Below are 53,900 nucleotides of genomic sequence, written 5' to 3' on the forward strand. Positions count from 1 at the left end.
GCGAGCACCGAGGTCGGGGCGTTCCAGGACACGGCGGTGAAGGCCTTGCGCTGCGCCGACTCGTAGGACTGCGGACCCGCGCCGTCGCCGCGCAGGGTGACGATGGTGTTGCCGTTGCGGTCGACGACGGCGACCGTCACCTTCTGGTTCTCGGACTCGGCGGCCTTCAGGGCGGCCTCGGCGGCGCGGGTCGCGGCGTCGATGGTGAGGTGCGTGGTCGTGGTGAAGTTCTTGTCGGCCGGCGCGTCCTTCTTCGAGGAGACCGAGGCGACGGACGCCGAAGCGACGTCGGAGGCGGGGGTCGCGCTGGCGCTCACGGCACCGAAGGCTCCGGCGCCCAGGGCGACGGCGAGGGCGGTACCGGTGAGAACGCGGGTGCGGGTGTTCATCTCTGCTCCTGAGAACGGGGGCACGGTGGCACGGGGTCGGCATCGGGTCGGTCCGGGCCGGTCGGACCGGCTCCTTCACTGCTCCAAGCCTCGGCCCGCAACCCCCCGCACCCCGTCCCCGTACCGGCTCGCCCCACCCACCCCACCGGCTGACCCGAGGGTCATCCGATCGGTCGATGCGGCCCGCCTCCGGCGCGGAAAGACTCAGCCCCGCCGGCGTTTGAGGCGCGGGGCCGGGGGCGGAGCCCCGCTCCCTCAGCCCCGCCGGCGTTTGAGGCGCGGGGTCCGGGGCGGAGCCCCGCTCTTCCAGCCCCGCCGGCGTTTGAGGCGCGGGGTCCGGGGTGAAGCCCCGGCAACGGCACCGCAGGCGACAATGAACGCGACCCCCGTACACCAGGAGCAACCGGTGAGCCACCCCACCAGCAAGCCGGACACCCGAACGCTGACCACGGTCGCCCACACCGCGTTCTTCCTGCTCCTCGGCGCCTCCCTGCTCCGCTTCCTGCTGCGCCACCCCGGCGAACCCCGCACCCCGTGGATCATCGCCCTCAGCGTCACCCTGGCCCTGCTCTACGTCCTCGGCCCCGCCCTCGGTGCCGCCCCCACCGCCCGGCGGCTGCTGTGGCTCGGCCTCGTCGTCACCACCTGGGTGGTCCTGGTCGTCCTCGCGCCGAGCTTCGCCTGGTGCGCCGTACCGCTGTTCTTCACCGCGCTGCGCACCCTCCCGCCACGCGCCGCCATCGTCCTCGTGGCCCTCCTCACGGGCTTCGTGGTGATCGCCCAGCTCCAGCTGGCCAAGTCCTTCGACCCCAACCTCCTCCTGGCCCCGCCCGCCGTCGCCGCCCTCGCCACCGCCGTCTTCGTCCACATGGAACGCCAGGCCCAGGCCCAGCGCACCCTCATCGACGACCTGATCCGCACCCGCCGCGAGCTGGCCGCCACCGAACGCCGCGAAGGCACCCTCGCCGAACGGCAGCGGCTGTCCATGGAGATCCACGACACCCTCGCCCAGAACCTGTCCAGCCAGCAGATGCTGCTCCAGGCCGCGGACCGCACCTGGGACACCGACCCGGCCACCGCCCGCGCGCACGTCCGTACCGCCACCGGCATCGCCGCACACGGCCTCGCCGAGGCCCGCCGGCTCGTCCACGACCTGGCCCCGCCCGAGCTCGCCGACGGCGCCGGCCTCGCCGAAGCCCTGCGCTCCCTCGACGCCGGCCCGGACATCGAGGTCCGCTTCCACCTCGAAGGCACCCCGGCCCCGCTCCCCGACCGCGTCCAGTCCGCCCTGCTGCGCATAGCCCAGGGCGCGCTGGCCAACGTCCGCGAGCACTCCGGCGCCCGTACGGCCGCACTCACCCTGAGCTTCCTGGGCGACCAGGTCGTCCTGGACATCGCCGACGACGGCCACGGCTTCACCGACCCCCGCGCCGACGCCGCCGACCGTGGGCACGGCCTCCCGGCCATGCGGGCCCGCGTCCGCCAGCTCGGCGGCACCCTGACGATCGAATCCACGCCGGGCGAGGGCACCGTCCTCTCCGCGGCCATCCCCCTGGAGCCGGCCCCATGACCACGATCCTCCTCTGCGACGACCACGTGGTGGTCCGCGCCGGACTCCTGGCCCTGCTCGGCAGCGAGCCCGACATCGAGGTCCTCGGGGAGGCGGGCAGCGGCGAGGAGGCCGTCGCCCTCGCCGCGAAACTCCACCCCGACGTGGTCCTGATGGACCTCCAGCTCGGCGAGGGCATCGACGGCGTCGAGGCCACCCGCCGCATCACGGCCCTCCCCCGGCCCCCGCACGTCCTGGTCCTCACCACCTACGACACCGACGCGGACATCACCCGCGCGATCGGCGCCGGCGCCACCGGCTACCTCCTCAAGGCCGAACGCCCGGAGGAGCTCTTCGCCGCCATCCACTCCGCGGCCCAGGGCCGCACCACCCTGTCCGCACCTGTGGCCAGCCGGGTCATGGCCCACATGCGCGGCACCCGCCCCACCCTGACCGACCGCGAACTCGACATCCTCGGCCAGCTGGCCCGGGGCCTGGGCAACCGCGACATCGCCCGCGCCCTGTTCATCAGCGAGGCCACCGTCAAAACCCACCTGGGCCGCATCTACGACAAGCTCGGCGTCGACACCCGCGCGGGCGCCGTCTCCGTGGCCAAGGAACAGCGACTCCTGCCCTGACACCGGAGGTGAACGCCCCCGGCACCCGTGACACCATCAGCTACGTGCTCGACATCGGCTACTCCCTCTCCCGGCGTTTCCCGGACCCCCCGCAGACCGACTACCGCTCCGCGGACGTCCACACCCTGCGGCACGACCTGTTCTGCGGGGACGTCTACCTCGCCGACACCAACGCGGACCGGGAAGTGTCCACAGCCTGGGGATGGGTACCCGTACTGGACTTCGCCTGGGCCCTGTGCGACATCGTCGAACAGCTCGACAAGGACCCCCGCGGCAACCGCTCCGCCAACCGTCAGTACGCCGAACTCGACTTCACCGAGTCCACGGACCGCATGCTCTTCGAGCGCCGCTTCGGCTGGGTCGACGTCGAAGCCGACTGGATGCCGGCCGAGGAAGCCCCGCTGACCTTCAGCCACCGCCTGCTGCGCCGCGAGGCCCGCGACTTCCTGCACGACCTCATCGCGGACCTGATCGACATGCACGACGGCCTCGCCGACAACCCGGCCATCTGGACCCTCCAGGCCCGCTTCCCCCGCGTCCCGGCGTAGTCAGAGCCGTCCGCCGGACAGGAACTCCCGGAACACCTCTGTGGAGCGCGGATTCTGCCCGCACTGCCACACGCCGTGCGGGCAGTAGTCGGTGATGCTCTGGTAGAACGGCTTGTGCTCGGCGAACCAGGCCAGCATGCCCCGCACGTACTCGGGATTGTCCCCGTGCCGGAACAGCCCCCATTCGGGGTACGAGATCCGCTTGCCGTGCGCCTTCGCGAAGTCGACCTGCTGCTGGAGTCCGTAGGGCTGGGTGACCTGCTCGTCGAACGTGCGGCCGGGCTCCTGGTCGTAGGAATCCATACCGACGACGTCGACGACGTCGTCGCCGGGATAGCAGCTGGTCCAGGCGATCGCGTCACTCCCGCGGTTGGGGGCGTAGTCGAAAAGGAACCGCTGCCCCTCCACCGAACGCATGGCGGCCACGATGCGCCGCCAGTACGTCTTCCAGTTCTCGGGATCCGGACGGCACCGGTGGGTGTAGTTGAAGCCGTTCATCTCCCAGCCGAGGACGATCACCGTGTCCGGCACCCCGAGGTCGACCAGACGCCGGGCCAGCTGCCGGAAGTGGTGGTCATTCGCCCCCTGGGCGCCGGAGCGGATCAGCTCCGCGACCCGGCCGTCGGGGACACCGGCCTCGTTGCGCTCCTGCATGGGCACGTTCAGGACGAACAGCCGATCGGCCCGCTCGTTGCGCCACCGCGCCCAGGTGCGCAGGGAATCGGGTGCCCCCTCGATGTTCTCCCAGGTGTCGCCGGGCAGATAGGTGTGCCCGGCGCGCAGCTCGGTACCGCCGAGCCAGCTCGAGAGTTCCTCCATCCGCTCGACGCCGGGCGAGCCGTAGTGGAGATAGGCGCCCAGGGCGGTCCCGGCACCCTCGCCCTCGGTCCCTGCGCTGCCCCCGGCCCCGTGCCGCGGCGGCGGTGTGCCCAGAACGGCCCACACGACGAGCAGGCCGACGGCGACCGCACTGGCGCAGGCGCCCGCCAGCCGGCGGCCCCGATGGGACATGGCACCTCCACAGGCCTCATGCACCGATGTGTCTGCTTGCGACGTTAGACACCCCACCCGCCCGGGCACCCTCCCACTCGGCCATTCGCCGCAGTCTCCCCACCCTTCCTCTCAGCCCCGCCAGGGAACAGCGGTAGCTGGGGGAGCGCCCCGGCAACGGCGCCGCACCCGGCGGGGCTACGCCAGCACCCGCACCCCCAGCTGGGAAGCGAGCGCCGGGGCCAGGTCCAACAGCTGCGCCGGACTGATCACCGCCCCGGCCAGCGCCTCCACCCCCCGCGCGATCTCCAGCACGGACGCCTCCCGCAGATCCACGTCCGCCATCCGCACCCCGCTGAAATCCACCCCCCGCAGCGCACAGTCCCGGAACTCCACCCGCTCCAGCACCGCTCCCGCGAAGTCCGGCTCCACCAGCACGCACCCCTCGAAGACCACGTCCTTGAGATGGGCCTTCCGCAGGTTCAGGTAGTCGATCTTGCCCCCGCGAACCATCACCCGTTCCAGCACCGCCCCGTGCAGCTGCACCCCGCCCAGCCGCGCGTCCACCACCTCCACGTCCCGCAGGGAGGCCCCCGACAGGTCCGTCCCCACCCCCCGGACCCCCTCCAGCACCGAATCCAGGACCCGCGCCTTCGCCAGCCCCGCCTCGTCCAGCGCACACCGCCGCACCGCGCAGTCCATGAACCGGGCCCCGATCCCCTCCTGCCCCGCCAGGTCGAGATCCGCGAACTCCAGCCCGTCGTAGTCCCCGTCCGGCTCCAGCTCAGCCCCGTCCCACACCGTCAGCTCGGGCAGCCTCAGCTCCGGCCGCCGCGCCGCCTTCACCGTCTGCTGCCCCTGCTGTCCTTTGCGCGCCATCCCCCCATCGTGAACCACCCCACTGACACGGATCCCCCGTGCGGGGTGCCCTGCGGTCGGCTCGGCGGCACGGATCCCTCCTGCCGAGGTGGGGCGCCTCAATCGCCGGCGGGGCTTCAAAGGGTGGGGCGGGGCTCCGACAGCGCGGCTTCCATCCCCCTGTGGGCTTCGACGGCGTGAGGGGTGGGGGGACGGGGCGGGGTGTCCCCGCAGGACGAGCGCGCAACCACCGCGCACAGCCGAGACAAACCCGCACGCGCCGAGCCGAGGAGACACCCCGCCCCGGCACCCCACCCCGCCACCAACCGACAGGCCCGCGCACTCAGCCCCGCGGGCGTTTGAGGCGCGGGTCCGGGCAGCGCCCGGCACACGGCCCGCGCCCGGCACACGGCCCGCGCCGAAACATCCGGCATACGGCCACCCCAACCGCCCCGAACCACGACACCTCGTCCCTGGACACCCTCCCGGAGCGAGGTGTACCAAATCCCCCATGACGATCAACGGCGGTATTTCCTTCTGGTACGCGTCCGAGCGAACCGGCACCCCGGCCACCCCACCCCGCGCACCCCTCACCGCCGACACCACGGCCGACGTCGTCATCGTCGGCGGCGGCTACACCGGCCTGTGGACCGCCTACTACCTCAAGCGCGCCGCCCCCGACCTCCGCATCACCGTCCTGGAACAGAAGTTCTGCGGCTACGGCGCCTCCGGCCGCAACGGCGGCTGGCTCTACAACGGCATCGCCGGCCGCGACCGCTACGCCGCCCTCCACGGCCGGCCGGCCGCCCGCCGCCTCCAGCAGGCCATGAACGAGACCGTCACCGAGGTCATCGACGTCACCGTCAAGGAAGGCATCGACGCCGACATCCACCGCGGCGGCGTCCTCGAAGTCGCCCGCACCCCCGCCCAGCTCGCCCGCCTGAAGGCCTTCCACGCCCACGAGGCCGCCTTCGGCGAGACCGACCGCGAACTCCTCGACGCCCCCGCCACCCGCGCCCGCATCGACATCGCCGACGCCGTCGGCTCCAGCTGGAGCCCCCACGGCGCCCGCATCCACCCCCTGAAGCTGGTCCGGGGCCTGGCCGCCGCCGTCGAAGCCCTCGGGGTGGTCATCCACGAGTCCACGCCCGTCACCGAGATCGCCCCGCGCCGCGCCGTCACCCCGTACGGCACCGTCCGCGCCCCCTACGTACTGCGCTGCACCGAAGGCTTCACCGCCGCCCTCAAGGGCCAGAAGCGCTCATGGCTCCCCATGAACTCCTCGATGATCGTGACGGCCCCGCTCCCCGCCGAGACCTGGTCCCGGCTGGGCTGGTCGGACAGCACGCTCCTCGGCGACATGGCCCACGCGTACATGTACGCCCAGCGCACCGCCGACGACCGCATCGCGATCGGCGGCCGCGGGGTTCCGTACCGCTTCGGCTCCCGCACCGACCAAGACGGCCGCACCCAACCGGCCACCGTCTCCGCCCTGACCACCCTGCTGACCTCCTTCTTCCCGCAGCTCGCGGGTACGGAGATCACCCATGCCTGGTCGGGTGTGCTCGGCGTGCCCCGCGACTGGTGCGCCACCGTCACCCTGGACCGCGCCTCGGGCCTGGGCTGGGCGGGCGGCTACGTGGGCTCGGGCGTCGCCACCTCCAACCTCGCGGCCCGCACCCTGCGCGATCTGGTCCTCGGCGAGTCCACCGAACTGACCACCCTGCCCTGGGTGGACCACCGCGTCCGCCGCTGGGAGCCGGAACCCTTCCGCTGGCTCGGCGTCCAGGCCCTCTACGCCGCCTACCGCGAGGCGGACCGCCACGAGAGCACCACCCACCGCCCGACGACCACCCGGCTGGCCCGCCTGGCCGACCGGATCTCGGGCCGCCACTGATCAGACGGCCGAGGTCAGGCCCTCGATCGCCGTCCGGGCCCATTCCTGCGCCCCCACCGCCGTCCCGGCCACCACCCCGGTCGCCACCGGTGCCAGGGCTCCCTTGAGCGCGGCCAGGGCGCGGCGCAGCCGCCCCTGGTCGGGCTCGCCCGTCCCGGCGACCTCCGCGAGGACGTCCTGGGCGGCGGCCTCGGCGTCCTCACGGTCCCGGTCGGGCAGACCCGCCCCGGGGAGCTGCCGCAGCAGGTCGGCGACGAGAGCGGCGAGGGCGGCGACGGCGGCAGCGGCCTCGGCGCCGGGCGGGGGCGCGGTGTTGTTCTGCTGGTTCTGGGTGACGCTGTCGTTGCCCCAGGCGAACTGGGCTCCGGAGACGGCTCCGTGGAAGACCGGACCGGACCGGTCGGCGTTCTGCTGCTGATCGCTCATGTGCGGGTACCGTCCTCGTTCGTCGTCTGGTTCAGGACGGCGTGGACGTTGTTCCACGCCAGCTGGACATCGCGGACCGGGCCGTTGAAGACCGGTCCCTCGTAGTGGTGGTGGACGACCGTCGGGTCCGGTTCGGTCCGCACCGCCTTTTCGAGCACCGGCAGCGACGTACGCAGCCCGGTCAGGTCGACGAGACCGTTGTGCAGGACGCCCAGCTGCCCGGTCCCCGTCACGGAGCAGTCCTCCAGCCGGCCTCCGGCGCGGTCGACGAAACTCGCGCCGCTCACCGCGCAGTCGGCGAGGGTGGCGCCGACGACCTCCAGCCGGGCGGAGTCCCTCGCGAAGACGCCCAGTCCGTCGCTGCCGGTCACGGTGAGGTTCCGCGCGACGACCCGTGCGCTGCCGAAGGCGGCCGCCCCGCCGGTGGTCACCGTCTCGGCCCGGCAGTCGTGCAGGAGCAACTGGGCCTCCTCCCCTGCGCCGAAGGCCAGCGCCGCCCGCTCCACCGACAGCCGGCGCAGCGTCACCCAGGTCTGCCCGAGAGCGGTCACCGCGGCCATGTCGACGTCCCGCATCACCCCGTCGGTGACCTCGGCCTGCGTGCCGCCGTTCCCCTTGGTCTCCAGCCCGGACGGGCAGCGTTCCACCGTGACGTGCTCGAAGACGGCGGTGGCCTCGTCGTGGACCCGCAGGGCGGCGCTGGTCAGGTCCCGGACCTCGATCCGGGTGAACCGGCCCCGGCCGCCCTCGGTGACCGCGACACCGACCTTGCCGTCGGCGACACGGCAGCCGTGGACCTCCGGGGCGCCGCCCCGGGTCACGTGCACGGCGACGTTGCCCGCCCCGGAGACGTCGCAGTTCTCGAACCGGCCGCGGCCGCCGTTGTTGATGTCGAGGCCGGTATCACGGCAGCCGGTGAGCACGCAGTCGCGCACCACCGGGTCGGCGCCGCTCGCCACCGCGATCCCGAACTGCGCGCCGACGACACGGGTGCGCTCCACGCGGCCCCGGGACTGCTCGATGTAGGCGATGCCCTCCGCCTCCACGGCTTCGACGAGGCAGTCGGTCACGGTCAGTTCCGCCTGCGCGCCGGCGAGGACCGCGGCCATCCCGGTGCGGGTCAGCACGCACCCCTCGATCCGGGCCTGCCCGCCGCTGACGCGGACCCCGTGGATCCGGCTGCCCTCGATCCGGCTGCCGAGGAGCGAGAGCCGGCCACCGCCGATCACGGCGAGCGCGTTGTCCGCGGCGTCGGTGAACCGGCAGCGCTCGACGAGCCCGGCGGCCCCCGCGAGCAGGACCCGGCCGTGCAGGACCGTGCTCTCCCGCAGCGTCACCGAGGTGCCCGGCCGGGCGTGGAGCGCGACACCGTCGTAGGCCTGGATCCCGGTCCGCTCCAGCGTCAGCGTCCCCGCGTGGCAGCCCACCACGTCGGCGTCCCGGCCGACGAGTACGAGGCCCTGGACGACTGCCGGCGCGAAGGAGTTGAGGACGGCGCCCCGGGGCCGTGCCACCACGACCGAGCCGGGTCCTCCGACCGCGACCAGGCGGACCTCGCCGCGGACTGTGAGCGTCTCCTCGTAGTGCCCGGGCTCGATCTCGATCACCGCCGCCCGCCCGCGCCGGGCCGCCTCGGCGAGGGCGGAGGTGATGTCCCGGTGGGCGCGCCGGCCCCCGTGCGGTGAGACGACGTACCGCGCGGCCATTCCCGCCTCCCCTGTCGGACAGCCCCCGAACGGTCAGAGGCCCTGCCGTCCGCTAGGACGACAGGGCCTCTGGTGTACTTCCTCGGAGCCCCCTGTCGGATTCGAACCGACGACCTACGCTTTACAAGAGCGTTGCTCTGGCCAGCTGAGCTAAGGAGGCGCAACCGCCCTCACTCTACACAGCGGCCCACATCGCGTAATGCGAAATTCGACACCTTCCCGGTGCTGACAGGAGCCGTCCGGGCGGGTAGCGTCGAGCGGAAGTCCATCTAGTGGACTAGACCCATTCTTCCTTCCACTCGGATCGTCCGGCACGTTCCTGCCGGTAGAAGGGATTCATCACCATGGCTTCTGTCACTTTCGACAAGGCGACCCGGCTGTACCCCGGCGGCGACAAGCCCGCTGTCGACCAGCTCGAGCTGGAGATCCAGGACGGCGAGTTCCTCGTGCTCGTCGGCCCGTCCGGCTGCGGCAAGTCCACCTCCCTGCGCATGCTGGCCGGCCTGGAGGACGTCAACGGCGGCGCCATCCGCATCGGCGACCGCGACGTCACGCACCTGCCGCCCAAGGACCGGGACATCGCGATGGTGTTCCAGAACTACGCGCTCTACCCGCACATGTCCGTCGCCGACAACATGGGCTTCGCGCTCAAGATCGCCGGTGAGGACAAGGCCACCATCCGCAAGAAGGTGGAGGACGCGGCGAAGATGCTCGACCTCACCCAGTACCTCGACCGGAAGCCGAAGGCGCTCTCCGGCGGTCAGCGCCAGCGCGTCGCCATGGGCCGCGCCATCGTGCGCAAGCCGCGGGTGTTCCTCATGGACGAGCCGCTGTCGAACCTCGACGCCAAGCTCCGCGTCTCCACCCGCACGCAGATCGCGGCGCTCCAGCGCGACCTCGGCATCACCACCGTCTACGTCACCCACGACCAGGTCGAGGCCATGACGATGGGTGATCGCGTGGCCGTCCTGAAGGACGGGCTGCTCCAGCAGGTCGACACCCCGCGCAACATGTACGACCGCCCCGCGAACCTCTTCGTCGCCGGCTTCATCGGCTCGCCGGCCATGAACCTGGTCGAGGTCCCGATCACCGACGGCGGTGTGAAGTTCGGCGACAGCGTCGTCCCGGTGTCCCGCGAGGCGCTGTCCGCGGCGGCCGACGCGGGCGACCGCACCGTCACGGTCGGCGTCCGCCCGGAGCACTTCGACGTCGCCGAGACCGGCGGTCTGACCATCGTCGTGAACGTCGTCGAGGAACTCGGCGCCGACGGCTACGTCTACGGCTCCACGACCTCCGCCGAGGGCTCGCAGGACCTCGTGGTCCGCGTGGGCGGCCGCCAGGTCCCGGAGAAGGGCTCCAACCTCCACGTGGTGCCGCGCGCGGACGAGATCCACGTCTTCTCGACCTCCTCCGGCGAGCGGCTCTCGGCCTAGCAGCTCCCGCAGGTTTCGCGGTCGTTGGAGGGGCGTCCCGTCAAGGGGCGCCCCTCCGGCGTCCGTTGCCCGTCCGCCGCCCGTCGGGGCGCATGGCAGGAACCCCGGCAGACCGGGCCATTCGACCCCGACCGTCAACCCTTAATTCGAAAAACCACGTCGAACCATCCCCCGACAGGGTGACTAAATGTCGCCAAATCTTCACCGAGCGCTACTCTCGCCCTCGTGACCCACACTGCCCGCCGTATCGGCCGTTCCCTCGCCCTGGTCCTGCCCGTCGTCCTGGTCCTGTCCGGGACCCTCGCGGTCACCATGGTCCCCTGGGCGGACACTTCGTCCTCCCAGGTCCTGACCGCCTCCGCCGAGGACGTCTCCGTCCCCGCGAAGCCGCGTGCCGCGCACGAGGTGCTGCGCGATCAGCTCGTCGGTGAGCTGCAGCAGGGCGGGCGGCCGGACGACGTGCTCACCCACCTCCAGCAGGAGGTGAACCGGCGGCCGTCGCTCGCCGAGCACTGCGTGGGGATCGCGCGGGCGCTGGGGCGGGCCGCCGTGGACGCGTACGGCCCCACGAAGGCCCAGTCGTTCGCCCGGCCCGTCTGCGACACCTCGTACGCCTCCGGCGTCGCCTCCATGGGCTGACGCGCGCCACCTGCCTACGCTGGCGGTCATGACCGACGACCACCGATCCGCTCCATCCGCTCCGCCCGCTCCCTCCGCAGCCGCGTTCCCCGCCGCCCCCACCCAGGCCGTCGTCCTGGCGGGCGGCCAGGGTTCGCGGCTGCGCCCGTACACGGACGACCGTCCGAAGCCGATGGTCGAGATCCCGGGGACGGGGGTGCCGATCATCGGGCACCAGCTGGCCTGGCTGGCCTCCGAGGGGGTCACGGACGCCGTGGTCTCCTGCGGGCACCTGGCCGAGGTGCTCCAGGAGTGGCTTCGCGGGGCCCGGTTGCCGCTGCGCGTGACCACGGTGGTCGAGGAGCAGCCGCTGGGCCGCGGCGGCGGTCTCAAGTACGCCGCCCGGCACCTCCCGCATCCCGGCGGAGCCTGGTACGCGACCAACGGGGACATCTGGACCCGGTTCTCGCTCCGCGAGATGGCCGCCTTCCACGCGGAGCGCGACGCGGTGGCCACACTCGCGCTGGCGCGGCCGCGGATCCCGTGGGGGGTCGTGGAGACCAACGAGTTCGGGCAGGTGCTGGACTTCATCGAGGCCCCGCCCTCGCCCTATCCGGTCAACGCCGGCGTGTACGTCTTCAGCCCCGAATTCGCCGCCCTGCTCCCCGACTTGGGGGACCACGAGCGCACGACGTTCCCGCGCCTGGCCCGTGAGCGGCGCCTCGCGGGCTTCCCGCTGCCGCAGGGGGCCTACTGGCGGGCGATCGACACGGCGAAGGACCTCACCGAGGCCGCACGGGAGTTGGCGGCGCAGAAGGGCACCTGAGGCCCCGCACGGGCCGGCCGGTGCCGTACGTACGCGGCTCCGGGCGCCCGGCACACGCACGGGGGCCCGGCACGCGCGCGCGTGCCGGGCCCCGATTCTCTGTGCTGGTGTCAGCCGATGAGCCCGCCGATCAGGCCCGGCTGCTTGGCGGCCGGAGCCCCGCCGCCCGTGCTGCTCCCCGCGGAGGAGGACGGCTGCTTCGGTGAGGAGGACTGCCGGGGGGTGCTGCGCGGGGTCTGCTGCTGCTTGCCGGTGGTACCGCGCGTCGCGGCGGGCGACTCGGAGCGCGTCCCCGAAGTCCCCTTGGAGGGGGTGCCGGACGCGGTCTTCCCGGACTTGGCGGCGGGCTCGGTCGCACTGGCCGAGGGCGAAGCGGCCTTGGTCGGCGGCTTCGTGGGCTGCTGCTGTCCGGGCTGCGGACCGGCCGGTGCCTGCTGCGGCAGCGGACGGCCGGGCAGGTAGTTGCTGGGTGCCTCGCCCGGCCCGGGAACGGTGACGACGGTGGAGGAGCGGACGGCGCCGCCGAGGAGCGAGCCGACGATCAGGGTGAGCCCGCACACGACGGTGGCCATGACGGCCCCGCGGCGCAGTACGCGCCGCCGCAGCCGCCAGATCTCGGAGCGCGGGCCGAGGGTGCGCCAGGCCTCGCCGGCGAGGCGTCCGTCGAGGGAGTAGACCGGGGCGCCGGCGATGATCAGCGGGCTCCAGGCGGCGAGGTAGATGATGTCGGGCGCGTCGTAGGCCGGGACGGTCTTCCAGCTCACCGTCATCAGCAGGGCGGCGGACAGCAGCGCCCCGAAGCAGGCGGCGAACCGCTGCCACAGGCCGAAGACCGTGAGCACGCCGACGATGACCTGGAGGAAGGCCACGCTCAGGCCCGCGCCGACCGGGTGGGCGAGGGCGAAGTCGCGCAGCGGCTCGGCGAGCGCCCAGGGGTTCAGCGTGTGCAGCCAGGTGACCATGGAGCCGCGTTCGCCGCCGTCGAAGTAGACGGGGTCGCACAGCTTGCCCATGCCTGCGTAGATGGAGATGAAGCCGAGGAAGACGCGCAGCGGGAGCAGCACGACGCCCAGGTTCATCCGGCGGCCGGGGTAGTAGGAGGCCTGGCCGCGGGTGTCGGGGCTGGCCCGGCGGGAGTCGGCCCCGGGGCCGGAGCCGGGCGGCTCCGGCTGGTAGGGCAGGTCGCGTACGGCGGCCAGCGGGCGGGTCTCGGCGGGGTCCCCGTATCTGCGCTGGCCGATGACGGTCGGCGTGGCGACGGTGTCCCCGGCGAGGTCGTGGGCCAGGTCGACGCGGGGGATGACCTGGGTGGCGCCGCCGTCGTACTCGTCGTGTCCGCGGCCGGCCTCACGGACGGCCTGGAGCAGTCCGCCCATGGCGGCGGCGTCGCCGGCGTCGGACTTGCCGCTCCAGACCACGGGGGCCCGGCGGCGGGTGGCCCCGGCGGCCGCCACCACGGCGCCACCCAGGACGGGTGCGCGGCCGGGGGCCTTCGCGGGCTTGGAACGCGCGCTCGGGCTCGGTGCGAGCCGCACGCGGAAGCTGGCGTGGTTGACGATGACCTGTGCGGGGTCGCACGGCACCTTGACCATGCTCAGCGCGGGCTGGTCGTCGAACCCTGACGTTCTGGTGTCCACACTCATCTAACCGAGTGATCAGTGTTTAGGACACTGCCTTGACGACAGGGATGTGTCCGAGACCCGTCAAGATCAAGCCACCCCGCCCGAATCGGACGGGGTGACACGCTCACGGGTCATATTCCGTGAGCCAAGTGGATCAGTCGCGCGAGGGATCCGCCGCGCGGGGATCCCTCGTACGGGGATCAGATGCGGCCGCGGTCGGCGCGGCGGCGGGCCGCCTCGTAGAGGACCACACCGGCGGCGACACCGGCGTTGAGGGACTCGGCGCCACCCGGCATCGGGATGCGGACGAGGTAGTCGCAGTTCTCGCCGACGAGACGGCCGAGGCCCTTGCCCTCGGAGCCGACGACGATGACGACCGGGCCCGCCAGCTCGGCCAGGTCGTTGACCGTCTTCGTGCCCTCGGCCGCGAGGCCGACGATGGTGATGCCGGCCTTCTTGTAGTCCTGGAGGGCGCGGGTCAGGTTGGTGACGCGCGAGACCGGGGTGCGGGCGGCGGTGCCGGCCGAGGTCTTCCAGGCGCCGGCGGTCATGCCGGCGGCGCGGCGCTCGGGGATGACCACGCCGTGGCCGCCGAAGGCGGAGACGGAACGGACGATCGCGCCGAGGTTGCGCGGGTCGGTGACGCCGTCGAGGGCGACGATCAGCGGGTCCTCGCCGTTGTCGTACGCGGCGGCGGTGAGGTCCTCCGGGTGCGCGTACTCGTACGGCGGGACCTGGAGGACCAGGCCCTGGTGGTTGAGCCCGTTGGTCATGCGGTCGAGCTCGGGGCGCGGGGCTTCCATCAGGTTGATGTTGCCGCGCTCGGCGGCGAGCTGGAGGGCCTCGCGGACGCGCTCGTCGTTGTCGATGAACTGCTGGACGTAGAGGGTCGTGGCCGGGACCCCGTCGCGCAGCGCCTCGAAGACCGGGTTGCGGCCGACGACCATCTCGCTGGTGCCCTTGGGGCCGCCGCGGCGCGGGGCGGGGCGGCGCTTGGCGGCCTGGCGGGCCATGGCGTTGGCGATGCGGTTCGCCTTGTGCTTCTTGCGGTCCTCGGCCTTGGGCGTGGGGCCCTTGCCTTCCAGACCCTTGCGCCGCTGGCCACCGCTGCCGACCGTCGCGCCCTTCTTGTTGGACGTGCGGCGGTTCCTGCGCTGGCTGTTCCCGGCCATGACTTCTACCTGTTTTCGTTGGTGCTGCGGTATGTACGTATGAAGAGTGTGCCGCCCGGAGCTCCTGGCGGCACACCAAGCTCAGCTGCCTGGGCTCAGCGGGGGCCGAGCGTCCAGCGCGGACCCGTGGGGCTGTCCTCGATGACCAGCCCGGACTGCTGGAGCTGGTCGCGGATCGCGTCGGCGGTCGCCCAGTCCTTACGGCCCCGGGCGGATTCGCGCTGCTCCAGGACGAGTCGCACGAGGGTGTCCACGGCGCCGTGGAGCTCCTCGCCGCGGTCGGAGCCGTTCCCGCCGTCCCAGTGGGGGTCGAGCGGGTCCAGGCCGAGGACGCCCAGCATGGCCCGCACCTCGGACAGGCGCGCGATGGCCGCGTCCTTGTCGTCGGCGGCGAGCGCACTGTTGCCCTGGCGGACGGTGGTGTGGACGATCGCGAGCGCCTGCGGGACGCCCAGGTCGTCGTCCATGGCCTCGGCGAAGGCGGGCGGGACCTCTCCCGCCGGCTCGACGGGGCCGCCGGCCTTCTCGATGACGCGCTGGTAGAAGCCCTCGATCCGGGCGAAGGCCGACTCGGCCTCGCGCAGGGCCTCCTCGCTGTACTCGATCATCGACCGGTAGTGCGGGGTGCCGAGGTAGTAGCGCAGGACGATCGGGCGCCACTGCTTGACCATCTCGGAGACGAGGACGGAGTTGCCCAGCGACTTGGACATCTTCTCGCCGGACATGGTGACCCAGGCGTTGTGGACCCAGTACTTCGCGAACTCGTCGCCGAAGGCCTGGGCCTGGGCGATCTCGTTCTCGTGGTGCGGGAAGATCAGGTCGAGCCCGCCGCCGTGGATGTCGAAGGCCTGGCCGAGGTACTTGTGCGCCATGGCGGAGCATTCGAGGTGCCAGCCGGGACGGCCGCGGCCCCACGGGGTCTCCCAGGAGGGTTCGCCGGGCTTGGCGGACTTCCACATGGCGAAGTCGCGCGGGTCGCGCTTGCCGGTCTCGCCGGTGCCCTCCGGCTGACGGATGTTGTCGAGCTCCTGGCGGGAGAGCGAGAGGTAGCCGGGGAAGGACTTCACGTCGAAGTAGACGTTGCCCTCGGACTCGTACGCGTGGCCGCGCTCGATGAGCCCGCGCATCATCTCGATCATCTCCGGGACGTGCCCGGTGGCGCGCGGCTCGTAGGTCGGCCGCAGGCAGCCGAGCGCGTCGTAGCCGGAGTTGAAGGCCAGTTCGTTCTCGTAGCCGATGGACCACCAGGGGCGGCCCTGTTCGGCCGCCTTGGCGATGATCTTGTCGTCGATGTCGGTGACGTTGCGGATGAAGGTCACGTCGTAGCCGCGGTAGGCGAACCAGCGGCGCATGACGTCGAAGTTCAGGTACGAGCGGACGTGCCCGATGTGCGGGGCGGCCTGCACCGTGGCACCACACAGGTAGATCGAGACACAGCCCGCGGTGAGCGGGGTGAAGTCGCGGATCTGCCGGGCGCTGGTGTCGTACAGGCGAATAGTCACGGCAACCAGGGTAGTGGCCCTGTAGCAGTGCCCCGCGACCCTTTCGGGACCCGGGGCACCTTTGTTGCCGAAGATGTACGGCCGCTACGAGGGATCAGGCCCGGTTCGTCCGGTACACGAGGGCCGTGGCGATGGCGGCGAGACCCTCGGCGCGGCCCGTGAGCCCCAGCCCGTCGGTGGTGGTGCCGGACACGGAGACGGGGGCGCCGGCGGCGGCCGCGAGCGCCTTCTGCGCTTCTTCGCGCCGCTTGCCGATCTTCGGGCGTACGCCGATCACCTGGATGGCGATGTTGCCGATCTCGAAGCCCTCGGCGCGGACGATACGGGCCGCCTCCGCCAGAAGGGTGACACCGGCGGCGCCGGACCACTCGGGGCGGGAGGTGCCGAAGTGCGCGCCGAGGTCACCGACACCGGCGGCGGAGAAGAGCGCGTCGCAGGCGGCGTGGGCGGCGACGTCGCCGTCGGAGTGCCCGGCGAGGCCGTCCTCGCCCTCCCAGAGCAGGCCGGCGCACCACAGCTCGCGGCCGGTCTCGAAGGCGTGCACGTCGGTGCCGATGCCGACGAGCGGGATCTGCGGGACGGTGTGCGGGGTCGGCTCAGTAGCCATCGGTGGCCCTCCTGCGGGCGAGTACGGCCTCGGCGAGGACCAGGTCGAGCGGGCGGGTGACCTTGAAGGCCTCTTCGTGGCCCGGGATGACCATGACGGTGACACCGAGGCGTTCCACCATGCCGGCGTCATCGGTGGCGCCCTCGCCGTCGACGGCGATCGCGGCGTGCGCCCGCCGGAGGGTGGCGAGGTCGAAGCCCTGCGGGGTCTGCACGGCGCGCAGCCGGGCGCGCTCGGGCGTGCCGAGGACCGGCTCGGGCTCGCCGGGCCTGCCGGGCTCGACCTCCTTGACGGTGTCGGCCAGGGGCAGCGCGGGCACCACGGCGGGCGCCCCGTCGCGTACGGCTTCGACGACCGAGTCCACGGTGTCCACGGGGACGAGCGGGCGGGCAGCGTCGTGGATGAGGACGGAGGTGATGTCCGGCGGCAGCGCGTCCAGGCCGGCGCGGACGGACTCCTGGCGGGTCTCCCCGCCGGGGACGACCAGCAGCTCGGTGCGCTCGGGCAGCGCGTGCTCGCCCAGCAGCAGGCGCACCTCGGCGGCCTCGGCGGGCGGGGCGACGACCACCACGAGGGAGACCGCGCGGGAGCGGGCCATCGCGCGCACGGCGTGGATGAGCATCGGGGTGCCGCCGAGGGCCCGCAGGGCCTTGGGGGCACCGGGACCGAGGCGTACCCCCCGGCCGGCGGCCGGGATCACCGCGGCGGTGCGGTGGGGACGCGTTACGTCAGACATCAGTAGCTCCGAGCCAGGTTTGTGACTTCGGCCGACATGGGTATGGCCTGAAGGGTGCCGGGTGCGACGCCCCTCGCCCCTTCCGTGACGACCGGTCGAGCAGGCTGCCCGGGCCCGGCACGCCATCGAGATGGTGGCAGTGAGGCAGTAAGGCAAAAGGTACGGATACAGACATGCCGCAGCGCCCGGCAACAGGCCTCTCGTGGAGGAGAGACCTTGTCATCGGGCACCGCGGCAAGCTGCGCACCAGATGGTGCACGGGGACTCGCGTCAGGACGCGAGCACCTCGTCGAGGAGGGCCTCGGCCTTGTCCTCGTTCGTGTTCTCAGCGAGCGCGAGCTCGCTCACCAGGATCTGGCGTGCCTTCGCGAGCATGCGCTTCTCACCCGCGGAAAGTCCGCGCTCACGCTCACGACGCCACAGGTCACGCACCACTTCGGCGACCTTGATGACATCGCCAGAAGCGAGCTTCTCCAGATTTGCCTTGTAGCGCCGGGACCAGTTCGTCGGCTCTTCTGCATACGGTGCACGAAGCACCTCGAAGACCCGGTCCAGCCCGTCCTGGCCGACTACGTCGCGAACGCCGACGAACTCCGCATTGTCCGCAGGCACACGAACCGTCAGGTCGCCCTGGGCGACCTTGAGCACCAAGTAGGTCTTGTCCACGCCTTTGATCTGACGAGTCTCAATGGCCTCGATCAGCGCGGCCCCGTGATGGGGATAGACCACGGTGTCGCCAACCTTGAACGTCATGTGACAGGTACCCCTTCCGTGGCTATCCAGGGTAACACGAGAACTGACTGTTATGAATGGCGTTTTCGCAGGTCAGGGCACATCTCGGGGCTTGACAACAGCGACACGAACGTGCTGCGGAGAGCTTCCGGAAGGGGGTATTCGCAGGTCGGGGGCGCTGCGCGGACCAGGCGAAAGGGCCACGCTACACCTGCCCGGCACCCCCATCAGTGTGACGTACATCCCGTTTTGCCGGGTTCGGAGTCGAGAAACCGAACTACTCCGTCCGACTGGCGGCCGTCCCCACCGGGCGGGTTCCGGCCCAATCCTGAATTGATCACGAAGTGCGTTCGAGGGAATCCGGAAATTGATCAACAGGGGTGCGCGCACGATATGCGAACGCCACAAGATCGGCCCGGTGAACGGCTCGGTGAACGGCACGGTGAACGGCACGGCGGAATGCAAGATCGCGGGACGGCCCCAGGGCGGCGGCTGCGCTGCGGAGGGTCGGGTGCGGGGGCGGGGCGGCGGCTCGGTAACCTAAGCGCGCTGACACACCCTTAGAGCGGCTTTACCTCGGCCGTTCCGAGCGTCCACCCGCCCCTTCCGTTCGTCCAAGGAGTTGCCGCCGCCGTGAGCCGCAGCCTTCGACGCGGCGCCCTCGCCGCCACTGCCGTCGTGTTCTCGATCGCCTCGCTGGCCGCATGCGGTGCGGGCCAGGAAGCGCAGACCCTCCAGATCAAGCCGGACAACGCCGCCGCCGCCAAGGGCGAGATCGAGGTCCAGAACGCGCTGGTGATCACCCAGGGCCAGAAGGGCGAGAAGGGCCCCGCGGTCGTCTCCGCGACGGTCTTCAACAACGGCACCAAGGCGGAGACCCTTGACGGCATCACCCTCCCGGGTGGCAAGGGCAAGGTCGCGCTGAAGCCGGCCGAAGGCTCCGGCAAGGTCACCGTTCCGGCCCTCGGCTACGTCGTGATCGGCGGCAAGGGCAACGCCTCCGCCGTGATCGAGGACGGCGCCGCGACCGTCCGGGACGGCGAGGTCCAGAAGGTCCTCTTCCAGCTGAGCAGCACGGGCGGCATCGAGCTGGAGGCCCTCGTGGTCCCGGCCACCGGTGCGTACGCGCCGTTCGGCCCGACCGCGGCCCCGGCCGCGCCCGCCACCCCGTCCGGCTCCCCCTCGGGCACGCCGTCGGGCTCCCCGTCGGCCGGAGCCACGGGCGCCGCCGCAGGCGCCACTCCGTCCGGGTCCGCCTCGGGCAGCGCCGCCGGTACGCCGTCGGGTTCCCCCTCGCACAGCGCCGGCCACTGACGCCGACCCCGCGTACGCATACGGGAAGGGCCCCCATCCGCATCAGCGGGTGGGGGCCCTTCCCGTAGGCCTTCAGAGCCGGGGCGGCTTACGGCTCGAACTTGTAGCCGAGGCCGCGCACCGTGACCAGGTAGCGCGGCGCGCCCGGGTCCGGCTCGAACCCCATTCCGCGTGCGCCCCTCGCACGGCGAGGCCCCGGGGGGCCTCACCGGCTTCGCGACGCTGTGCCGGCCTCCGGCCGGCGCCGGACCGCGCGAACGCCGTCGGCTTACGGCTCGAACTTGTAGCCGAGGCCGCGCACCGTGACCAGGTAGCGCGGCGCGCCCGGGTCCGGCTCGATCTTCGCGCGCAGGCGCTTGACGTGGACGTCCAGCGTCTTGGTGTCACCGACGTAGTCGGCGCCCCAGACCCGGTCGATGAGCTGCATACGGGTCAGCACACGGCCCGCGTTGCGCAGCAGCATCTCCAGCAGGTCGAACTCCTTCAGCGGGAGGTCCACCTTGCCGCCGGAGACGGTGACCACGTGGCGGTCGACGTCCATCCGTACGGGGCCGGCCTCCAGGGCCGCAGGGGTGACCTCCTCCGGTTCGCCGCGGCGGCGCAGGACCGCGCGGATGCGGGCGACCAGCTCGCGGGAGGAGAAGGGCTTGGTGACGTAGTCATCTGCTCCTATCTCCAGCCCGACGACCTTGTCGATCTCGCTGTCCTTGGCGGTCACCATGATCACGGGGACGTTGGAGCGGCCGCGCAGCTGCCGGCAGACCTCCGTGCCGGGCAGGCCGGGAAGCATCAGGTCGAGGAGGACAAGGTCGGCGCCGTTGCGCTCGAACTCGTCCAGCCCGTCGGGCCCGGTCGCGGCGATGGCGACCTCGAAGCCCTCCTTGCGGAGCATGTAGGACAGGGCGTCGCTGAAGGATTCCTCATCCTCGACGACGAGCACTCGGGTCACGGAAGGACCTCCGGGGCAGGAATGGCTGGAGCGGTTCTGGGTCAGGCAGGGGTCGGGTGGGTGGCGTGGGCCGCCGCCGGGGCCGGGGCGGCCGCTTCAGGGAGTCGCAGGGTGAACGTGGAACCCTGGCCCTCCGAGCTCCATACCGACACCTCCCCGCCGTGCGAGGCCGCCACGTGCTTCACGATCGCAAGGCCCAGGCCGGTTCCTCCCGTGGCGCGGGAGCGGGCCGGGTCCACGCGGTAGAAGCGCTCGAAGATGCGCTCGCGGTCCTTTTCCGGGATGCCGATGCCCTGGTCGGTCACGGCGATCTCGATCAAGTCTCCCCCAGGAGCCGTCACCCTGCGTCCGGCGATGCCGACGCGGGTGCGGGCGGGGCTGTAGTTGACGGCGTTCTCGACCAGATTTCCGAGGGCGGCCGCGAGCTGTCCGCGGTTGCCCCACACGCGCAGGTCGGCGGTGCCGCCCGCGGCCATGGTGATCTGTTTCGAGGACGCCGTGTGGCGGCAGCGGTCGATGGCCTCGGCGACCAGCGTGTCCACGCGTACGGGCTCGGCGTCCTCCAGCGGGTCGTCGTTCTGCACCCGGGAGAGGTCGATGAGCTCCTGCACGAGGTTGATCAGCCGGGTGGACTCGATCTGCATGCGGCCCGCGAAGCGGCTGACCGCCTCGGGGTCGTCCGCGGCGTCCATGACGGCCTCGGACAGCAGGGAGATCGCTCCGACCGGGGTCTTCAGCTCGTGGGACACGTTGGCCACGAAGTCGCGGCGTACGGCCTCGATGCGGCGGGCCTCGGTGAGGTCCTCGACCAGGAGGAGCACCAGCCGGGAGCCGAGCGGGGCGACGCGCGCCGAGACCGCGAGGGCCTCTCCCCGGCCGGTACCGCGCCGGGGCAGGTCGAGCTCGACCTGGCGTATCTCCCCGTCGCGGCGGGTGTCGCGGGCCATGTGGAGCATCGGCTCCACAGCGAGCTTGCCGCCGCGGACCAGGCCGAGCGCGTAGGCCGCCGAGCTGGCCTTGACCACCGCGTCGCCCTCGTCCAGCACGACCGCCGAGGAGCGCAGCACGGAGAGGACGGTGTCCACGCCGGGCGGCAGCACCGCGTTGAGGTCGGGGCGCATGGAGCTCCGGGTGGGGCGGGCCTGGTCGCGCTCGCTCCAGCGGAACGCCAGCATCGCGATCACACCGGTGCAAAGACCGGCGATCGCTGCAGCTGCGGCGACCGCCGCGTTCACGTCCATGGATCCAGGTTAAGCAGGCACGACGACACTTCCACAGCCGTTCGGGTGGCACCTCGAACAGTCGTCGCCCAGAGTTCACCCTGGCGACGGGGTTGATTCACTTGTGGTGCCGGAGTCGGACGCGTTTGCGGCTCACCGTGTCAACGTGGGGCCGCTGGCCGCCCCGGCCCGCCCACGGGCAGTACCGCAGTAGTAGGTCGAGAGAGGGACACGAGACATGCGCGACGCGTACCACGAGGAACTGGACTCGATCGGAGAAGGCCTGGTCGAGATGGCCCGGCTCGTCGGCTCCGCGATCGGGCGGGCCACGACGTCCATGCTCGACGCCGACCTGAAGCTCGCCGAGAGCGTCATCGCCGCCGACCAGAAGGTCGACGACCTCCAGCACGACCTGGAGGCCCGCGCCATCGCCCTGCTGGCCCGCCAGCAGCCGGTCGCCACCGACCTGCGCATCGTCGTGACCTCCCTGCGGATGAGCGCCGACCTGGAGCGCAGCGGTGACCTCGCCCAGCACGTGGCCAAGCTCGCCCGGCTGCGCTTCCCGGACCGTGCCGTGCCGCGGGACCTGCACGCCACCATCCTGGAGATGGGGCAGCTGGCGCAGCGCCTGATGGCGAAGGCCGCCGAGGTGATCATCACGAAGGACGTCGACCTCGCCCTCCAGCTGGAGCAGGACGACGACGAGATGGACCAGCTGCACCGCACGCTGTTCCAGCACCTGATGGACGACCGCTGGAAGCACGGCATCGAGACGGCCGTGGACGTGACCCTGCTGGGCCGCTACTACGAGCGCTTCGCGGACCACGCGGTGTCGGTGGCCAAGCGCGTGGTCTACCTGGTCACGGGTGAGCACGCGGACGACCTCCAGCAGCCGACCCAGGTCGAGGGCGTCTGACACCGGCCTGGGAAAGCGGCCTCGGAAGCGGGGGATCCGGAAGAAGGGCATCCGGACCGCGGGTCACGACGAGCCCCAATGCGCCGTTGACGCGCCGGTACCGCTGGGCATGAATGAGGGCGAGGGCGGTCGTCGTACGAAGTCCCGTATGCCGCGGGGCACCGCCCCTGCGAGGAGGAACCATGCCCGATTCCCCCGTCCCCATCACCCCGGAGCAGGAGCAGCCGCCGAGGCCGGAGCCGCTGCGGCTACCGCTGCTCGCGGCCTGCGGATGCGGCTCCGGCTGCGGCTGCGGCTGCCAGTCCGGTGCCCCCTGCCAGTGCGGCGGCTGACCGCCTCCCGCCGGCTGCGCGCGCACGACGGGCCCCGTCCGAGTTCCCTCGGCCGGGGCCTTTCGCATGCGTGCGCGCGGGCGGGACGCGGGCCACAGCTCCCCGTGTGCGGCGCCTACCTCAGGAGCCAGTCCCGGGTCAGCTCCATGACCTCCGCGTGCGTGCGGGCACCGTGGTCGACGTGGATGAAGTGCTCGCCGATCCGCAGCGAGTAGGCCAGCAGGCAGCGGACCTCGACGTCGTCCTCGTCGGTGCAGATGTCGCGGAACAGCGAACGCAGGTACTCCATGCGCCGGTTGTCGGTACGCCGCAGCCGCCGCGCGACGTCCTCGTCTCGCCGGGCCCAGTCGCGGATCGCGAGGTCGGCCGTGGTGCCCCTGACCGGCCCGTCGGCCGACGAGGCGATCGCGAACAGCCGCTCCAGCCTCGCCCGGGCGTCTCCGCCGCCGCTCTCGACCTGCTCGATCACGGCCTCGGCCACCTCGTGCTCCCAGGTGTCGAGCATCTCGGTGAGCAGCGCGCCCCGGCTGCCGAAGTACCCGTAGAAGCCGCCCTTGCTGACACCGAGCGCCTGCGCCAGCGCCTCGACGCGGACGGCCTCGGGGCCGCCGGCGGCGAGCGCCCGCAGTCCTTCCTCGATCCACTTTCCGCGCGGTGTGCGGGTCGCGCCCATGCTGTGCTCCTCCTCACACGGCACCCGTCTATACGGTGCCGTATAGACGAGTGCTAGCCTCGATCTATACGGCATCGTATAGATAAGGGGCCGACCGATGAGACTCTCCAGGACCGCGCACACCTCCCGCCCCTGGCGGGTCCACGAGATCGCCGGCGACTTCCGGGTCGAGGACGTATGGGCACTGCCGACCCCGGGCGGCCCCGACGACCTCGCGCGCCTGGTGCGCCAGTTCGCGAGCGGCACGGGGGATCCCGTCCCCTCCCCCGTGGCACGCGCACTCTTCGCGGCCCGCTGGAAGCTCGGCGAGCTGTTCGGCTGGGACAAGCCCGACGGCGGCATCGGCACGCGGGTCCCGACCCTGCGCGACCGCCTGCCGGCCGACCTCCGCGAGGGCGAACGGGGCCCCGACCCCCGGTCGGTCCCGTTCACCTCGGTCTTCCAGACCCACGACGAGTGGGTGGCGGAGAGCGCCAACCGGACCATGCACGGGCTGCTGCACATCGGCTGGGTCCCGGACGGCGCGGGCGGCTACCGCGGCCAGATGACCGTCCTGGTGAAGCCGAACGGCCGCCTCGGCGCCCTCTACATGCTGGGCATCAAGCCCTTCCGCTACCTCGGGGTCTACCCGGCCCTGCTGCGCTCGATCGGCCGCGAATGGCAGGAGAACACCCCCACCGCCCCCTGAGGCGTGTTCACTGCGCGGAGCATGAAAAATGCCTCCCGCCCGCGCCGTACGCGCAGGCGGGAGGCATGATCACGAAGGTTACTTCTTCTTGCCCTGGTTCTTGACGGCCTCGATGGCGGCCGCTGCCGCGTCCGGGTCGAGGTAGGTGCCGCCCGGGTTCAGGGGCTTGAAGTCGGCGTCCAGTTCGTAGACGAGCGGGATGCCGGTGGGGATGTTCAGGCCCGTGATGTCGGCGTCGGAGATGCCGTCCAGGTGCTTGACCAGACCGCGCAGCGAGTTGCCGTGCGCGGCGACCAGGACCGTGCGGCCGGCCAGCAGGTCCGGGACGATGCCGTCGTACCAGTACGGCAGCATGCGCTCGACGACGTCCTTGAGGCACTCCGTGCGCGGACGCAGCTCGTTCGGGATCGACGCGTAGCGCGGGTCCGCGGACTGCGAGAACTCCGTACCGTCTTCCAGGACCGGCGGCGGGGTGTCGTACGAGCGGCGCCACAGCATGAACTGCTCCTCGCCGAACTCCGCGAGGGTCTGCGCCTTGTCCTTGCCCTGGAGCGCACCGTAGTGGCGCTCGTTCAGGCGCCAGGAGCGGTGCACCGGGATCCAGTGGCGGTCCGCGGCCTCCAGCGCGAGCTGCGCCGTGCGGATGGCGCGCTTCTGGAGGGACGTGTGCAGCACGTCGGGCAGCAGGCCGGCGTCCTTGAGCAGCTCACCGCCCCGGACCGCCTCCTTCTCGCCCTTCTCGGTGAGGTTGACGTCCACCCAGCCGGTGAACAGGTTCTTCGCGTTCCAGTCGCTCTCGCCGTGGCGGAGGAGGATCAGCTTGTACGGTGCGTCGGCCATGCGTACGAGCCTAGTGGACGCCCGGGCGCGCTCGCGCGCGGTGCGGGGTCCCGCCGGATTGACGGTGCGCGTCAATCGGGTGGCGCCCGGAGGCCCCCCGCTCGTAATGTGCACGCCGTACGAGTGATACTTACACCGCCGGGGGGATCCGTTATGTCCGCTGCCCGTTTCGGACAGGCCGCCCGGGAGAGCGTCTCCGGGCTGCCCCGGGCCTTCTGGTGGCTCTGGACGAGCACCCTGGTGAACCGCCTCGGCGCCTTCGTCGCCACCTTCATGACCCTCTACCTGACCCTGGACCGGGGGTACTCGGCCTCCTTCGCCGGGCTCGTCGTCGCCCTCCACGGGCTCGGCGGTGTCGTCTCCTCGCTCGTCGCGGGGGTGATGACCGACCGGCTCGGCCGGCGCCCGACCCTGCTGGCGGCCCAGACCTCGACCGCGTTCTCGGTGGCGCTGCTCGGCTTCATGGAGCACCCGGCGGCGATCGCGGCCGTGGCCCTGCTGGTCGGCGTGACCTCGAACGCCTCCCGGCCGGCGGTCGCGGCGATGATGGCGGACATCGTCCGCCCCGAGGACCGCGTACGGGCCTTCGCGCTCAACTACTGGGCCATCAACCTCGGCTTCGCCGTCAGCGCGACGGCGGCGGGCGTGATCGCGGAGTACAGCTACCTGGCCGGCTTCCTGGGCGAGGCCGCCCTGACGCTGGTCTGCGCGGTGCTGGTCTTCGCCAAGCTGCCCGAGTCCCGGCCGGAACGGCCCGGGGGCGCGTCGGCCGCCGCCGGCGAGGAGCCCGCGATCGGGCTCGGCACGGTGCTGCGGGACGGCCGGTTCATGGGCGTGGTCGGGCTGTCGTTCCTGATCTCGCTGATCTTCACGCAGGGCTCGGTGGGCCTGCCGGTCGCGATGGGCGCCGCCGGGTTCTCCCCCGGGGACTACGGGCTGGTCGTCGCCGTGAACGGGGTGCTGATCGTGCTGCTGCAGATCCCGGTCACGGCGTTCATCGAGCGGCGCGACCCGCAGAAGCTGCTGGTGATCTCGGCGCTGCTGGCCGGGTACGGGTTCGCGCTGACGGCCTTCGCCGGACCGGTGTGGGCGTACGCGTTGACGGTGTGCGTGTGGACTCTGGCGGAGATCGTGAACTCGCCGACCCAGATGAGCCTGGTCGTACGGCTGTCGCCGGTGCACGGGCGCGGCCGCTACCAGGGGGTCTACAACCTGTCCTGGGCGGTGGCCTCGCTGGTGGCGCCGCTGATGGCGGGCCTGATGATCGACCGGTACGGGGCCGACTGGCTGTGGGCGGCCACGGGCGTGCTCGGCACGGTGGCGGCGGCCGGCTACTGGCTGCTGATGCGGGGTCTCTCCGAGGGCGACGCGGGTACGGGCGGTACGGCCGTGGCCGGTGGTGCCGGCGCGTCCATGCCGAAGCCGGTCCCGGCCGACGCCGAGGTGTAACGCGGCCTGCGCCGCTGCCGGAGCTCCGCCCCGGACCCCGCGGGTCCGGGGCGGCGCCCCCTTACGACGGCTGCGTCAGGTGCTTGAACGCGTCGAGGTTGAAGGTCGGCTCGCCGCGCGAGACCCGCCACTCGTACTCGCGCCGGATCGCGCTCGCGAAACCCAGCTCCAGCAGCGTGTTGAAGGAACCGTCCGCCGCCTCCAGGACCGTGCCGAGCAGCCGGTCCAGCTCCTCCGGGTCGACGACCGACAGCGGGAGGCGGGCCGTGAGGTAGATGTCGCCGAGGCGGTCCACCGCGTACGCCATGCCGTACAGCTTGAGGTTGCGCTCCAGCAGCCAGCGGTGGACGCCCGCCTCGTTCTCGTCGGGGTGGCGGATCACGAAGGCGTTGACCGACAGCGAGTGCCGGCCGACCTTGAGCGAGCAGGTGGTGCTCAGCTTGCGGGTGCCGGGGAGCTGGACGACGTAGGACCCCGGCTCGGGGCTCTCCCAGCTCAGTTCCGCGCCGGTGAGCGCGCTCTCGATGATCTCGGCGGTGTCAGCCATGGTGGGAGCGTACGCGACGGCGATGATCATGCATGGCCGCGGTGTAGACGTCGGCCGTGCCGCTCGCCGCGGTGTCCCAGCCGAAGAACTGCGCGTGCCGCGCCGCCTGGCCGCCCATCCGGTCCGCGAGCGCCGGCTCGTCCACGAACCGCCGCAGCTCCCGCGCGTAGTCCACCGGGTCGTGCCCGGGTACGAGGATCCCCGTGACCCCGTCGTTGACGGCGACGGGCAGCCCGCCGACCTCGGCGGCGAGCACCGGCGTGCCTGCGGCCTGCGCCTCTATCGCGACGAGCCCGAAGGACTCGCTGTAGGAGGGCATGACCAGCACGGACGCCGCCCGGAACCAGTCCGCCAGGCCGTCCTGCGCGACCGGCGGGTGGAAGTGCACGAGGTCGGCGATGCCCAGCTTCGCGGCGAGCTTCTGCAGGCCTTCCGGCTTGGCGAGGCCGCTGCCGCTGGGCCCGCCGACGACGGGTACGAAGAGGCGGCGGCGCAGCGAGGGGTCCTGGTCGACCATGACGGCGACGGCGCGCAGCAGGATGTCGGGGGCCTTCAGCGGCTGGATCCGCCCGGCGAAGAGGGGGATGACGGCGTCCCGCGGGAGGCCGAGCCGGGCGCGGGCCGCGGCCCGGCCGTCCCCGACGGTGAACCGGTCGAGGTTCACTCCGGGGTGGACGACGGCCACCTTGGCCGGGTCGGCCTCGTAGTGCCGGACGAGCTCGTCGGCCTCCTCGGCGGTGTTCGCGATGAGCCGGTCGGCGGCGGCCACGATCTGGGTCTCGCCTATGACGCGGGCGGCGGGCTCGGGCGTGTCCCCCTCGGCCAGCGCCGCGTTCTTGACCTTCGCCATGGTGTGCATGGCGTGCACGAGCGGGACGCCCCAGCGTTCGGCGGCGAGCCAGCCCACGTGGCCGGAAAGCCAGTAGTGGGAGTGGACGAGGTCGTAGTAGCCGGGGCGGTGCCCGGCCCAGGCCTGCATGACGCCGTGGGTGAAGGCGCACAGCTGGGCGGGGAGCTCCTCCTTGGCGAGGCCTTCGTAGGGGCCCGCGTCCACGTGCCGTACGAGGACGCCGGGGGCCAGGTCGACCACGGGCGGCAGCCCGCCGGTGGTGGCCCGGGTGAAGATCTCGACCTCGATGTTGATCGCGGCGAGCCGCTTGGCCAGCTCGACGATGTAGACGTTCATGCCGCCGGCGTCGCCGGTGCCGGGCTGGTGCAGCGGTGAGGTGTGCACGCTGAGCATGGCCACGCGGCGCGGCTTGCGGTGGTGGCCGACGGCCGGAAGGCGCAGGCGGGGCGGCTCGTGGCGGGTGGCACGGGCGGCGGCGAGGCGGCCACTGAGGCGGGACACGTACTGGCTCAAAGGACCAGTCCTCTCGGCTCGGACGGCGCCCGCACGACGCTCGGACGGCATGACGGACCGCATGCCGGACGGCATGACGGCGAGGGCGCGGAGGACGCCCTGCAAGGAGTGCAACCCGGATGGCCGTCCCGCGCATTCCGGGGTGTCCGGTTTTCCTGGAGGTTTCCTCGTATTCAGTGCTGCGTCGGGGGGTTTTCATGGTGCGCGGGCCCTCCGCTTACCCTCGGCTCATGGCCTCCCGCAGTACCCCGCCCCCCAGCCGCGCGCCCGGCCGCCCTGTGGGCTCGGTGACGCGCGGGACGACCAATCCGAACCGGTTGCGCCGGATGGACCGCTGGATCGCCGCCACCCACGGGGCCGCGCTGCGGCGCGCGGACGCGCCGGTCGCGGTGGACCTGGGCTACGGAGCCGCGCCCTGGACGGCGGTCGAGCTGCTGGCGCGGCTGCGGGAGGTGGCGCCGCGGGTGCGGGTGGTCGGCATCGAGATCGAACCGGCGCGGGTGGCGGGGGCGAAGCCGTACGAGCGGGAGGGGCTGAGCTTCCGGCACGGCGGTTTCGAGGTGCCGCTGGACGGCGGGGCCCGCCCGGCGCTGATCCGCGCGGCGAATGTATTGCGCCAATACGACGAGGAGCAGGTCGCCGAGGTCTGGGCGCGGCTGTGCGGGCGGCTGGCCCCGGACGGGCTGCTGGTGGAGGGGACCTGCGACGAGATCGGGCGGCGGCACGTGTGGGTGGCGCTGGGCCCGGAGGGGGCGCGCACGGTGACGTTCGCGACCCGGCTGGGCTCTCTGGAACGCCCCTCGGACCTGGCGGAACGGCTGCCGAAGGCGCTGATCCACCGGAACGTGCCGGGCGAGCCGGTGCACGCGTTCCTGCGCGACTTCGACCGGGCGTGGGCGGCGGCGGCTCCGTACGCCTCGTACGGGGCGCGGCAGCGCTGGATCCGGACGGCGCGGGCGCTGGCCGGCGACTGGCCGCTGGTGGACGGGCCGCGGCGGTGGCGGCAGGGGGAACTGACGCTGCCCTGGGCGGCGTTGCGCCCGATGGGGTGAACGCGGCGTGCGGAGGAACCGGGGGCGGGGGTGGTCCGTTGCACCGGGCGGGGGGTGGAAATGGCGTCCGTTGGGGCGGACAAGATCGGATCGCCATCCACAAGGGTGTCGGAATTCATCGACTCGTGGCACCATCCCGGTGGCAGTGCGAAGTTACTGATGAATAGTCAGATCTGATACGGGGTCTGGCTCGGGTGCCTGGGGGGACCATGGGAGCCGCAAGGCAACGGCGAGGCGCAAGCTCTCTCGTGCTGCTGTGCACGATGGCGATACTGACGGTGCCGGGCCTCGCGACGGGCGTGGCGTACGCGGCTCCGTCGGCGCCGGCGGCTCCGGCCGCGCCCCTCCCCGAACCGGGCGGGAAGTCCCTGGAACAGGTCCGCAAGGAGATCGAGGAGCTGTACCGGCAGGCGGGCACCGCCACGGACGCCTACAACCTCGCCGAGGCCGAGACCAAGGCCCAGTCGGACAAGATCGTCGAGATCGCCAAACTCGTCGTCGCCGGCAAGGAGAGGATCACCGCCCTGAAGAACCGGGCGGGTGCCGCCGCCCGTGCCCAGTACCGCTCGGGCGGGATGCCGCCGGGCGCGCAGCTGGCACTGAGCGACGACCCGAACCACTACCTCGACGGGGCGGGCCGGCTGCGCCAGGGCGAGAAGGCCGCCTCGGGCATGCTCTCCGAACTGGACCGGACGCAGGCCGACTTGCAGCGCTATGCCCAGGAGGCGAGCGAGCGCTGGGTCACCCTGGAGGCCAACCGGATCAAGTCGGAGGAGTCCAAGAAGCAGATCGAGGAGAAGATCAAGGCCGCCGAGGAGCTGGAGAGCAAGCTGGAGGCCGAGGAGAAGGCCCGGCTGATCCAGCTGGAGCAGGAAGCCCAGTACAAGGCGCAGACGGCGTGGCTGTCGACGGGCGCGATGAAGGACGTCAACGGCGCGGCCACGGATGCGGGCAAGCGGGCCGTGCAGTTCGCCACCGCCCAGATGGGCAAGCCGTACAAATGGGGCGCCGTGGGCCCGTCCTCCTTCGACTGCTCCGGGCTGACCTCCCAGGCCTGGCTGGCGGCGGGCCGGGGCATCCCGCGCACCTCGCAGGAGCAGCTGCGGCTGCTGCCGAAGGTCGCGCTGAAGGACATGCGCCCGGGCGACCTGATCATCTACTTCGACGACGCCAGCCACGTCGGCATGTACGTCGGCGACGGCGCGATGGTCCACGCCCCGCGCCCCGGCCGGAACATCACGATGGCGGGCGCGGGCTCGATGCCGATCAAGGCAGTGGTCCGCCCCGACGCGTAGCCCCTGCCGGGCCCCTCGGCGGTACGGGAGCGCCGGCCAGGGTGCGCCCGTCCGGCGGATCGGGTGACGCAGGCAACCCGGCGGGGCTCGGACACGTCTCGCTTGACGGGACGGAACACGGCCCCGCCGTGACCTTTGTCATCCAGTGAGGCCGATTTTCCCCCGCGATAACCGCATATGCCGGAGGCCCTCACCAAGAACGGCATTCCGTTTGCCGGGCCGGGACCGCTAGGGTCTGCCGGACGAGCGCACCCTCGGGGGGAGGGAAGGAACCGGAGACGATGCCCGTACCCGTACCGCGGCAGAGGGACACCTCGGCCACGGAGAGCGGTCAGGCCGTTCTGCACACCGCCGCCCCGGCCATAGCCGCCATGGGCGTCGCGCAAGCGACCCCTCAAGCCACCCTTCACGCGACCCCTCACCCGAGCCCGCTGACCCTCCTGGTCATCGAGGACGACCCGGCGGGCGGCCTCACCGTCCCCGAGATCCTCGACGCCGACGGCCACCGCATCCGGATCCGCACCGCCCGCAACCTCACCGAGGCCGAGCGGCTGCTCACGCCCGACGTGCACTGCATCCTCCTCGACCTGTCCCTCCCGGACGCCAGCGCCCGCACGCCGGGAGCCGCGGCCAACGGCTCGGCCGCCGCCCCGGCCAACGGGACCGGCGCCGCCAACGGGACCGCCAACGGAGCCGGCACCGCCACCGCCACCGCCGTGGACCAGCTGGTCGCCCTCCGCCAGGTGCTGCGCATCGCCCCGCGCCACGCCGTCCTCGTCCTCACCGGCGAGGACGACGCCGAGCGCGCCGCCGAGGCCGTCCGGGTCGGCGCCCAGGACTTCCTCTTCCGGGACGAGCTGGACGGCCGGCTGCTGAGCCGCGCCATCCGCTACGCCGTGGAGAGAAAACGGGCGGACATCGCCCAGTACAAGCTCGCAGAATCGAAACTGCGCGCCCAGGAGAACGCCCGGCTGGAACGCGGCCTGCTCCCCACGCCCCTCCTGGAGGGCTCCGACCTCCGCTTCGCCGCCCGCTACCGCCCCGGCCGCAGCCGGGCCCTGCTCGGCGGTGACTTCTACGACACCGTCCGCACCCCCGACGGCACCGTCCACGCCATGATCGGCGACGTCTGCGGCCACGGCCCCGACGAGGCCGCGCTCGGCGTCGAGCTCCGCATCGCCTGGCGCGCCCTGACCCTGGCCGGCCTCTGCGGCGACGACCTGCTGTCCACCCTCCAGGAGGTCCTGGAGGTGGAGCGGCCGTGCGAGGAGATATTCGCGACGCTGTGCACGGTCGACATCGCCCCGGACGGGCGCCGTGCCGGTCTGTGCCTGGCCGGCCATCCGGCCCCGCTGATCTCCCGGCCGGGCCGCCGCGCGCGGCTGCTCCCGTACGAGAACAGCGGCCCGGCCCTCGGGCTGCTGCCCCGGGCCCGCTGGCCGCGCCGCCAGGTGGAGCTCGGCGGCACCTGGAGCCTGATGCTCTACACGGACGGCCTGATCGAGGGCCACATCGGCGAGGGCAAGGAACGTCTGGGCCAGGACGGCATGGTCGACATGATCAACCGCCACCTGGACCGCGGTCTGAGCGGTGAGGGTCTGCTGGAGGCCTCCGTCACCGAGGCCCGCCGGCTCAACGGCGGCGAGCTGACCGACGACGTGGCCGTGGTCCTGCTCTCCCGCGCCGAGGGCTGAGGGCCGAGGACTGAGGGCCGAGGACTGAGGGCCGAGCGGCGCGCCGAAGCCCTCGGCGCTCCGGGTGGGTCCGCCTACCGTCCGCCGTTGTAGGGCCCGTACGGCCCGTCGCTGCTGCTGCCGCCGCGCCGGCCGCCACCGCCCGAGACCTGCTTGAGGGCCGGGCGTACGTCGACGAAGAACACGATGGTCGCGACGAGACCGGCGATCTGCAGGAACAGCATCCCGAGGAAGAAGTCCACGGCCACGGTGACGCCGAGGATGACCAGCCAGAAGGTCTTGCTCTGCTTGTCGGCCGCCCGGTACGCGTCCTCCCGCGCCACCAGGGCGAACACGAAGGCCACGACGGCGAGCACCAGCATGACGAGCCCGAGGAACGGGATCACGCCTCGATCGAACCCTTCCATCAACATCGCTTCGACCGCCTTCTCAGCTTCTGCTTCGCACTTCCGATGCCGCCCGACTCCACGCTACCGGCACGGGCCCCTTCATGAACCACAACGGGCCGGGCACCTGAAGGGTGCCCGGCCCGCCGTCGCCCATGCGGCTGCGTGTCAGCTCGCGTCGTCCGCCGTGACCACGGCCTTCTTGGCCGTGGTCTTGCGCGCGGGGGCCTTCTTCGCGACCGGCTTCTGCTCTGCGTCGGCCTCGGCCGCGGGCTCCGACGCCGGCCCGGCCTCGGGCTCGACGGCCACGGCGATGTCGACGATCTCGGCGGAGACCTCGCCCCGCCAGTTCCGCACGGCCTGCTCGCCGTGCACGGCGACCTTGTCGTACGTCTCCTTGGCGCGCACCGCGTACTCGGCGGCCACGCCGACACCGCGCAGCGCCAGGTCCTGGGCGGTCTCCCCGAGCTTCTTCGGGTCGATCGCGCCGAGCACCTCGGCGAACTTGGCGGTGACCGCCTCCTGCACAGCCTTCGGGTCCGTGTTCTTCACGGCCTCGATGCGCGCGGGAGCCTCGGCGCGCAGCTGCTCGATCAGGTCGGGCACCTTCTTGGCCTGCTGCACGGCCAGGTCGGCGGTGCCGGCGGCGAAGTAGAGGGGGGTGGGGTCGGTGAGGGTCTTCTTCAGGTCATCGGCGATGGCCATGTGCTGGTCCTCCCGGATCAACTTCAGTTCGTCTTCGACGGCATCTCGTCGGCGGGCGCGTCGAGCGCGTTCTCCTTGCGGAACGACTCGTAGACCTGGAGCAGCACCTGCTTCTGCCGCTCGTTGATCGACGGGTCGGCGAGTATGACGGCTCGCGTCTCCACTTCGTCCGGGTCCCGCTCATCCAGGATCCCGGCCTGCACGTACAGCGTCTCCGCGGAGATCCGCAGCGCCTTGGCCAGCTGCTGCAGGATGTCCGCGCTCGGCTTGCGCAGCCCGCGCTCGATCTGGCTCAGGTACGGATTCGACACCCCCGCCTGCTCGGCCAGCTGCCGCAGCGAAAGCTGGGCCTGCCGACGCTGCTCACGGAGGTACTCGCCGAGATTTCCGACGTTGAGCGATGCCATGCTCAGATCCTGCCCGACCTTGCTAACTATTGCAAGCGCCTCGCTTGCAGCAGCTCCCACCGGGTCGCGTCGGCCGAGCCGGTCGCGCTCGCCCAGGACCCGCTCGGCCACGGGGCCGGGAGCCGTACCTCGGACGGGTGGTCGGCCGGGGATCCGGGCCGCGTCAGGCCGTGCCGATGACCACCGTCGCGTACAGCTCCTCCGAGGTCACCGCCCGGACCGCGAGGCCCGCCGAGGTCATGGCCGAAGCCGTCGAAGGGCACTGGCGGGCGCTCGTCTCGATCAGCAGGTGGCCGCCCGGGGCCAGCCAGGGCAGGGCCCCCGCCGCCACCCGGCGGTGGATGTCCAGGCCGTCGGCCCCGCCGTCCAGGGAGACCAGCGGCTCGTGGTCCCGCGCCTCTGACGGCATGAGGACGATCTCCTCCGTCGGCACGTACGGGGCGTTGACCACCAGCACGTCCACCCGGCCGCGCAGCGAGGACGGGAGCGCCTCGTACAGGTCGCCCTCCCACACCCGGCCGCCGTACGGGGCCACGTTGCGCCGCGCGTACACCAGCGCCGCCGGGTCGATGTCCGCCGCGTGCAGCTCGACGCCGCCCGGCAATTGCGCGGCCACCGCCGCGCCCAGGGCGCCGACCCCGCAGCACAGGTCCAGTACCACCGCGCCGGGCCGGGCCAGTGCCACCGCCTCCCGCACCAGGAACTCGGTGCGCCGGCGCGGTACGAAGGCCCCCGCGCCGACCTCCATGCGCAGTCCGCAGAACTCCGCCCAGCCGACGACGTGTTCCAGCGGTTCGCCGCCCACCCGGCGGGCCAGCAGCTCCGCCAGATGGTCCGCGTCGGTGGCGGCTCCGGTCAGGAGCTCCGCCTCCTCCTCCGCGAAGACGCAGCCTGCCGCGCGCAGGGATTCCACAAGTGATGTCACAGAGTTCGTTCCTCGGTCCTCGGCCATCGGCCATCCGCCATCGGTACGCAGTTGTCCAAGGCCGTCAGAAGATGTCGGGGCACCACGGGCGGCGCGCGGTACGGAACACCGTGTCCGCCAGCGCGGCCGCCCCCGCACGTTCCTCCGCGATCCGGCCCAGCGCGGCCAGCCGCACCGCGGACGCGTCCCCCAGGTACAAGGAACCCAGCACGGCCACGTCCAGCCGCAGGTCCGCCGCCTCCTCGGTCCGCTCGCACACGCCGGTGCCCGCGTCCAGCCGGTAGCGGCCGGCCGCCGGCCCCGTCCCGTCCGTGACCTCCAGGACGAGCACCCCGGGCACCTCGTACGTCCGCGCGCCCAGCGCCCGTACGACGTCCAGCAGCCGCACCCACAGGAAGTCCGCGGAGGTGACGATCCGGGCCGCACGCGGGTCGGGCAGCAGCTGCGGGGCGAGGTCGTCGGGGGCCCGGTAGCCGGTGCGGACCTTCAGCACCCAGTCGATCGAGCACAGGAACTGCCACAGTGCGCGCTCCGCCTGCGGGGTGACCGCCAGCAGGTCCCTGACCTGCACGGTGTTCTGCGGGAGCTTCTCGTCCGTCCAGTGGTCGTCGGCGCTGTAGACGGCGAGGCCGGCCACCTCCCCTTCCGCCGTCCGGTACACGGCATGGAACTTGTCCTGGTAGGGGCGGTACGACCACTGCTCCAGGCCGGTCGCCACGCTCCACCAGCGCTCGTCCCGGTCCACGGTCCCGGGCGTGCGCGCCCGCAGCCGCTCGTGCAGCTCGGGCCCCACCCGCCGCAGCTCCTCGACGTCCACGAGCTCGATCCGCCCGCCGTCCACGGGCGCCGACAGCCTCCGGTCGAGCCCGGTGCGCGCCACGTCGATCTCCCACTCCACGAGGGAGGTGGCGGGCCCGAACCCGTACCGCCCGTAGATCGGGTACTCGGCGGCGATCAGCGTCGCCAGCGCGTCGCCGCGCGCCTCGGCCGCGGCGAACTCGGCGGCCATCATCCGGGTCAGCAGGCCCTGGCGGCGGTGGGTGGGCAGCACGGCCACGTTGGAGATCGCGGTGGCGCGGACGGCCGCCCCGCCGGGCACGGTCAGCTCCTGCGGGAAGGAGCGCATGGCCGCCACGCAGCGACCGCTGTCAGGGTCGAACGCCCCCTGCGTCCGGGAGAAGTCGGTGTACTTGGCGCGCAGGGCTATGTCGGACTCGGTCACCCGGGAGGTGGTCAGGAAACCGGTGTGCACAGCGCGCACCCAGTCGGGGAGTTCGGATTCGGCGATCGGCCGGACGTCAGCACTCATAGCCGCCCACGCTAATCTCCCGGCCGTCGGCGGTCGCCCGAATTTCCTCCGACGGTCCTCCACCCCGGTTCTCCACCCCGGTTCTCTACGCCAGCAGGTCGTCCACCTGCGCCTCTCCCTCCCGGTACCGCCGGGTGATCTCCGCGCTGCAGTCGTCCACCGTGCGCTGCAGCTGCTGGCGGCGCCGCGAGACCTGCTGCTCGTAGCGCACCAGCCGCCCCATCCCGTCGTGCAGTTCGCCGTCCGTACGGGCGCCCAGGTCAGAGAGCTCCACGTCGGCCAGCATCTCCGCGGCCAGCAGCCGGTACTCCTCACTGTGCGGGGTCCCGAGCGTGACGTGCCGGGCGGACGCGCTGCGGCTGGAGGGGGCGTCGGCCAGGATCACCGAGAGCCGGTCCACCACCGGCGTCTCGGGGTCCGTCCGCCGGGCCAGCTCCGCCCGCAGGATGTCGATGCGGCCCTGGAGCAGTCTGCGTACATAGCTCAGATCCGCCTCGTCGCGCTGCGCGTCACGGCGCAGCGTGCGCAGTTCCGGCAGCCCGAGTGCGGTGGTCGGGCTCGGCGGCCCCTGAGTCTCTGCCGTGCGCTGCGCGGGCGGTCGTACCGCGGCAGCTGCGACGGAAGCGGGTGATGCAGGTACGGAGGTACCAGAAGTATTCATGCGTCGGGTCCGTCCCCTCGACCGGTGCGGCGCACCCGCACCGCCTTCGTGCATCGTGCCACTCCCCGTGGCCCTGACGCAGTCCCACTCCACCCGATCGGCCCCGGACGGGTGCAAGCCTGGTACACAGGTGGTATGCGAGCAGTGGTGCAGAGGGTGGACGGCGCGAGCGTCGTCGTGGGCGGCGAGACCGTGGGCGAGATCGTCGGCGAGGGGTTGTGCGTGCTGGTGGGGGTGACCCACGACGACACCCCGGAGAAGGCGGAGCTGCTGGCCCGCAAACTGTGGTCCGTACGGATCCTGGAGGGCGAGAAGTCCTGCAGCGACAACGGCGCACCGCTGCTGGTGATCTCCCAGTTCACGCTCTACGGCGACGCCCGCAAGGGCCGCCGCCCCACCTGGAACGCGGCGGCGCCCGGTCCGGTGGCCGAGCCGCTGGTCGACGAGGTCGTGGCGCAGCTGCGCGCGCTGGGTGCGACGGTGGAGACGGGCCGGTTCGGCGCGGACATGCGGGTCTCGCTGACCAATCACGGCCCGTTCACCATCGTCATCGACATCTGAGACATCTGGGGCGTCCGGGACGTCCGGGACGTCCGACCGCAGGGGTCAGGGCGCTACGACGACCTCCTGCGCGGCGGCCGTCTTCCCGGCCAGCAGCGGCGCGTCGACCGGCACGTTGCGCTTGACCAGCGCGAGCGCGATCGGGCCCAGCTCGTGGTGGCGGACGGCCGTGGTCACGAAGCCCAGCTGACGGCCCTCCTCCCCGTCCGAGGCGAGCCGCACCGGGGTGCCGTGCGCCGGGAGCAGCACCTCCGAGCCGTCCAGGTGCAGGAAGACCAGGCGGCGCGGGGGCTTCCCCAGGTTGTGGACGCGGGCGACCGTCTCCTGGCCGCGGTAGCAGCCCTTCTGCAGGTGCACGGCGGTGCCGATCCAGCCCAGCTCGTGCGGGATGGTGCGGTGGTCGGTCTCCTGGCCGAGCCGCGGCCGGTGCGCCTCGACCCGCAGGGCCTCGTACGCGAGCAGGCCCGCGGCCGGGCCGTGCGCGGCGGCGAAGGGCTCCAGCTCGGCGCGGGGCAGGAAGACGTCCCGCCCGTAGGCGGTCTCCCGGACGATGTGCTCCTTGTCCTGGGTGACCTCGGCGATGGAGCCGGCCGGCAGGTGCACGACCGCGAACTCCTCGGTGCGGTCGGCGACTTCGACGCGGTAGAAGAACTTCATGGACTCCAGGTAGGCGATCAGCTCGCCCTGGGTGCCCGGCTCCACGTGCGCCCACGTGGTCTCGCCGTCGTCGACGAGGTAGAGCGCGTGCTCGATGTGCCCGTTGGCGGAGAGGATCAGCGCCTCGGTGGCCTGCCCGGCCGGCAGCTCGGTGAGGTGCTGGGTGAGCAGCAGGTGCAGCCAGCTCAGGCGTTCCGGCCCGCTGACGGTGACGACTCCGCGGTGCGAGAGGTCGACGAAGCCGCGCCCCTCCGCGAGGGCGCGCTGTTCGCCGTACAGCTCGCCGTAGTGGGCGGCGACGCCCTCGTCACGGCCTTCGGCCGGTACGGCGCCGGGGAGATGGAGCAAGGGGCTGCTGGTCATGGGACCAAGCGTACGACCCTGCTACGCCTGAGCGGCACGCTGCTTGGCAGCGCATGTGCGGCACAGACCGAAGATCGCGAAGTGCTTCATGTCGGTCTCGAAGCCGAAGGTGGTACGGAGCTTCGCCGTGAACTCGGCGGCGATGTCCACGTCCGCCTCGATGACCTCGGCGCAGTCGCGGCAGACCAGGTGGATGTGGTGGTGCCGGTCGGCGAGGTGGTAGGTGGGAGCACCGTGCCCGAGGTGGGCGTGCGAGACCAGCTTCAGCTCTTCCAGGAGCTCCAGGGTGCGGTAGACGGTGGAGATGTTGACCCCGGAGGCGGTCTTGCGCACCTCGGCGAGGATCTCGTCCGGGGTGGCGTGCTCCAGCGCGTCGACCGCCTCCAGCACGAGCTGGCGCTGCGGTGTCAGCCGGTATCCGCGCTGCCGCAGGTCGCTCTTCCAGTCAGAGCTTTCGGTGTCCACGCTGCTCCCCACCCGGCCAGTGTATGCGCGCGAAGGGGACCGCGGGCGGTCCCGCGGTCCCCTTTCGCACAGCCTTGCGTACGGCCTCGGGCACAGCCTGTGGACTCAGCGGAAGAAGGCGATGCCGTCGTCCGGCATGTCCGGGAGGTTGCGCGCCATCTCGGCGACCTCCTCGGGCGTGACGACCTTCTTCAGCTGGGCCGACATGTACGGACGCAGCTCGACGTCCGGGGTGGCCTTCTCGCCGACCCACATGAGGTCGCTCTTCACATAGCCGTAGAGCCGCTTGCCGCCGCTGTACGGGCCGGAGGCCGCGGTACGGGCGACCGCGTCGGTGACCAGGTCGATCTGGGGCTTCTGGTCAGCCAGCTCGCCGTACCAGACCTCGACGACGCCCTGGTCACGGACCATGACGATCTCGACCTTGCGGTCCTTGTCGATGCGCCAGTAGCCCGACTCGGACTCCAGCGGGCGCACCTTGTTTCCCTCGGCGTCGAGGACCCAGGTGTGGGAGGTGTACTCCAGGAAGTCCCGGCCGTCGTGGCTGAAGACGACCTCCTGGCCGAAGTTGCACTTCTCCTCACCGGGGAAGTCGAAGACTCCCGCACCCTCCCAGTTGCCGAGGAGGAAGGCGAGGGGGACGAGGCCCGGGTTCAGGTCGGACGGGATCTGGATCATGAATGGCTGCTCAGGCGATCTGTGGGAGGGGTTCCGGGGCGGTCTGCTGGGCGGATGCTCAGCGCTGACCCTGGTACAGCTTCTTGACGGCCAGGCCGGTGAAGGCCATGACGCCGACGCAGACCAGGACCAGCAGGGAGGTGAAGACTGCCTCAAGCACGGGGTGCTCCTCGGAATTCGTTCGGGGGGTACGGGCCGGTTCCCAAGCCTACTGGCCCGGGGCCGGGCGCACGGTGTGAGGTGGCCCGTACCCCGGCAGCCGGCCCGGCTCCGGCCCGGCGGTCAGCTCAGCAGCTGGCTCTGCAGGATCACCGACTGGTGGAAGGGGACGGGGGCCACCTCGCCCTTGCGGGTCTGGATGACCATGCCCAGGACATCACCCGACTGGAGGCACCCGACCTTGGTCTGCTCGTCCCCGAGGACGGGCTTCATCTCCTGGTACACGCTGACCTCGCTCTCGCCGGCCATGCCCGAACCCGGGAAACGCAAGGGGACGATGGCGCTCTGCGTGCCCTTGACCCCGGTCCAGACCTCGTCCAGCTCCAGGGCCGAGACGCCGTTCAGCCGTGCGTTGGTGTCACAGCCCTTGAAGGCGTCCACGAAACCCGACGCGTGGAAGCGCAACAGGTAGACATGCGTACGGGTGCCGTCCGGCATCGTCCAGCCCCGGCCGGTGATCTGGCGCAGCCCGTCCCATTCGAGGGACTGCTTCAGCTTCTCGCGCACGTCGGGCGCGTACTCCTCCAGGAAGGCGTCGGCCGACACCGCCCCGTCCTTGTCCGCCTTGACCGCGTCGTCGGCCTTCGCGCCCTCGGGAGCGGGCAGGAGCAGGCCGGTGAGCTGCGCGTAGTGCGTCTCTTCCTTGTTGTCCGGGCCCTGGGCCAGGGGGGCGCCCGCGGGCAGCGCCGGTTGCGACAGCGCCGGGAACGTCCAGCGGCCGTCGTCCGCCGTGGAGAGGCCCGGGATGCCGGTGCGCTCGGGCCGGGTGATCCCGTACGCGACCCCCGCGCCGACGACGGCGAAGACGGCGACGGCGGCGGTCCAGCGCAGTGCGGCGAACAGGCGTCGCCGGTCCTTGGGCGCGATCGGCGCGGCTTCCGGGGCGGCTTCCGGCGCGGCCTGCGGGGCAGCCTCCGGGGCGGGGGCGTCCGGGGCCGCGGCGGCCGCCGCCTCGGGGCTCTCCGGCGTCTGCGGGGCCGGCCCGGCGGTGGGCCCGGGCACGGGCTCGGCCTCGGGCACGGGCTCCGCCTCGGGCACGGGCTCGGCCTCGGGCACGGGCTCGGCCTCGGGCCCGTGCTCACGGCCGGGCTCGGTACCGGTGGTGGTCTGCTCGCTCACACGGACTCCCCGGGGGACTTGAGGTGGTTCAGCTGCTCCTTGAACAGGCCCGCGGCATCGTTCGCCGAGAACCCCGGGGACCACCCGTAGGTCCGGTAGGTCACCAGCACGTCTCCCTCGACGGCCACACAGTCGAGGGCGGCGATCTCCTGCTTCTTGCCGTCGACGACGGAGTCCAGCGCGCACTTGGCCCCGGGGAAACCGTCCACCTTGGGCGCCTGGCCGTCGGCCGCGGTGAGGTCGAGGATCTTCTTGGCGACCTCGGCGAACTTCCCCAGTTCCTTGGGGTCCGCCTGCATCAGCTGGATCTCGGAGACCATCGCTCCGCTGCCGTTGCCCCGGGCGTAGCTGCGCCCGGCCAGGCCCTTGAGCTTCAGATCCGCCAGCGCCCTGTCGCGCGCCTCGCGCTCACCGGTGGACAGTCCCGAGTGGTCGTCCTTGAAGGCCTGCACCGCCCGCTCGCCCGAGACGAAGTAGTCGTTGCCCTCGGCGTCGATGTCGGGGCCGGGCCAGTAGCCCGTGGCCAGCGGCAGCAGCTTGGCCTTGAGCTCGGCCGCCGGCGCGGACGGGATCGGGGCGGGCGAGCCGGTGGGCGCGCCCTCCGCCATCCAGTACCGCGTCGGCGCGGTCCGCTCGGCATCGTCGAGCACGGCGGAGGACCACAGGCCCCCGCCCACGAGGACGACGACGCCCACGGCCGCCGCCACCAGCCTGACCGTCCCGGTCTTCACCCTGCGCGTGGGGCCGGTGGCGTCCTGGGCGGCCTCGGCGGCCTCCCCGACGACGTCCGGCACGGCATCCCCGACGACGTCCGGCACTGCGTCCCCCACGGCTCCGGTCTCGTTCTCCCGCTCGCTCACAGCCGCTCCATCTGCCGCTTGGCCAGATCGGCCACGAGCTTCTCGTCGATCTCGCCGCGGTTGTTCACGTAGGTGATGTGCATGACGATGTCGCCGCGGCGGACCACCGCGGTGCCCCGCCGGACCGGGAGGAAACCGGGCTTCTCACTCGCCTCGGAATTGATCCACAGGTGGCCGTAGTCCGCGGGAACACCCGGGACCTCAACTCCCGCGTTGCCCGCGTGCTTCGTGGTCGGCATGTAGCCCTGCACCCCCGACTGGAACCCCTCGGCCCCGTCCCGGTTCTGGAACTGGAGCAGCCGGATCTCGACGAAGTTCGTGAGGTCCTCGGACCACCGCACGCTGGCGGTCCTGCGGACGCCGTACCGGACGAGGGAGCCGATCCCCCCGGGAGGGTTCGCGTAGAAGTCCGCGGCGAACTCGTCCGGGGACTGCGCGCCCGAGAAGGCGACGGTCGCGCCCGCGGGGGCCTCCAGCAGCTTCGCCACGAGGTCCTCGTCCGCCTTGTGCCAGCGGTTGGCGTTGATCGAGCGCAGGCTCGTCGCGTCGTTCCCCGCCAGCGGCTCCGGGGCGGCGATGTCCTGCTGGGCCAGCGGCGGCAGCGGGGTGGGCTCGCGGTGGTACTGGACCGCGTAGCCGGTGATCGTCCCGGCGAGGACGCCGAGTACGGCCGCGCCCGCGATCAGGAAGGTGGTGCGACCTGTCCGGCGGGGCGGGGTCGAAGTGTCCGGATCCGGTGCGCTCTCCTCCCCTTTCCGCTGCTCAGGAATGGTCTGTTCGTGTTCCAAAGGAGTCCCCCACAAAACCGGCGGCGCGGGCTGGATACCCGCGCGTACCCCATGACCCGCACCGGAGGGGAGCAGTTGTACGAACGAAGATCACATTCTCGTCTCGTGGGGTTTCAATCCTCGTGGCGCCGCTTTCCGTCCAGTTCGTCCCACCACTCGTCGGACTTCGGATCGCCCGAGGGGTCGTCCCACCAGCGGTCGTCCGGGCCGCGGCGGTTGGCGATCATCGCGGCGACCGGCGGGATGACCATGGCGACCACGCACATCGCCACCGCGGCCTCCACCGACCACAGGCGCACGACGGCCCAGGCGGAGACGAAGAGGACCAGGCATCCGCCCATGAGCAGGAAGTAGGCGCGCCGGCGCCGGGCGTACATGCCTCCAGCGTAGGTCCGCCGCCCCCGCGCGCAAGGGCACGGGAGGGGACGGACGCGGACGGCACGAAGGGCCGCACCCCGTTCCAGTGGCGTCCAACCCCCGGGGGTGCGGCCCTTCGGCCGTTCGATCAGGCGATCACATGTGCGGTGCTCAGACCGCGATCGCCACGTCCGTCACGCCGCCGGCCTCGGCGACGACCACGGCACGGTCCGCCTGGGCACCCGGGACGAGCGCCCGCAGCGTCCAGGAGCCGGTGGCGGCGTAGAAGCGGAACTGGCCGGTCGCCGAGGTCGGGACCTCCGCGGTGAACTCGCCGGTCGAGTCCAGCAGGCGGACGTAGCCGGACACCGGCTCGCCGTCCTTGGTGATCTGCCCCTGGATGGCGGTCTCACCGGGCTTCAGCGTCGCGAGGTCGGGCCCGCCGATCTGTGCTCCACACATGTTCTCTGTCCTGTCCTAGAGAGGTCGTACTACGAGGGGCGTCGCCTGCCCGGTCGTCTGGTTACTTGTTGGCGCCGAGCTCGATCGGCACACCGACGAGCGAGCCGTACTCGGTCCACGAACCGTCGTAGTTCTTGACGTTCTCCTGGCCCAGGAGCTCGTGCAGCACGAACCACGTGAGCGCGGAGCGCTCACCGATGCGGCAGTAGGCGATGGTGTCCTTCGCCAGATCGACCTGCTCCGCCTGGTACAGGGCGGTCAGCTCGTCGTCCGACTTGAAGGTGCCGTCGTCGTTGGCGTTCTTCGACCACGGGATGTTGCGGGCGCTCGGCACGTGGCCGGGACGCTGCGACTGCTCCTGCGGCAGGTGCGCCGGGGCGAGCAGCTTGCCGGAGAACTCGTCGGGCGAACGGACGTCGACCAGGTTCAGGGAGCCGATCGCGGCCACGACGTCGTCGCGGAAGGCGCGGATGGAGGTGTCCTGGGCCTTGGCCTTGTACTCGGTGGCCGGGCGGTTCGGGACGTCCTTGCCGTCGACCAGGTCGCGGGAGTCGAGCTCCCACTTCTTGCGGCCGCCGTCGAGGAGCTTGACGTCCTGGTGGCCGTAGAGCTTGAAGTACCAGTAAGCGTAGGACGCGAACCAGTTGTTGTTGCCGCCGTAGAGGACGACGGTGTCGTCGTTGGAGATGCCCTTGGCGGAGAGGAGCTTCTCGAAGCCCTCCTGGTCCACGAAGTCGCGGCGGACCGGGTCCTGGAGGTCGCTCTTCCAGTCGATCCGGACGGCGTTGGTGATGTGGTTCTTGTCGTACGCGGACGTGTCCTCGTCCACCTCGACGATGACGACATTGGCGTCGTTCAGGTGGGCCTCGACCCAGTCGGCGTCTACGAGGACGTCGCTGCGGCTCATGGTGTTCTCCTCCGGGGCAGTGTGCGGCGGGGCTGTGCTGGTAACGCGTGCTGCGTGCCTGTGGGTGCGCTCAAGATCCTGCGCGGGGAGGCGTCAGGGGTTCAGGAGGCTGGTGCGGTCACGCGGGAAGGGCCTTGGGGCCGTCGTCCGGTCGATGGAGCGGATGCGCTCACAGTTCACATGGATCGACAGAGCATGGCGGCGACGCGACACAGGTCTACTGCCCGTCGCTTCGTGAGGTCCGCCTGCTGATGCTTCATAGCCATGGATCGTAGGGACGAATCGGCCGCCCTGTCACCGGTGTGTCATATATCGAGACAGGATCGTCCGAATATTGGGATGAGAAGGTCCCCGGCGGCCTCCGCGCCGCCCCCGGGACCTGCCGTGCGGCCCGTCCTTCTGCGGATCGGACCGCACCGTCTCACGATCCGGCCACCACCACGTTCGTGCCGCCCAGCGTGAGGTGCACACCGGCCTCGTCCGAGGTCAGGGACGAGAGCTGGAGTCCGGCCGGCATGCCGCTGCCGAGATCACGGTCGAAGTCGGTCTCCTTGCGGATCGCCTTCTCGACCACCGGAACACCCGCGCCGGGCACCTCGTCGGCGCGCACCCGGACGATCTTGCCGCCCTTGCCGCCCTTTCCGCCCGGCGCGTCCTCGAGGGTGACGGTCGACACCACGCTGTGCGTCAGGACCTTGCCCAAGACGTTCACCGACGCGGTGACCTTCACCTTGCCGGGCGCCCCGCCGTAGGAGAGGGTCGCGCCGCTCTGCGAGGCCGCCGTCAGGTCGGCGTACGTGATGAGCGCGCTGCCCTCGGCCCGGTCCGCGGTGCCGCCGCTGTAATCACCGTTCAGCTTCACGCCCCGGAAGCTCGCGTCCAGCTCCGACAGCCGCGTCTTGCGGTCCTCGGCGGTGACCTCGACGCCCCGCAGCTTCAGGTCGACCCGGTCGAGGTCGCGGCTGAGCACCTGGGTCAGGAAGGGGAAGCCGTGGACCTCCACCTCCGAGGAGCCGGCCAGGCCCTGCCGCGCCTGTATTCGGTCGGCCAGCCGGTTCTCGACGTAACTCGCAGCCCAGCGGTCCACGCCCACGAACAGGGCCCCCAGAACCACTCCGATGATCACAACGACGCGCAGGAAACGCACGTTCCCTCCCCCTACTAATCGGTACGTGCGTTCTAGTTGACCATGCGGGCCGTCAGGCAGGGATCAGCCCGCCACCCGGCCGATCAGGTACACGGCGGGGGCGGCCGCCGCGAGCGGCAGGGCCACACCGGCTGTCATGTGCACGAACTTCGACGGGTAGTCGTACGCCGCCACGCGCAGCCCGACCAGCGCGCACACCCCGGCGGCGAGGCCGATCAGCGCCCCGCCCGTACCGACCGGGGTGAGCCCGCCGACCGCGATGCCCGCGCCGGCGGCCGCGGCCAGCGAGACGCCGACCGAGGGGGCGGTGGGCAGCGGCAGGGCGCGGGCGAAGACCGCGACCGCGACGGCCGCGGCACCGACCGTGGCGGCGGCGGAATCGGCCGCGAGATAGCCGGCGCAGATGATGGCGAGGGCGGCCGAGGCCACCGAGGCCATCAGCCCGTACATCCGCTCGTCGGGATCGGCGTGGCTGCGCAGCTGCAGGACGAGCGTGAGCAGCACCCAGGCGCCGAGGGTCCCGACGATCGCGCCGGGTCCGTACGTGGGGTCGACGGCGAGCACGGCCACGTCGGCGACGACGGCTCCGGCGAAGGCGAGGGCGATGCCCTGGCGGGCGGGCCACATGCCGTTGAGGCGGAACCAGCCGGCCGCCGTGAGGCCCTGCAGGGCGATCAGCGGCAGGAGCAGGGCGTACTGCCCGAGGGCGGCGGCCACGGCGAGCAGCAGCCCGAGGACGGCGGTGAGTATGGCGGACTGCGGACCGGGGTCGATGATCGGCGACCGGCCCTCGGCGCGTGCCTGGGCGGGGTCGACGGCGCGCAGGGTGTTGCCGGCGAGGGTGGGCGGGGACCAGGAGGTGATCTCCTGCGGCTCACCGGGGGCCTCGGCCGGGTCCTCGCCCGGGGTGGCCGCCGCCCGGGGCGTCACTCCCCCGGCTACCGCTGGGAGGTACCCCCGGGCGGTCCGCTCCGCGGCGGGCGCGTCCACCACCGGCGGCAGGTACGCGGTCTCCTCGACCGGCGGCGACTGCTGGGGCTGGTGCTGCTGGGACTGGGGCTGCTGGGACTGGGGCTGGTGCTGCTGCTGGTCGTGCCCGGGGCCCGGGTACGGCGGCAGATAGGCCGTCTCGGCACCCTGCGGCCACTCCTGGACCGGAGTCGCGGCGGGCGCCGGAGCCTGGGCCTCGTCCCGGAACCAGCTCCCCGGAGCCACCGGCTGCTGGTGCTCCTGCTGGGGCTGGTACCGCTGGTCGAGCCCGGGACCCGGGTACGGCGGCAGATAGGCCGTCCCGGCACCCTGCGGCCAGTCCTGGACCGGAGCCGCGGCGGGCGCCGGAGCCTGGGCCCCGTCCCGGAACCAGCTCTCCGGAGCCACCGGCTGCTGGTACGGCTCGGGGGCCGGGGCGTAGCCGCCGGCCGGGGCGGAGCCGTCCGGCCAGGGGCCCGGGGCGGCCGGGGCCCCGTCGTGGAACCAGCCCTCGGGCGCCACCGGCTGCCCGGGCACCGCGCCCAGCGGCGGATGCACCGGCTGGTGGCTGGTGTCCCAGGTGTCGGACTGCCAGGTCTGGGTCCCGTACGGGTCCTCCTGCTGCGGGTGCTGCTGGTGCTGCTGCTGCGCGTACTGCCGGCGCTGCTGTTCCTCAGGGGTACTCATCGGCTCCCGCTCACCCGCCCGCGAACGGCGGGAGCACCTCGACGGTGCCCCCCTCGGTCAGCGGGACGGAATCATGCGGGCGCTTGCCCACAGGCTCGTCGTTCACGAGGAAGGAGCAGCGCAGCAGCACCCGGGTCAGCTCCCCGGGGTGGCGCTCCCGCACGGCGTCGAGCGCCTCGGCCAGTGTGCCCGCCGAGTACGGCTCCTCCGCCGTCTTGGCCGCGGCCTTGGCCGCCGCCCAGTAGCGGATGGTTCCGGTTGCCACTGCAGCTCCTATCGTCGGCTCTCTACCGTCGGCCTCCATGATGGCCCCTCCCACCCCCGACCCCGGTGTGCCCCGACGCGCCGGGTGTGCGCCCGGGCGGCCCCGAGGTACCGGTCGGCGGGCCCCCGATCCGGTGAAACCTGGGCATACGCAGGGCGGGAGCGTGGCATGAACCACAGAAGTGGAAACGGAAGAGGCCTCGGCCACACATCGACGGGTGGGCTATTCTGCTTGGCGAGAGGATCCGGGCAACGTTGCCCCCGGGTCCTTTTGTGCTTTCAGCACGTTGAACGGACCGAGAACAGTGGTATCCATGCGGACCCCAGGGCGCGGGGGACCGCGGGGACGCCGGGCAAGACGTACGAAGCAGTACCACGCATGTCCTCGACGGGACCGAGGAGGAACCGACGTGATGGACCAGCGAACCGTGCACCACCGTCCGACCCGGGCAGGTGGTCGGTCGTGAGCTCACTCCTGCTGCTCACCAACGCCCTGCAGCCGTCCACCGAGGTGCTGCCCGCCCTCGGCCTGCTGCTGCACAACGTCCGGGTCGCCCCGGCCGAGGGCCCCGCCCTGGTGGACACCCCCGGAGCCGATGTCATCCTCGTGGACGGCCGCCGCGACCTGCCGCAGGTGCGGTCGCTGTGCCAGCTGCTCCGCTCCACCGGGCCCGGCTGTCCGCTGATCCTGGTCGTCACCGAGGGCGGCCTGGCGGCCGTCACCGCCGACTGGGGCATCGACGACGTCCTCCTGGACACCGCGGGGCCGGCCGAGGTCGAGGCGCGGCTGCGACTGGCCACCGGCCGCCAGCAGCTGGGCTCGGACGACTCCCCGATGGAGATCCGCAACGGCGACCTGTCGGTGGACGAGGCCACGTACTCCGCCAAGCTCAAGGGGCGGGTGCTGGACCTCACCTTCAAGGAGTTCGAGCTGCTCAAGTACCTCGCCCAGCACCCGGGCCGGGTCTTCACCCGGGCCCAGCTGCTGCAGGAGGTGTGGGGCTACGACTACTTCGGCGGCACCCGGACCGTCGACGTGCACGTACGGCGGCTGCGCGCGAAGCTCGGCCCCGAGCACGAGTCCCTGATCGGCACGGTCCGCAACGTCGGCTACCGCTTCGTCACGCCGGAGAAGGTCGAGCGGGCGGCGGCGGAAGCCGCGGCCCAGGCTGCGGCCAAGGCGGCGGCCCAGGCCGCCGAGCGGACGGCTCCGCAGACGGCCGCGCAGACCACCGCGCAGCAGGCTTCGTCCGTCACCTGATCGGCCGAACGCGCTGTGAGCATCCACTCGGCAGGACGCCCTGCCCAGAGGTAGGTCACCCCGCGTAGACTGCCGCGCGTGGCCAAGGTGACGCGGGACGACGTGGCGCGACTTGCGGGTACCTCTACCGCCGTCGTGAGCTACGTCATCAACAACGGACCCCGGCCGGTTGCCCCGGCCACGCGCGAGCGTGTCCTCGCCGCGATCAAGGAGCTGGGCTACCGCCCGGACCGGGTCGCCCAGGCGATGGCCTCGCGGCGCACCGACCTCATAGGCATGATCGTCCCGGATGCCCGCCAGCCGTTCTTCGCGGAGATGGCGCACGCGGTCGAACAGGCCGCCGCCGAGCGCGGGAAAATGGTGCTGGTCGGCAACTCCGACTACCGCACCGAGCGCGAGGTCCACTACCTGCGGGCCTTCCTCGGCATGCGGGTGTCGGGCCTGATCCTGGTCAGCCAGGGCATGAGCGAGCAGGCCGCCAGCGAGATCGAGGCCTGGGACGCGCGGGTCGTGCTGCTGCACGAGCGGCCGGAGGCGATCGACGACGTCGCCGTCGTCACGGACGACATCGGCGGCGCCCAGCTCGCCACCCGCCACCTGCTGGAGCACGGCCACGAGTACGTGGCCTGCATCGGCGGCGTCGAGAACACCCCGTCCGTCGGCGACCCCGTCGCCGACCACGTCGAGGGCTGGCGCCGGGCCATGCAGGAGGCCGGCCGCTCGATCGAGGGCCGGCTCATCGAGGCCCCGTACAACCGCTACGACGCGTACCGGGTCGCCCTGGAGGTCCTGGCGCGCCCCGACCGGCCGACGGCCATCTTCTGCGCCACGGACGACCAGGCGATCGGTGTGCTGCGCGCCGCGCGCGAGCTGCGCATCGACGTGCCCGGGGAGCTGGCCGTCGCGGGCTTCGACGACGTCAAGGAAGCCGCCCTCACCGACCCGCCGCTGACCACGATCGCCTCGGACCGGCCGGCGATGGCCCGCGCGGCAGTGGACCTGGTCCTGGACGACGGCCTGCGCGTGGCCGGCTCCCGGCGGGAACGGCTGAAGCAGTTCCCCTCGGCGCTGGTGATCCGCCGCTCCTGCGGCTGCCGCTGAACGCGGGTCACGCGTCCAGCGTGCACGGCATCAGCAGGGAGAAGGCGTCCTCGGTGCCGGAGCGCAGCAGCACCAGCGGGGCCTTGGGGCCGACGTACTCCAGCAGCAGGTCGTCCCCGACGGCGAGCGCGTCGAGGAGGAAAGCGGGGTTGACCCCCACCAGGTCCCCATCGGCGCCGGAGCCGTAGCCGGACTCGACGCCGGACTCGAAGGACTCGTCGGCGACGGTCACCGTGTCCGTCAGGAGGAGGGCGCACCTTTCGCCGTCCTGCCCGGCAAGGCCCTGCCGCAGCGCCGGCACGTCCAGCGGGATGCGGCGGCCCTCGGGGAGCCGGGTCAGGCGGCGGTAGTCGGGGAACTCCTCGCCCAGGCCCCGCCCGGCGACCCGGCGGTCCTGCGTCTCCAGCTCGATGCCGTCCCCGTCCACGGTGAGCAGGGCCGGGGTGTCCCCGGTCAGCAGGGCCCGCATGGCGTCCACGAGCGGGGCGGGCACGGTCAGCTGGACCCGCTCACCGCCGTGGCCGGTGGTGGACGCGCGGGCCACGGCCATCCGGTAGCGGTCGGTGGCCACGACGTGCAGGTCCTCCCCCTCCACGTCGAAGAGGATCCCGCCGAGCACCGGCAGCTCGGGGTCGGTCCCGACGGCGAAGCGTACGGAGTCCAGCGCGGCCGCGAACTCCGTGGCGGGCACGGTCAGCCGGGCGGTGCGGGTGGTGGTGGTCATGGTGTTCTCCTTGTGTCCGAGGCGGGCGCGTACCGCGGAGAGCGCGCCGCGCGCGTCGGCGAGCTCGCGTTCGAGCCGCCGCAGGTGCCCGTCCAGCAGCCGGGGCACCAGGCCGGTGTCCCCGCCGGACCAGGCCGCCAGGACCAGCCGGACGTCCGCGAGCGGCATCCCCGCCTGGCGGAGCCGGGCCAGCAGCCGGGCCTCGTCGAGCTGTTCGGGCGCGTACCAGCGGTATCCGGTCACCGGATCCACGCGCGCGGGCGGCAGGACGCCCACCCGGTCGTAGAAGCGCAGCGCGCTCACGCCCAGCCCGCTGTCGCGGCCCATCTCACCGATGCTGTGCATCTCGCTCTCCACACCCGTGACTCTGGGACCTCCACCAGGTCGAGGGTCAAGGCCGGTTCTCATGTCGGTCGAAGGCGGTTCTGTCGGGCTTCTCAGGCCTGACTCAGGAAGCTCTCATGATGTCCGGCCAGAGTCGTTGTCATGACCGACAGCTTCCGCCTCGAAGGCGAGTACCCGCAGGAGAACAGCCCGGCCCAGCACGCGCCGTTCGGCGAGGACTGGCAGCGCGGGCGGAACAGGCCGGCACAGGAGGCCGAGGCCGGAACCTGGGCCGGGGCCGGAGCCGATGCCGGAGCCGATGCCGGAGCCGGGGCGGCGGCCTACCCGCCGCCGCCCTCGTACCCGCCGGCCGCGCCCGGTTGGCACGAGGCGCACCGGCCGCCGGTCATCCTGGGCGAGACGGTCCCGGCGGCCGGGGGCGCCGGCGGGTACGAGGGCGGCGGCGGTGAGGGCGGCGGCCCCGGCCGGCCCGCCCACGCCGCGGCTCCCGCACCCCGTGCCAAGCGGCCCGTCGCGCTGCTGGCCGCCGTCGCGCTCGCCGCGGCCCTGGTCGGCGGCGGCACCGCGGCCGCCGTCCAGCAGCTGATGGACCGGCAGGCCGCAAGCACCGGCGGGGTCGATGGCACCACCGTCTCGCAGTCCAGCTCCGGCACCGTCGCCGGCGTCGCCGAGCAGGTGAGCCCCTCGGTCGTCCGGATCGACGTCCGCACCGGTTCCGGCCAGGGCACCGGCTCCGGCATCGTCCTCAGCGCCGACGGCGAGATCGTCACCAACAACCACGTGGTGAGCGGCGCCGCGGAGATCCAGGTGACGATGAGCGACGGCAAGAAGTACCCCGCCAAGATCGTGGGCACCGACCCCGACAAGGACCTGGCCCTGATCAAGCTCCAGGGCGCCTCCGGGCTGAAGCCCGCCACGCTCGGCAACTCCGGCGGCGTCAAGGTCGGTGACCAGGTCGTCGCCATCGGCTCGCCCGACGGCCTCACCGGCACCGTCACCAGCGGCATCGTCTCCGCGCTGAACCGCGAGGTGAAGGTGCCGAAGTCGGAGCAGCAGTCCCCGCAGAGCCAGCAGCAGGGCGAGGACAGCTGGCCGTTCTCCTTCGGCGGCCGCCAGTTCAACGGGGACACCGGCTCCGACACCACCTCGTACAAGGCCCTCCAGACGGACGCCTCCCTCAACCCCGGCAACTCCGGCGGCGCCCTCGTCGACATGAGCGGCCGGATCGTGGGCATGCCGTCGGCGATCTACTCCCCCGCCTCCGGCAACTCCGCCGCCGGCAGCGTCGGCCTCGGCTTCGCCATCCCGGTCGACACGATCAAGGCCGACCTGGACTCCCTGCGCAAGGGCGGCCCCGGCGGCTCGGGCTCCTCCGGTACGGGCGGCGGATCCGGCGCCGGCTCCGCCGCAAACGGCTTCGGCACCAGCTTCTGACCCACCCGTGCGAGGCTGGAGACGCCGTCACGTGCCGCACTCCACGGCCGACCACCACCCCTGGGAGACCCATCCATGAATCCCGCCGAAGGCGAAGCGCGGATCCTCGTCGTCGACGACGAACCGGCCGTACGCGAGGCCCTGCGCCGCAGTCTCGCCTTCGAGGGGTACGCCGTACAGACCGCCGTCGACGGGCTCGACGCCCTCGACAAGGCGGCCTCGTACGCCCCCGACCTGATCGTCCTGGACATCCAGATGCCCCGGATGGACGGGCTGACGGCCGCCCGCCGGCTGCGGGCGTCCGGCAGCGTCACGCCGATCCTGATGCTCACCGCACGCGACACCGTCGGCGACCGCGTCACAGGCCTCGATGCGGGCGCCGACGACTATCTCGTCAAGCCGTTCGAACTCGACGAGCTCTTCGCCCGCGTCCGCGCCCTGCTGCGCCGCAGCTCCTACGCCACCGCGCAGGCCGCCGGCGAGAGCCACGAGGACACCCTGGCCTTCGGTGACCTGCGCATGGACCTCACGACCCGCGAGGTCACCCGGGCCGGGCGGCCGGTGGAGCTGACCCGGACCGAATTCACGCTCCTGGAGATGTTCCTCGCGCACCCGCGCCAGGTCCTGACCCGCGAGCAGATCCTCAAGACCGTCTGGGGCTTCGACTTCGAGCCCAGCTCCAACTCCCTGGACGTGTACGTGATGTACCTGCGCCGTAAGACGGAGGCCGGCGGCGAGCCGCGCCTCGTCCACACCGTGCGCGGGGTCGGCTACGCCCTGCGCGCCGGCGAGAGCGGGCCGGAGTGAGCCCGGCGGCCAGATTCCGCGCGCTGCCGCTGCGCTCCCGCCTCGCCCTGCTGGTCACGGTGGCGGTGGCACTCGCGGTCGCGGCCGTGGCGGCGGTGTCCTGGGTCATGGTCCGCACCCAGCTGCGCGAGCAGCTCGACCGCTCCCTGGTGGCGACGAACGTCGGCGCCGAGGTGAGCCGGACCCTCATGCAGAAGTACTGCCTCCCGCCGCCGCAGCAGGACCTGCAGCAGATCGCCGGGAACCTGAGCGCGACCGTCCAGATCGTCCTGCCCGACGGCAGCCACTGCTGGGTCGCCGGGCCGACCGCCCTGCCGGTGACCCAGGCCGACAAGGAGATCGCGGCGGGCAAGCGGGGCAAGACCCTGCAGACCGTGACGACCCCCGAGGGCGTCGAGATGCGCGTCTACACGATCCCGGTGGTGGTCCCCAACACCGGCGAGGTCTTCGGCGGCGTCTCCATCGCCAAACCGCTCGCCGACATCGACAAGCCGCTGTCCACCCTGGCCTGGGTGCTGCTCCTGGTCTGCGGCGTCGGAGCGGTCGGCGCGGGCGCGGCCGGCCTGTGGGTGGCCCGTGCGGGACTGCGGCCCGTCGACGAACTGACCGACGCGGTCGAGCACATCGCCCGGACCGGGGACCTGACGGTACGGATCCCCGACGAGGGCGACGACGAGATCGCCCGCCTGTCGCGCTCCTTCAACTCGATGACGGCGGCCCTCGCCTCCTCTCAGGAGCGGCAGGCCCAGCT

The 53,900-nt window shown here is 72.2% G+C and carries 56 protein-coding genes, 1 tRNA gene and 2 pseudogenes (2 of these 59 cut by a window edge); 21 read left to right on the plus strand and 38 right to left on the minus strand.

The features are described from left to right. On the minus strand, nt 1-389 hold the 5' portion of the coding sequence (locus ACZ573_RS26315) for a GlcG/HbpS family heme-binding protein (protein WP_471308244.1). It extends 178 nt beyond the left edge of the window; 389 of the gene's 567 nt are visible here — the first part of the coding sequence; it begins with the start codon at nt 387-389; its stop codon lies beyond the left edge, outside the window. A gap of 373 nt (nt 390-762) precedes the next feature. Between ACZ573_RS26315 and ACZ573_RS26320 the strand changes: the two genes are divergently transcribed. The 3 genes from ACZ573_RS26320 to ACZ573_RS26330 are packed head-to-tail and all read left to right on the plus strand — an operon-like array spanning nt 763 to nt 3,124. Beyond that, a complete protein-coding gene (locus tag ACZ573_RS26320) occupies nt 763-1,959 on the plus strand; it encodes a sensor histidine kinase (protein ID WP_471308247.1) in 1,197 nt (398 codons plus the stop codon). Continuing rightward, complete coding sequence (locus tag ACZ573_RS26325; protein WP_030009243.1) at nt 1,956-2,576, plus strand: response regulator; 621 nt, start codon at nt 1,956-1,958, stop codon at nt 2,574-2,576. The genes ACZ573_RS26320 and ACZ573_RS26325 overlap by 4 nt, the downstream gene beginning before the upstream one ends. A 44-nt stretch (nt 2,577-2,620) precedes the next feature. Then, nucleotides 2,621-3,124 (plus strand): hypothetical protein, encoded by a 504-nt coding sequence (locus ACZ573_RS26330; protein ID WP_079405330.1) that lies wholly within the window; start codon nt 2,621-2,623, stop codon nt 3,122-3,124. Between the two features lie 15 nt (nt 3,125-3,139). Here the strand turns inward: ACZ573_RS26330 and ACZ573_RS26335 are convergent. Both ACZ573_RS26335 and ACZ573_RS26340 read right to left on the minus strand, forming a co-directional pair. Further along, nucleotides 3,140-4,135: pseudogene (locus tag ACZ573_RS26335) on the minus strand (glycosyl hydrolase); the annotation flags it as partial. Between the two features lie 177 nt (nt 4,136-4,312). Continuing rightward, nucleotides 4,313-4,993 (minus strand): pentapeptide repeat-containing protein, encoded by a 681-nt coding sequence (locus ACZ573_RS26340; protein WP_471308253.1) that lies wholly within the window; start codon nt 4,991-4,993, stop codon nt 4,313-4,315. Nucleotides 4,994-5,483: 490 nt separating this feature from the next. Here ACZ573_RS26340 and ACZ573_RS26345 point away from each other — a divergent pair, with 490 nt between their 5' ends. Further along, a complete protein-coding gene (locus ACZ573_RS26345; protein ID WP_471308256.1) occupies nt 5,484-6,869 on the plus strand; it encodes an NAD(P)/FAD-dependent oxidoreductase in 1,386 nt (461 codons plus the stop codon). Here the strand turns inward: ACZ573_RS26345 and ACZ573_RS26350 are convergent, their stop codons facing one another. The 3 genes from ACZ573_RS26350 to ACZ573_RS26360 form a co-directional block, all read right to left on the minus strand. Continuing rightward, a complete protein-coding gene (locus ACZ573_RS26350; RefSeq protein ID WP_471308258.1) occupies nt 6,870-7,295 on the minus strand; it encodes a hypothetical protein in 426 nt (141 codons plus the stop codon). Next, complete coding sequence (locus tag ACZ573_RS26355) at nt 7,292-9,001, minus strand: right-handed parallel beta-helix repeat-containing protein (protein ID WP_471308261.1); 1,710 nt, start codon at nt 8,999-9,001, stop codon at nt 7,292-7,294. The genes ACZ573_RS26350 and ACZ573_RS26355 overlap by 4 nt, the downstream gene beginning before the upstream one ends. 86 nt (nt 9,002-9,087) lie before the next feature. Further along, nucleotides 9,088-9,161: transfer RNA gene (locus tag ACZ573_RS26360), tRNA-Thr, on the minus strand. 184 nt (nt 9,162-9,345) lie between these two features. Here ACZ573_RS26360 and ACZ573_RS26365 point away from each other — a divergent pair. The 3 genes from ACZ573_RS26365 to ACZ573_RS26375 all read left to right on the plus strand — a co-directional run bounded on the left by ACZ573_RS26365 (nt 9,346) and on the right by ACZ573_RS26375 (nt 11,878). Next, the gene (locus tag ACZ573_RS26365) at nt 9,346-10,434 is read left to right on the plus strand and encodes an ABC transporter ATP-binding protein (protein WP_471308264.1); all 1,089 of its coding nucleotides are present in this window, start codon (nt 9,346-9,348) and stop codon (nt 10,432-10,434) included. Between the two features lie 225 nt (nt 10,435-10,659). Further along, the gene (locus ACZ573_RS26370; protein ID WP_314254209.1) at nt 10,660-11,073 is read left to right on the plus strand and encodes a hypothetical protein; all 414 of its coding nucleotides are present in this window, start codon (nt 10,660-10,662) and stop codon (nt 11,071-11,073) included. Nucleotides 11,074-11,101: 28 nt separating this feature from the next. Then, entirely contained in the window at nt 11,102-11,878 is a 777-nt protein-coding gene (locus ACZ573_RS26375) for a nucleotidyltransferase family protein (protein ID WP_471308267.1), read from the plus strand. A 110-nt stretch (nt 11,879-11,988) separates the two neighbouring features. Here the strand turns inward: ACZ573_RS26375 and ACZ573_RS26380 are convergent, their stop codons facing one another. From ACZ573_RS26380 to ACZ573_RS26405, 6 genes are all read right to left on the minus strand, one after another. Beyond that, nucleotides 11,989-13,521 (minus strand): DoxX family protein, encoded by a 1,533-nt coding sequence (locus tag ACZ573_RS26380; RefSeq protein WP_471308271.1) that lies wholly within the window; start codon nt 13,519-13,521, stop codon nt 11,989-11,991. Nucleotides 13,522-13,700: 179 nt separating this feature from the next. Beyond that, entirely contained in the window at nt 13,701-14,672 is a 972-nt protein-coding gene (gene rlmB / locus ACZ573_RS26385; protein WP_471308277.1) for a 23S rRNA (guanosine(2251)-2'-O)-methyltransferase RlmB, read from the minus strand. A 95-nt stretch (nt 14,673-14,767) separates the two neighbouring features. Continuing rightward, nucleotides 14,768-16,174: a cysteine--tRNA ligase gene (gene cysS / locus ACZ573_RS26390; protein WP_471308280.1), complete on the minus strand. Its 1,407-nt coding sequence runs from the start codon at nt 16,172-16,174 to the stop codon at nt 14,768-14,770. A 94-nt stretch (nt 16,175-16,268) separates the two neighbouring features. Further along, a complete protein-coding gene (gene ispF, locus ACZ573_RS26395; protein ID WP_471308282.1) occupies nt 16,269-16,781 on the minus strand; it encodes a 2-C-methyl-D-erythritol 2,4-cyclodiphosphate synthase in 513 nt (170 codons plus the stop codon). Then, the gene (gene ispD / locus ACZ573_RS26400; RefSeq protein ID WP_471308285.1) at nt 16,771-17,517 is read right to left on the minus strand and encodes a 2-C-methyl-D-erythritol 4-phosphate cytidylyltransferase; all 747 of its coding nucleotides are present in this window, start codon (nt 17,515-17,517) and stop codon (nt 16,771-16,773) included. Before ispD ends, ispF begins: the two co-directional genes overlap by 11 nt. Nucleotides 17,518-17,787: 270 nt before the next feature. Next, entirely contained in the window at nt 17,788-18,270 is a 483-nt protein-coding gene (locus ACZ573_RS26405; protein ID WP_003953493.1) for a CarD family transcriptional regulator, read from the minus strand. 612 nt (nt 18,271-18,882) lie between these two features. Between ACZ573_RS26405 and ACZ573_RS26410 the strand changes: the two genes are divergently transcribed. After that, nucleotides 18,883-19,563, plus strand: a complete 681-nt coding sequence (locus tag ACZ573_RS26410) for a DUF461 domain-containing protein (RefSeq protein ID WP_471308288.1) — start codon at nt 18,883-18,885, stop codon at nt 19,561-19,563. Nucleotides 19,564-19,831: 268 nt separating this feature from the next. Here ACZ573_RS26410 and phoP read toward each other — a convergent pair whose 3' ends face one another. Both phoP and phoR read right to left on the minus strand, forming a co-directional pair. Beyond that, a complete protein-coding gene (gene phoP / locus ACZ573_RS26415; protein WP_465270536.1) occupies nt 19,832-20,503 on the minus strand; it encodes a two-component system response regulator PhoP in 672 nt (223 codons plus the stop codon). Nucleotides 20,504-20,595: 92 nt separating this feature from the next. Further along, nucleotides 20,596-21,753, minus strand: a pseudogene (phoR, locus tag ACZ573_RS26420) (two-component system sensor histidine kinase PhoR); the annotation flags it as partial. A gap of 217 nt (nt 21,754-21,970) precedes the next feature. Here phoR and phoU point away from each other — a divergent pair. After that, nucleotides 21,971-22,648 carry a phosphate signaling complex protein PhoU gene (gene phoU, locus ACZ573_RS26425; protein ID WP_030009600.1) on the plus strand — a complete coding sequence of 226 codons (678 nt, stop codon included), beginning with the start codon at nt 21,971-21,973 and terminating at the stop codon, nt 22,646-22,648. A gap of 182 nt (nt 22,649-22,830) precedes the next feature. Further along, on the plus strand, nt 22,831-22,980 hold the full coding sequence (locus ACZ573_RS26430; RefSeq protein WP_167344738.1) for a hypothetical protein: 150 nt from the start codon (nt 22,831-22,833) through the stop codon (nt 22,978-22,980). Between the two features lie 115 nt (nt 22,981-23,095). Here the strand turns inward: ACZ573_RS26430 and ACZ573_RS26435 are convergent, their stop codons facing one another. Next, nucleotides 23,096-23,653, minus strand: a complete 558-nt coding sequence (locus ACZ573_RS26435; protein ID WP_471308293.1) for a TetR family transcriptional regulator — start codon at nt 23,651-23,653, stop codon at nt 23,096-23,098. Between the two features lie 97 nt (nt 23,654-23,750). Here ACZ573_RS26435 and ACZ573_RS26440 point away from each other — a divergent pair, with 97 nt between their 5' ends. Further along, nucleotides 23,751-24,341, plus strand: coding sequence for a DUF2867 domain-containing protein (locus ACZ573_RS26440; protein WP_471308298.1), 591 nt, complete (start codon nt 23,751-23,753; stop codon nt 24,339-24,341). Between the two features lie 78 nt (nt 24,342-24,419). Here the strand turns inward: ACZ573_RS26440 and ACZ573_RS26445 are convergent, their stop codons facing one another. Continuing rightward, the gene (locus tag ACZ573_RS26445) at nt 24,420-25,181 is read right to left on the minus strand and encodes a phosphoglyceromutase (RefSeq protein WP_030728436.1); all 762 of its coding nucleotides are present in this window, start codon (nt 25,179-25,181) and stop codon (nt 24,420-24,422) included. Between the two features lie 153 nt (nt 25,182-25,334). On the opposite strand from ACZ573_RS26445, the gene ACZ573_RS26450 reads away from it, so the two are divergent. Then, nucleotides 25,335-26,630, plus strand: coding sequence for an MDR family MFS transporter (locus tag ACZ573_RS26450; RefSeq protein WP_471308301.1), 1,296 nt, complete (start codon nt 25,335-25,337; stop codon nt 26,628-26,630). Nucleotides 26,631-26,691: 61 nt separating this feature from the next. Here ACZ573_RS26450 and ACZ573_RS26455 read toward each other — a convergent pair whose 3' ends face one another. Both ACZ573_RS26455 and mshA read right to left on the minus strand, forming a co-directional pair. Next, entirely contained in the window at nt 26,692-27,177 is a 486-nt protein-coding gene (locus ACZ573_RS26455; protein ID WP_030012782.1) for a type III secretion system chaperone family protein, read from the minus strand. Continuing rightward, a complete protein-coding gene (gene mshA, locus ACZ573_RS26460; RefSeq protein WP_471308309.1) occupies nt 27,170-28,540 on the minus strand; it encodes a D-inositol-3-phosphate glycosyltransferase in 1,371 nt (456 codons plus the stop codon). The genes ACZ573_RS26455 and mshA overlap by 8 nt, the downstream gene beginning before the upstream one ends. 230 nt (nt 28,541-28,770) lie before the next feature. Between mshA and ACZ573_RS26465 the strand changes: the two genes are divergently transcribed. The 3 genes from ACZ573_RS26465 to ACZ573_RS26475 all read left to right on the plus strand — a co-directional run bounded on the left by ACZ573_RS26465 (nt 28,771) and on the right by ACZ573_RS26475 (nt 32,581). Beyond that, a complete protein-coding gene (locus ACZ573_RS26465; RefSeq protein ID WP_471308312.1) occupies nt 28,771-29,592 on the plus strand; it encodes a class I SAM-dependent methyltransferase in 822 nt (273 codons plus the stop codon). Nucleotides 29,593-29,855: 263 nt separating this feature from the next. Continuing rightward, nucleotides 29,856-30,887, plus strand: coding sequence for a C40 family peptidase (locus tag ACZ573_RS26470; protein ID WP_471308315.1), 1,032 nt, complete (start codon nt 29,856-29,858; stop codon nt 30,885-30,887). A 281-nt stretch (nt 30,888-31,168) separates the two neighbouring features. After that, on the plus strand, nt 31,169-32,581 hold the full coding sequence (locus ACZ573_RS26475; RefSeq protein WP_471308319.1) for a PP2C family protein-serine/threonine phosphatase: 1,413 nt from the start codon (nt 31,169-31,171) through the stop codon (nt 32,579-32,581). Nucleotides 32,582-32,655: 74 nt separating this feature from the next. Here the strand turns inward: ACZ573_RS26475 and ACZ573_RS26480 are convergent, their stop codons facing one another. The 6 genes from ACZ573_RS26480 to ACZ573_RS26505 all read right to left on the minus strand — a co-directional run bounded on the left by ACZ573_RS26480 (nt 32,656) and on the right by ACZ573_RS26505 (nt 36,974). Beyond that, nucleotides 32,656-32,994 (minus strand): DUF2516 family protein, encoded by a 339-nt coding sequence (locus ACZ573_RS26480; RefSeq protein WP_189734889.1) that lies wholly within the window; start codon nt 32,992-32,994, stop codon nt 32,656-32,658. A gap of 141 nt (nt 32,995-33,135) precedes the next feature. Then, entirely contained in the window at nt 33,136-33,672 is a 537-nt protein-coding gene (locus tag ACZ573_RS26485) for a hypothetical protein (RefSeq protein WP_471308323.1), read from the minus strand. 23 nt (nt 33,673-33,695) lie between these two features. Further along, nucleotides 33,696-34,079 carry a helix-turn-helix domain-containing protein gene (locus tag ACZ573_RS26490; RefSeq protein ID WP_453420361.1) on the minus strand — a complete coding sequence of 128 codons (384 nt, stop codon included), beginning with the start codon at nt 34,077-34,079 and terminating at the stop codon, nt 33,696-33,698. A gap of 163 nt (nt 34,080-34,242) precedes the next feature. Next, nucleotides 34,243-35,031 (minus strand): putative protein N(5)-glutamine methyltransferase, encoded by a 789-nt coding sequence (locus ACZ573_RS26495; RefSeq protein WP_471308326.1) that lies wholly within the window; start codon nt 35,029-35,031, stop codon nt 34,243-34,245. Between the two features lie 37 nt (nt 35,032-35,068). Next, complete coding sequence (locus ACZ573_RS26500) at nt 35,069-36,313, minus strand: GNAT family N-acetyltransferase (RefSeq protein ID WP_471308332.1); 1,245 nt, start codon at nt 36,311-36,313, stop codon at nt 35,069-35,071. An 85-nt stretch (nt 36,314-36,398) separates the two neighbouring features. Further along, nucleotides 36,399-36,974 carry an RsiG family protein gene (locus tag ACZ573_RS26505; protein WP_471308335.1) on the minus strand — a complete coding sequence of 192 codons (576 nt, stop codon included), beginning with the start codon at nt 36,972-36,974 and terminating at the stop codon, nt 36,399-36,401. A 135-nt stretch (nt 36,975-37,109) separates the two neighbouring features. Here ACZ573_RS26505 and dtd point away from each other — a divergent pair, with 135 nt between their 5' ends. Then, nucleotides 37,110-37,535: a D-aminoacyl-tRNA deacylase gene (gene dtd, locus ACZ573_RS26510; RefSeq protein WP_030011201.1), complete on the plus strand. Its 426-nt coding sequence runs from the start codon at nt 37,110-37,112 to the stop codon at nt 37,533-37,535. A 45-nt stretch (nt 37,536-37,580) separates the two neighbouring features. Here the strand turns inward: dtd and ygfZ are convergent, their stop codons facing one another. The 13 genes from ygfZ to ACZ573_RS26575 all read right to left on the minus strand — a co-directional run bounded on the left by ygfZ (nt 37,581) and on the right by ACZ573_RS26575 (nt 47,478). After that, nucleotides 37,581-38,555 (minus strand): CAF17-like 4Fe-4S cluster assembly/insertion protein YgfZ, encoded by a 975-nt coding sequence (gene ygfZ, locus ACZ573_RS26515; protein WP_471308341.1) that lies wholly within the window; start codon nt 38,553-38,555, stop codon nt 37,581-37,583. 21 nt (nt 38,556-38,576) lie between these two features. After that, complete coding sequence (locus ACZ573_RS26520) at nt 38,577-39,032, minus strand: Fur family transcriptional regulator (RefSeq protein ID WP_471308345.1); 456 nt, start codon at nt 39,030-39,032, stop codon at nt 38,577-38,579. A gap of 93 nt (nt 39,033-39,125) precedes the next feature. Beyond that, the gene (locus ACZ573_RS26525; protein ID WP_030659031.1) at nt 39,126-39,698 is read right to left on the minus strand and encodes a heme-binding beta-barrel domain-containing protein; all 573 of its coding nucleotides are present in this window, start codon (nt 39,696-39,698) and stop codon (nt 39,126-39,128) included. A 282-nt stretch (nt 39,699-39,980) separates the two neighbouring features. Next, a complete protein-coding gene (locus tag ACZ573_RS26530) occupies nt 39,981-41,036 on the minus strand; it encodes a hypothetical protein (protein ID WP_471308349.1) in 1,056 nt (351 codons plus the stop codon). Beyond that, nucleotides 41,033-41,896: a hypothetical protein gene (locus ACZ573_RS26535; protein ID WP_471308352.1), complete on the minus strand. Its 864-nt coding sequence runs from the start codon at nt 41,894-41,896 to the stop codon at nt 41,033-41,035. The genes ACZ573_RS26530 and ACZ573_RS26535 overlap by 4 nt, the downstream gene beginning before the upstream one ends. Further along, nucleotides 41,893-42,684, minus strand: coding sequence for a hypothetical protein (locus ACZ573_RS26540; RefSeq protein WP_471308355.1), 792 nt, complete (start codon nt 42,682-42,684; stop codon nt 41,893-41,895). The genes ACZ573_RS26535 and ACZ573_RS26540 overlap by 4 nt, the downstream gene beginning before the upstream one ends. Nucleotides 42,685-42,797: 113 nt before the next feature. Further along, nucleotides 42,798-43,148 carry a DUF3099 domain-containing protein gene (locus ACZ573_RS26545; protein WP_471308463.1) on the minus strand — a complete coding sequence of 117 codons (351 nt, stop codon included), beginning with the start codon at nt 43,146-43,148 and terminating at the stop codon, nt 42,798-42,800. A gap of 64 nt (nt 43,149-43,212) precedes the next feature. Beyond that, nucleotides 43,213-43,503, minus strand: a complete 291-nt coding sequence (locus tag ACZ573_RS26550) for a DUF1416 domain-containing protein (RefSeq protein WP_030011783.1) — start codon at nt 43,501-43,503, stop codon at nt 43,213-43,215. Nucleotides 43,504-43,564: 61 nt separating this feature from the next. Then, complete coding sequence (locus ACZ573_RS26555; RefSeq protein ID WP_189734873.1) at nt 43,565-44,410, minus strand: sulfurtransferase; 846 nt, start codon at nt 44,408-44,410, stop codon at nt 43,565-43,567. 176 nt (nt 44,411-44,586) lie between these two features. Beyond that, complete coding sequence (locus ACZ573_RS26560; RefSeq protein ID WP_350875872.1) at nt 44,587-44,676, minus strand: Ms5788A family Cys-rich leader peptide; 90 nt, start codon at nt 44,674-44,676, stop codon at nt 44,587-44,589. Nucleotides 44,677-44,831: 155 nt separating this feature from the next. After that, entirely contained in the window at nt 44,832-45,557 is a 726-nt protein-coding gene (locus ACZ573_RS26565; protein ID WP_471308359.1) for an LmeA family phospholipid-binding protein, read from the minus strand. Nucleotides 45,558-45,620: 63 nt separating this feature from the next. Continuing rightward, the gene (locus ACZ573_RS26570) at nt 45,621-47,213 is read right to left on the minus strand and encodes a hypothetical protein (protein WP_471308362.1); all 1,593 of its coding nucleotides are present in this window, start codon (nt 47,211-47,213) and stop codon (nt 45,621-45,623) included. Nucleotides 47,214-47,223: 10 nt separating this feature from the next. Further along, the gene (locus ACZ573_RS26575; RefSeq protein WP_030387258.1) at nt 47,224-47,478 is read right to left on the minus strand and encodes a MoaD/ThiS family protein; all 255 of its coding nucleotides are present in this window, start codon (nt 47,476-47,478) and stop codon (nt 47,224-47,226) included. Between the two features lie 462 nt (nt 47,479-47,940). Here ACZ573_RS26575 and ACZ573_RS26580 point away from each other — a divergent pair, with 462 nt between their 5' ends. Then, nucleotides 47,941-48,738, plus strand: coding sequence for a response regulator transcription factor (locus ACZ573_RS26580; protein WP_301369589.1), 798 nt, complete (start codon nt 47,941-47,943; stop codon nt 48,736-48,738). A 78-nt stretch (nt 48,739-48,816) separates the two neighbouring features. Further along, nucleotides 48,817-49,839 (plus strand): LacI family DNA-binding transcriptional regulator, encoded by a 1,023-nt coding sequence (locus ACZ573_RS26585; protein WP_471308366.1) that lies wholly within the window; start codon nt 48,817-48,819, stop codon nt 49,837-49,839. Nucleotides 49,840-49,846: 7 nt separating this feature from the next. Here ACZ573_RS26585 and ACZ573_RS26590 read toward each other — a convergent pair whose 3' ends face one another. Then, nucleotides 49,847-50,908 carry a DNA polymerase III subunit beta family protein gene (locus tag ACZ573_RS26590; protein WP_471308368.1) on the minus strand — a complete coding sequence of 354 codons (1,062 nt, stop codon included), beginning with the start codon at nt 50,906-50,908 and terminating at the stop codon, nt 49,847-49,849. A 141-nt stretch (nt 50,909-51,049) separates the two neighbouring features. On the opposite strand from ACZ573_RS26590, the gene ACZ573_RS26595 reads away from it, so the two are divergent. The 3 genes from ACZ573_RS26595 to ACZ573_RS26605 form a co-directional block, all read left to right on the plus strand. Next, nucleotides 51,050-52,342 (plus strand): S1C family serine protease, encoded by a 1,293-nt coding sequence (locus tag ACZ573_RS26595; protein ID WP_471308371.1) that lies wholly within the window; start codon nt 51,050-51,052, stop codon nt 52,340-52,342. A 75-nt stretch (nt 52,343-52,417) separates the two neighbouring features. Continuing rightward, a complete protein-coding gene (locus ACZ573_RS26600) occupies nt 52,418-53,149 on the plus strand; it encodes a response regulator transcription factor (RefSeq protein ID WP_471308375.1) in 732 nt (243 codons plus the stop codon). Then, nucleotides 53,146-53,900, plus strand: the 5' portion of a protein-coding gene (locus ACZ573_RS26605; protein WP_471308378.1) for a HAMP domain-containing sensor histidine kinase. Its footprint extends 691 nt past the window's final position; the window shows 755 of its 1,446 coding nt (coding positions 1-755); its start codon is at nt 53,146-53,148; the stop codon falls past the right edge of the window. Before ACZ573_RS26600 ends, ACZ573_RS26605 begins: the two co-directional genes overlap by 4 nt.

It is taken from the genome of Streptomyces sp. NPDC040545, assembly GCF_055595065.1.

What these genes read in the sequence shown, in the direction of transcription:
- ACZ573_RS26445 (WP_030728436.1), bottom strand. Translation starts at nt 25,181, where the DNA reads ATGGCCGACGCACCGTACAAGCTGATCCTCCTCCGCCACGGCGAGAGC.
- ACZ573_RS26600 (WP_471308375.1), top strand. Translation starts at nt 52,418, where the DNA reads ATGAATCCCGCCGAAGGCGAAGCGCGGATCCTCGTCGTCGACGACGAA.
- ACZ573_RS26480 (WP_189734889.1), bottom strand. Translation starts at nt 32,994, where the DNA reads ATGTTGATGGAAGGGTTCGATCGAGGCGTGATCCCGTTCCTCGGGCTC.
- ACZ573_RS26375 (WP_471308267.1), top strand. Translation starts at nt 11,102, where the DNA reads ATGACCGACGACCACCGATCCGCTCCATCCGCTCCGCCCGCTCCCTCC.
- ACZ573_RS26440 (WP_471308298.1), top strand. Translation starts at nt 23,751, where the DNA reads ATGAGACTCTCCAGGACCGCGCACACCTCCCGCCCCTGGCGGGTCCAC.
- ACZ573_RS26380 (WP_471308271.1), bottom strand. Translation starts at nt 13,521, where the DNA reads ATGAGTGTGGACACCAGAACGTCAGGGTTCGACGACCAGCCCGCGCTG.
- dtd (WP_030011201.1), top strand. Translation starts at nt 37,110, where the DNA reads ATGCGAGCAGTGGTGCAGAGGGTGGACGGCGCGAGCGTCGTCGTGGGC.
- ACZ573_RS26500 (WP_471308332.1), bottom strand. Translation starts at nt 36,313, where the DNA reads ATGAGTGCTGACGTCCGGCCGATCGCCGAATCCGAACTCCCCGACTGG.
- ACZ573_RS26475 (WP_471308319.1), top strand. Translation starts at nt 31,169, where the DNA reads ATGCCCGTACCCGTACCGCGGCAGAGGGACACCTCGGCCACGGAGAGC.
- ACZ573_RS26525 (WP_030659031.1), bottom strand. Translation starts at nt 39,698, where the DNA reads ATGATCCAGATCCCGTCCGACCTGAACCCGGGCCTCGTCCCCCTCGCC.
- ACZ573_RS26485 (WP_471308323.1), bottom strand. Translation starts at nt 33,672, where the DNA reads ATGGCCATCGCCGATGACCTGAAGAAGACCCTCACCGACCCCACCCCC.
- ACZ573_RS26550 (WP_030011783.1), bottom strand. Translation starts at nt 43,503, where the DNA reads ATGTGTGGAGCACAGATCGGCGGGCCCGACCTCGCGACGCTGAAGCCC.
- ACZ573_RS26595 (WP_471308371.1), top strand. Translation starts at nt 51,050, where the DNA reads ATGACCGACAGCTTCCGCCTCGAAGGCGAGTACCCGCAGGAGAACAGC.
- ACZ573_RS26355 (WP_471308261.1), bottom strand. Translation starts at nt 9,001, where the DNA reads ATGGCCGCGCGGTACGTCGTCTCACCGCACGGGGGCCGGCGCGCCCAC.
- ACZ573_RS26435 (WP_471308293.1), bottom strand. Translation starts at nt 23,653, where the DNA reads ATGGGCGCGACCCGCACACCGCGCGGAAAGTGGATCGAGGAAGGACTG.
- ACZ573_RS26405 (WP_003953493.1), bottom strand. Translation starts at nt 18,270, where the DNA reads ATGACGTTCAAGGTTGGCGACACCGTGGTCTATCCCCATCACGGGGCC.
- ACZ573_RS26350 (WP_471308258.1), bottom strand. Translation starts at nt 7,295, where the DNA reads ATGAGCGATCAGCAGCAGAACGCCGACCGGTCCGGTCCGGTCTTCCAC.
- ACZ573_RS26465 (WP_471308312.1), top strand. Translation starts at nt 28,771, where the DNA reads ATGGCCTCCCGCAGTACCCCGCCCCCCAGCCGCGCGCCCGGCCGCCCT.
- ACZ573_RS26555 (WP_189734873.1), bottom strand. Translation starts at nt 44,410, where the DNA reads ATGAGCCGCAGCGACGTCCTCGTAGACGCCGACTGGGTCGAGGCCCAC.
- ispD (WP_471308285.1), bottom strand. Translation starts at nt 17,517, where the DNA reads ATGTCTGACGTAACGCGTCCCCACCGCACCGCCGCGGTGATCCCGGCC.
- ACZ573_RS26590 (WP_471308368.1), bottom strand. Translation starts at nt 50,908, where the DNA reads ATGCACAGCATCGGTGAGATGGGCCGCGACAGCGGGCTGGGCGTGAGC.
- ACZ573_RS26325 (WP_030009243.1), top strand. Translation starts at nt 1,956, where the DNA reads ATGACCACGATCCTCCTCTGCGACGACCACGTGGTGGTCCGCGCCGGA.
- ACZ573_RS26470 (WP_471308315.1), top strand. Translation starts at nt 29,856, where the DNA reads ATGGCGATACTGACGGTGCCGGGCCTCGCGACGGGCGTGGCGTACGCG.
- ispF (WP_471308282.1), bottom strand. Translation starts at nt 16,781, where the DNA reads ATGGCTACTGAGCCGACCCCGCACACCGTCCCGCAGATCCCGCTCGTC.
- ACZ573_RS26495 (WP_471308326.1), bottom strand. Translation starts at nt 35,031, where the DNA reads ATGGCCGAGGACCGAGGAACGAACTCTGTGACATCACTTGTGGAATCC.
- ACZ573_RS26455 (WP_030012782.1), bottom strand. Translation starts at nt 27,177, where the DNA reads ATGGCTGACACCGCCGAGATCATCGAGAGCGCGCTCACCGGCGCGGAA.
- ACZ573_RS26450 (WP_471308301.1), top strand. Translation starts at nt 25,335, where the DNA reads ATGTCCGCTGCCCGTTTCGGACAGGCCGCCCGGGAGAGCGTCTCCGGG.
- ACZ573_RS26570 (WP_471308362.1), bottom strand. Translation starts at nt 47,213, where the DNA reads ATGAGTACCCCTGAGGAACAGCAGCGCCGGCAGTACGCGCAGCAGCAG.
- ACZ573_RS26320 (WP_471308247.1), top strand. Translation starts at nt 763, where the DNA reads ATGAACGCGACCCCCGTACACCAGGAGCAACCGGTGAGCCACCCCACC.
- ygfZ (WP_471308341.1), bottom strand. Translation starts at nt 38,555, where the DNA reads ATGACCAGCAGCCCCTTGCTCCATCTCCCCGGCGCCGTACCGGCCGAA.
- ACZ573_RS26490 (WP_453420361.1), bottom strand. Translation starts at nt 34,079, where the DNA reads ATGGCATCGCTCAACGTCGGAAATCTCGGCGAGTACCTCCGTGAGCAG.
- ACZ573_RS26365 (WP_471308264.1), top strand. Translation starts at nt 9,346, where the DNA reads ATGGCTTCTGTCACTTTCGACAAGGCGACCCGGCTGTACCCCGGCGGC.
- rlmB (WP_471308277.1), bottom strand. Translation starts at nt 14,672, where the DNA reads ATGGCCGGGAACAGCCAGCGCAGGAACCGCCGCACGTCCAACAAGAAG.
- ACZ573_RS26505 (WP_471308335.1), bottom strand. Translation starts at nt 36,974, where the DNA reads ATGAATACTTCTGGTACCTCCGTACCTGCATCACCCGCTTCCGTCGCA.
- ACZ573_RS26345 (WP_471308256.1), top strand. Translation starts at nt 5,484, where the DNA reads ATGACGATCAACGGCGGTATTTCCTTCTGGTACGCGTCCGAGCGAACC.
- ACZ573_RS26340 (WP_471308253.1), bottom strand. Translation starts at nt 4,993, where the DNA reads ATGGCGCGCAAAGGACAGCAGGGGCAGCAGACGGTGAAGGCGGCGCGG.
- phoU (WP_030009600.1), top strand. Translation starts at nt 21,971, where the DNA reads ATGCGCGACGCGTACCACGAGGAACTGGACTCGATCGGAGAAGGCCTG.
- ACZ573_RS26560 (WP_350875872.1), bottom strand. Translation starts at nt 44,676, where the DNA reads ATGGCTATGAAGCATCAGCAGGCGGACCTCACGAAGCGACGGGCAGTA.
- ACZ573_RS26430 (WP_167344738.1), top strand. Translation starts at nt 22,831, where the DNA reads ATGCCCGATTCCCCCGTCCCCATCACCCCGGAGCAGGAGCAGCCGCCG.